Origin of the sequence: Capnocytophaga sp. H4358 (assembly GCF_002302515.1) — a bacterium.
GTDB lineage: Bacteria > Bacteroidota > Bacteroidia > Flavobacteriales > Flavobacteriaceae > Capnocytophaga > Capnocytophaga canis.
In genome coordinates this window covers 346,029-397,500 of sequence record NZ_CP022380.1, presented here as the reverse complement: position 1 = coordinate 397,500, position 51,472 = coordinate 346,029, and the positions used below count along the sequence as shown (strand labels likewise).

Annotated in this window: 38 protein-coding genes and 2 pseudogenes (1 of these 40 running past the window's edge); 24 read left to right on the top strand and 16 right to left on the bottom strand. The window is 35.1% G+C overall.

The features are described from left to right. The first annotated feature begins 81 nt into the window (after nt 1–81). On the top strand, nt 82–783 hold the full coding sequence (locus CGC49_RS01675) for an IS1 family transposase (protein ID WP_095911709.1): 702 nt from the start codon (nt 82–84) through the stop codon (nt 781–783). A gap of 579 nt (nt 784–1,362) precedes the next feature. Here CGC49_RS01675 and CGC49_RS01665 read toward each other — a convergent pair. Together CGC49_RS01665 and CGC49_RS01660 are read right to left on the bottom strand one after the other, a co-directional pair. Beyond that, a complete protein-coding gene (locus CGC49_RS01665; protein WP_095911708.1) occupies nt 1,363–2,925 on the bottom strand; it encodes a RagB/SusD family nutrient uptake outer membrane protein in 1,563 nt (520 codons plus the stop codon). A gap of 12 nt (nt 2,926–2,937) precedes the next feature. After that, nucleotides 2,938–6,303, bottom strand: a complete 3,366-nt coding sequence (locus CGC49_RS01660; protein ID WP_095893250.1) for a SusC/RagA family TonB-linked outer membrane protein — start codon at nt 6,301–6,303, stop codon at nt 2,938–2,940. Between the two features lie 599 nt (nt 6,304–6,902). Between CGC49_RS01660 and CGC49_RS01655 the strand changes: the two genes are divergently transcribed. From CGC49_RS01655 to CGC49_RS01630, 6 genes and pseudogenes are all read left to right on the top strand, one after another. Beyond that, nucleotides 6,903–9,368 (top strand): outer membrane beta-barrel protein, encoded by a 2,466-nt coding sequence (locus CGC49_RS01655; protein ID WP_095893249.1) that lies wholly within the window; start codon nt 6,903–6,905, stop codon nt 9,366–9,368. A gap of 576 nt (nt 9,369–9,944) precedes the next feature. Next, nucleotides 9,945–10,616 carry a hypothetical protein gene (locus CGC49_RS01650; RefSeq protein WP_095911707.1) on the top strand — a complete coding sequence of 224 codons (672 nt, stop codon included), beginning with the start codon at nt 9,945–9,947 and terminating at the stop codon, nt 10,614–10,616. Nucleotides 10,617–10,825: 209 nt separating this feature from the next. Continuing rightward, on the top strand, nt 10,826–11,167 hold the full coding sequence (rpsF, locus tag CGC49_RS01645) for a 30S ribosomal protein S6 (RefSeq protein WP_095912658.1): 342 nt from the start codon (nt 10,826–10,828) through the stop codon (nt 11,165–11,167). 3 nt (nt 11,168–11,170) lie between these two features. Beyond that, entirely contained in the window at nt 11,171–11,464 is a 294-nt protein-coding gene (rpsR, locus tag CGC49_RS01640) for a 30S ribosomal protein S18 (protein WP_042005311.1), read from the top strand. 89 nt (nt 11,465–11,553) lie between these two features. Further along, nucleotides 11,554–12,045: a 50S ribosomal protein L9 gene (gene rplI / locus CGC49_RS01635; protein ID WP_095893247.1), complete on the top strand. Its 492-nt coding sequence runs from the start codon at nt 11,554–11,556 to the stop codon at nt 12,043–12,045. A 294-nt stretch (nt 12,046–12,339) separates the two neighbouring features. Then, nucleotides 12,340–13,540 (top strand): annotated as a pseudogene (locus CGC49_RS01630) (IS256 family transposase). Nucleotides 13,541–13,634: 94 nt separating this feature from the next. Here the strand turns inward: CGC49_RS01630 and CGC49_RS01625 are convergent. From CGC49_RS01625 to lpdA, 3 genes are all read right to left on the bottom strand, one after another. Beyond that, a complete protein-coding gene (locus CGC49_RS01625; RefSeq protein WP_095893245.1) occupies nt 13,635–15,977 on the bottom strand; it encodes an ATP-dependent helicase in 2,343 nt (780 codons plus the stop codon). Nucleotides 15,978–16,004: 27 nt separating this feature from the next. Beyond that, on the bottom strand, nt 16,005–17,642 hold the full coding sequence (locus CGC49_RS01620) for an ABC-F family ATP-binding cassette domain-containing protein (protein WP_095911706.1): 1,638 nt from the start codon (nt 17,640–17,642) through the stop codon (nt 16,005–16,007). 283 nt (nt 17,643–17,925) lie between these two features. Further along, a complete protein-coding gene (lpdA, locus tag CGC49_RS01615) occupies nt 17,926–19,317 on the bottom strand; it encodes a dihydrolipoyl dehydrogenase (protein WP_095893243.1) in 1,392 nt (463 codons plus the stop codon). A 249-nt stretch (nt 19,318–19,566) separates the two neighbouring features. Here lpdA and CGC49_RS01610 point away from each other — a divergent pair, with 249 nt between their 5' ends. From CGC49_RS01610 to purE, 6 genes are all read left to right on the top strand, one after another. After that, nucleotides 19,567–21,795 carry a patatin-like phospholipase family protein gene (locus tag CGC49_RS01610; RefSeq protein WP_095911705.1) on the top strand — a complete coding sequence of 743 codons (2,229 nt, stop codon included), beginning with the start codon at nt 19,567–19,569 and terminating at the stop codon, nt 21,793–21,795. 105 nt (nt 21,796–21,900) lie between these two features. Next, entirely contained in the window at nt 21,901–22,743 is an 843-nt protein-coding gene (locus CGC49_RS01605; RefSeq protein WP_042344961.1) for an S-adenosyl-l-methionine hydroxide adenosyltransferase family protein, read from the top strand. Between the two features lie 35 nt (nt 22,744–22,778). Next, entirely contained in the window at nt 22,779–24,167 is a 1,389-nt protein-coding gene (gene glmM / locus CGC49_RS01600; protein WP_042348246.1) for a phosphoglucosamine mutase, read from the top strand. 517 nt (nt 24,168–24,684) lie between these two features. Next, entirely contained in the window at nt 24,685–25,503 is an 819-nt protein-coding gene (locus CGC49_RS01595) for a ZIP family metal transporter (protein ID WP_042006277.1), read from the top strand. 2 nt (nt 25,504–25,505) lie between these two features. Beyond that, a complete protein-coding gene (locus CGC49_RS01590) occupies nt 25,506–26,780 on the top strand; it encodes a glycosyl transferase family 1 (protein WP_095911704.1) in 1,275 nt (424 codons plus the stop codon). 102 nt (nt 26,781–26,882) lie between these two features. Further along, complete coding sequence (purE, locus tag CGC49_RS01585; RefSeq protein WP_095893239.1) at nt 26,883–27,359, top strand: 5-(carboxyamino)imidazole ribonucleotide mutase; 477 nt, start codon at nt 26,883–26,885, stop codon at nt 27,357–27,359. 142 nt (nt 27,360–27,501) lie between these two features. Here the strand turns inward: purE and truB are convergent. Beyond that, nucleotides 27,502–28,197, bottom strand: a pseudogene (truB, locus tag CGC49_RS01580) (tRNA pseudouridine(55) synthase TruB); the annotation flags it as partial. 4 nt (nt 28,198–28,201) lie between these two features. After that, nucleotides 28,202–28,861 carry an epoxyqueuosine reductase QueH gene (locus CGC49_RS01575; RefSeq protein WP_042006271.1) on the bottom strand — a complete coding sequence of 220 codons (660 nt, stop codon included), beginning with the start codon at nt 28,859–28,861 and terminating at the stop codon, nt 28,202–28,204. Between the two features lie 105 nt (nt 28,862–28,966). Between CGC49_RS01575 and CGC49_RS01570 the strand changes: the two genes are divergently transcribed. The 6 genes from CGC49_RS01570 (at nt 28,967) to lysA (ending at nt 35,198) form a co-directional block, all read left to right on the top strand. Further along, nucleotides 28,967–29,173, top strand: coding sequence for a transposase (locus tag CGC49_RS01570; protein ID WP_157908981.1), 207 nt, complete (start codon nt 28,967–28,969; stop codon nt 29,171–29,173). A gap of 335 nt (nt 29,174–29,508) precedes the next feature. Next, on the top strand, nt 29,509–30,276 hold the full coding sequence (locus tag CGC49_RS01565) for a murein L,D-transpeptidase catalytic domain family protein (RefSeq protein WP_042006268.1): 768 nt from the start codon (nt 29,509–29,511) through the stop codon (nt 30,274–30,276). Nucleotides 30,277–30,326: 50 nt separating this feature from the next. Next, nucleotides 30,327–30,617, top strand: coding sequence for a DUF721 domain-containing protein (locus CGC49_RS01560; protein WP_095911702.1), 291 nt, complete (start codon nt 30,327–30,329; stop codon nt 30,615–30,617). A gap of 127 nt (nt 30,618–30,744) precedes the next feature. Further along, nucleotides 30,745–33,264 (top strand): type I DNA topoisomerase, encoded by a 2,520-nt coding sequence (gene topA / locus CGC49_RS01555; RefSeq protein ID WP_095893234.1) that lies wholly within the window; start codon nt 30,745–30,747, stop codon nt 33,262–33,264. A gap of 57 nt (nt 33,265–33,321) precedes the next feature. After that, complete coding sequence (locus CGC49_RS01550; protein WP_042006264.1) at nt 33,322–33,621, top strand: co-chaperone YbbN; 300 nt, start codon at nt 33,322–33,324, stop codon at nt 33,619–33,621. A 374-nt stretch (nt 33,622–33,995) separates the two neighbouring features. After that, nucleotides 33,996–35,198, top strand: a complete 1,203-nt coding sequence (gene lysA / locus CGC49_RS01545) for a diaminopimelate decarboxylase (RefSeq protein ID WP_042344950.1) — start codon at nt 33,996–33,998, stop codon at nt 35,196–35,198. A gap of 91 nt (nt 35,199–35,289) precedes the next feature. On the opposite strand, the gene truA is transcribed toward lysA, so the two are convergent. The 9 genes from truA to CGC49_RS01500 form a co-directional block, all read right to left on the bottom strand. After that, the gene (gene truA, locus CGC49_RS01540; RefSeq protein ID WP_042344949.1) at nt 35,290–36,030 is read right to left on the bottom strand and encodes a tRNA pseudouridine(38-40) synthase TruA; all 741 of its coding nucleotides are present in this window, start codon (nt 36,028–36,030) and stop codon (nt 35,290–35,292) included. A gap of 8 nt (nt 36,031–36,038) precedes the next feature. Next, entirely contained in the window at nt 36,039–37,067 is a 1,029-nt protein-coding gene (locus CGC49_RS01535) for a dipeptide epimerase (RefSeq protein WP_095911701.1), read from the bottom strand. A 3-nt stretch (nt 37,068–37,070) separates the two neighbouring features. After that, nucleotides 37,071–38,225: a galactokinase gene (locus CGC49_RS01530; RefSeq protein WP_042344947.1), complete on the bottom strand. Its 1,155-nt coding sequence runs from the start codon at nt 38,223–38,225 to the stop codon at nt 37,071–37,073. Between the two features lie 286 nt (nt 38,226–38,511). Continuing rightward, a complete protein-coding gene (gene tyrS / locus CGC49_RS01525) occupies nt 38,512–39,804 on the bottom strand; it encodes a tyrosine--tRNA ligase (protein ID WP_095911700.1) in 1,293 nt (430 codons plus the stop codon). A gap of 191 nt (nt 39,805–39,995) precedes the next feature. Further along, nucleotides 39,996–42,446: a primosomal protein N' gene (gene priA, locus CGC49_RS01520; RefSeq protein WP_095911699.1), complete on the bottom strand. Its 2,451-nt coding sequence runs from the start codon at nt 42,444–42,446 to the stop codon at nt 39,996–39,998. After that, a complete protein-coding gene (locus tag CGC49_RS01515; RefSeq protein ID WP_042006254.1) occupies nt 42,447–43,364 on the bottom strand; it encodes a YihY/virulence factor BrkB family protein in 918 nt (305 codons plus the stop codon). It lies immediately after the preceding gene. 308 nt (nt 43,365–43,672) lie between these two features. Beyond that, entirely contained in the window at nt 43,673–43,885 is a 213-nt protein-coding gene (locus CGC49_RS01510; protein ID WP_111947367.1) for a hypothetical protein, read from the bottom strand. A 60-nt stretch (nt 43,886–43,945) separates the two neighbouring features. Beyond that, a complete protein-coding gene (locus CGC49_RS01505; protein WP_042006284.1) occupies nt 43,946–44,314 on the bottom strand; it encodes a rhodanese-like domain-containing protein in 369 nt (122 codons plus the stop codon). A gap of 115 nt (nt 44,315–44,429) precedes the next feature. Next, nucleotides 44,430–45,080: a protein-L-isoaspartate(D-aspartate) O-methyltransferase gene (locus tag CGC49_RS01500; protein WP_042006253.1), complete on the bottom strand. Its 651-nt coding sequence runs from the start codon at nt 45,078–45,080 to the stop codon at nt 44,430–44,432. 123 nt (nt 45,081–45,203) lie between these two features. Here CGC49_RS01500 and CGC49_RS01495 point away from each other — a divergent pair, with 123 nt between their 5' ends. The 5 genes from CGC49_RS01495 to CGC49_RS01475 form a co-directional block, all read left to right on the top strand. Next, complete coding sequence (locus tag CGC49_RS01495) at nt 45,204–46,013, top strand: M48 family metallopeptidase (protein ID WP_042006252.1); 810 nt, start codon at nt 45,204–45,206, stop codon at nt 46,011–46,013. Nucleotides 46,014–46,405: 392 nt separating this feature from the next. After that, nucleotides 46,406–47,878, top strand: coding sequence for a TolC family protein (locus tag CGC49_RS01490; protein WP_095911698.1), 1,473 nt, complete (start codon nt 46,406–46,408; stop codon nt 47,876–47,878). A 66-nt stretch (nt 47,879–47,944) separates the two neighbouring features. Then, nucleotides 47,945–49,069 (top strand): 6-bladed beta-propeller, encoded by a 1,125-nt coding sequence (locus CGC49_RS01485; RefSeq protein ID WP_095911697.1) that lies wholly within the window; start codon nt 47,945–47,947, stop codon nt 49,067–49,069. An 18-nt stretch (nt 49,070–49,087) separates the two neighbouring features. Further along, on the top strand, nt 49,088–50,224 hold the full coding sequence (locus CGC49_RS01480; RefSeq protein WP_095911696.1) for a 6-bladed beta-propeller: 1,137 nt from the start codon (nt 49,088–49,090) through the stop codon (nt 50,222–50,224). Between the two features lie 126 nt (nt 50,225–50,350). Beyond that, nucleotides 50,351–51,472 carry the 5' portion of a BF3164 family lipoprotein gene (locus CGC49_RS01475; RefSeq protein ID WP_157908980.1) on the top strand. The gene runs 6 nt beyond the window's last position, so 1,122 of the gene's 1,128 nt are visible here — the first part of the coding sequence; its start codon is at nt 50,351–50,353; the stop codon falls past the right edge of the window.

The following is a 51,472-nucleotide window of genomic DNA, read 5'->3' as shown; positions in this document are numbered from 1 at the left end:
AGAGAAAATGTAGGTCGTGTTTTAAAAAGTATGATGGTATAAAAAATTGACAATCAGGGAGTAAATTTGTATTTTTGTTGAATGCTAATAACAATTAAACTCCACTGCCCCAATTGTCAAAGCACAAAGATAGTCAAAAATGGGAATAAAAAGAACAAAAAACAAAACTATCTTTGCAAAACCTGTAAACGCCAATTTATCGGCGACCATAATCTGACCTACAAAGGGTGGGCTTCGCATATTGCTGCGAAAATTCTCTTGCTTTTGGCAAGAAATGTAGGTATTCGTGATATTGCTGAAATTGAAAAAGTTAGCATCAAAAAAGTACTTTCGGTTTTGGTAAATTTCAATCGAGAAATCGAACCCAAACAAAACAAATACAAATCATTACAAGTTGATGAACTTTGGACTTTTGTGGGAAAAAAGAAGAATAAAAAGTGGTTGATTTATGCTTATTCTGCTGAAACAAAGGAAATTGTAGCGTGGGTATGGGGCAAACGAAACATAAAAACAGCCCAAAAACTTCGTGAGAAATTGAAGAAATTGAGTGTTAGTTTTGATGAGATTTGTACAGATAATTGGGAAGCTTTTGCGTCTGTTTTTCAAGAATATACACATAAAGTAGGTAAAAAATACACTACTGATATTGAAGGAAACAACACACTTTTGAGACATCGGATACGCCGAGCGGTGAGGAAAACTTGTTGTTTTTCAAAAAAGTTTAAAAACCATATAAAAGCTTTTGAAATTGTGTTTTTCTACATCAATTTTGGGTGGATTTGAGTATCATACTTTGGGAAACACTACCCATAGAGCAAAGATGTTTGGTTCATATTGAGAGAACGTGCTTAATTTGGCTTACAAAATTTCCTAAGCACCACAGTGGGTAAGAACTACTCAGACATATTTTGTTATTTTTCAAAATTCAAAAGCATAATGATAAAATCTGGGGATAAACACTTTGAATTTGTGGTATGAAAAGCACAAAGCGTATATCAATGAAAAAAACATTAATCCTGAAACGGGAAGATATTGGTACACTCATAAGATGCTGAGAAGATCTTATTTCACTATTAAAAGAGTACTTCCCAATATTTTCACTACTTGGAGAGTCCTAAAATCTCAAACACCACCAATGGAATTGAAAGATACTTCAGCCATATTAAAAACATTTGGATTTATAAAGAGGGCTTACCCTAAAAAGTAGAGTTAACTTTATCAAATGGTATATTTATTTTTCTATTTTAAAAATAGAGTTTTTTTAGCATAAAGGTTCATCTAATAGTTTCAATAAAAAAGAAGAGGCTGTCTGATAGTTTTGGGACAGCCTCTTTTTTAGAGTAATTATTAATTAATATGTTTTTAGTAGCCTGGTGTTTGTTCCACTTCTGGGTCGGTGTCAGTTACTCCTTTGTTTATTGGCCATAATACTTTATGAGCCTCAGTGCTTGGGTTTAGAATAGGAGCAGTAGAGCTATCGTAATTAGCTTCTGTTGAGAAAACCAGTGGTTTTCCTGATGCATCTTGTAAACGAATGATGTCAAACCAACGTTTATTTTCTGCTACAAATTCCTTATCTCTTTCCTTCAAAATAGCTAATTCATTTTCAGCAAAACTACCATTGGTGTACCCATGTGCAGTTGCGTTATAGGCCGTACCATATGCCCTTTTGCGAACTTGATTGATATATTGAGCAGGGTCTCCTCCTTTTTTGTTTTCAACTTCAGCAAGCATTAAAAGAACATCTGAGTAGCGGTAAACAGGAATATCACTTGACCAAATACGTTTTCCACTCGTGTTGATAAAGCCCATGTATTTAGTTAGCACAATGCCTCGTCCTCCGCCTGTGGCGGTTCCGTAGAAATCATAGAAAGTAGCTGTTTTTCGAGAGTCAGTAGCATCGAACTGTTCGAAAAGAGGGAAAATATATTCGTTACGGAATACACCCGCACCTGATGCAATGTTTAACGGATCATTGGTAGGGATTGGAGTTCCGTCAGCTTTGAATTTACTATTAAAATCGTTTGGATTATACATAAACTGACTAAAGTGGTTGGTCGCTTCATTTTCAAGGAAAGGCATTGAGAAAATAATCTCTGCGTTTTCTTTGTTGTTATGAGCAAATACATTGCTGAACGAAGGTAATAAACTGAAACGTCCTGAGTTTTTAACAAAATTTAATGCACTCTCAGCAGTGGCTAAATCTGTTCCTGCGGGAGTTTGATTACCTGTTGTTACTTTTGCTGACCATAAATAAACCTCAGCTTTCAGCATTTTTGTTGTATAGATACTCCATTGTGATTTTATCAAAGCAGTTGAATTTCCAAAATATGATTCTGATTTTGCAATATCCTCTTTGATGAGATCCAAAATTTCTTTTGGAGTGCTTCTTGGAGTGTACAAATCAATTCCATTTTCAGGTGTTTTGTCAAGTACTTTGGTTTCTTTGTTCATAGGAACACCTCCGTAAGTTCTGTACAACCAAAAATAATACCATGCTCTTAAACCATATGATTGAGCTAACATTAGTTGTTTGTCTGTGTCTTTCAGATAGTTAGCATTTTCAACCTGTTTAATAGCCCAGTTGATTCGCAAAATATTACCATAAAAACCAACCCAATTTGCTACACCTGTGTTAGCACTGGTTAAGTTTTGAGATTTAATTGCCGAGTAACTTACTGAGTTGGCCAGAGAGGTACTTGTGGTGATTTGAGTTCCTCCACGAGCTTCTCCTAATAACCAGTAATTTACGTAGTTACTTCGTAGTTCTCTGTGCAGCCCCAGCATATAACCTTTTGCTTGGGCTTCTGTTTTCCAAAAATTCTGACTTCCATAGTAGTCCTCTGGACCTAAATCCAAATCGTTACACGATACGGTTAATAGTAATGAGGAAGTCAATACTGTTAAATATTTAAATACTTTCATCTTGCTAAAATTTTAAAAAGTCAAGTTTAAACCAATGATTACTGTTCGCGGTAAAGGATAATTATTTGCAGTTCTTCCTAAAGCCTCAGGAGAATAGGCTTTTGATTGTGTCAAATATCCCAAGTTTTGTCCAGTTAAAGAAACTTCCAAGCCATTTAATGATAATGATTTGCATAAATCGCTATCGAAAGCATATGCTAATGAAATTTCTCGGAAAGCTAAATAACTTCCTTCGTACACGAACATGCTTGTATCACGGGTGTAATTTCTTTTTCCTAATTGGTCAGCCCATACATAACGGGGATATTTAGCATTTGGGTTTTCAGGTGTCCAAGAATCTTTGACTTCGGTTACTGTGTTGAATGAACCTTGTGCGTTTGCCATAAACCAAGGTAAACTTCCAATTTCACTTATCAATTGCTTAAATCCAAGGGCATAATCCATACGAGCTGAAAGGCGAATGTTTTCATAAGAGAATGTGGTATTGATACCTCCTGTGAATTTAGGGAATATATTTCCTACTTTGACTTTATCGAATTGGTCAATTTTTCCGTCTCCATTCACATCTTTCCAAATCACATCTCCTGGTTGAATAGGGAGGTGTTTAACCTTTGATGCTGATTTTTCGGCTTCACTGAGGGCTTCCCAAGCAGCAGGGCCATACAATTTTTTGTTATCGCTACCATACCCCCCGATAGATTCATCTATTAGGTTATTTGCTAACTGTCTAATTTCTTCTTCATTTTTGTAAATACCTAAGGCTTCATATACGTACAAGTCTCCTGGAGTTTGCCCTTCTTGATAACCGCCTACCCAAATTTTATTTCCTGTAGTTCCGTCATACACCTCAAAAGCTCCTTGTCGATTTCTCTCTAAGCCATTGTTAGGTAGTTTAATTACAGTGTTTTTGTTATGAGTTATATTTAGTCCAATGTCCCATTTCATTTTTTCTTTGTTAATGGCTTTGAAGTTGGCTTCAAACTCAATACCTCTATTTCTGAAAGCTCCGTTATTGGTTCTGATAGCTGTGATACCAGAAGAATGAGGAAGACCGATATTCGCATATTTATCCTCGGTCAAACGATCATAAAATGTAATGTTTGTTGACAAACGGTTCTCTAAGAACATTAAATCAGCCCCTACTTCAAAGGTTCTTGATTTTTCCCAACGCAACCCTGTGTTAGGTAAATCTCCTAAGTGAAAGCCTGTTTCTCCTTTGTATTTTCCTGTTCGGTAGCTACCTTGTAAATCGTAGGGTCCAATGCCTGAAGCGTTACCGTTCAAACCAAAGCTGGCTCTAAGTTTTGCAAACGAAAGTATATTTTTGAAACTGTCAGAAACAAAATCTTCTTTGGTAATTACCCATCCTCCTGAAACTCCAGGGAATGTACCCCAACGATTGTCAATCAAACTTGAATATCCATCACTGCGAAGTGTGAGAGATAAAATATATTTTCCGTCATAGTCATAATTTAAGCGACCGAAATAGGATTTGATACGATTATTACTATGGTTTGAATCAATGCGACGTTTTCCTTCTTCACTTAATGTAAGAGATAAATCCATAAAGTCGTCGGTAGGAGCTCCTTCACCTGTTGCAGAGAACCCCATGTGGTAGTTATCATAGTATTCATATCCCGCCATAGCATCTAAGTTATGAGAGCCTAATGACACTTTGTAGTTCAAAATACCGTTATAGGTCTGGCGAATCGTTCTTCCAAAAGAGGCTGAAGAGCTTCGCGTTTTGTTTATTGAGTTAGGTCTATCTAAATAGTCCTTGTCAAAAGATTCGTAAACTCCCTCGTCAAACATCACATAACCATTCAATGTGAAAGAAAGTCCTTTCAATAAATCCACTTTGAACGATTGTCCTAAGTTAAATTTATCGGTATTGTTTTTGCGAATGAATTTCCCATCGTAGATCCATGGGTTTCCGTCTTGAACATCTCTTCCCAGTACTAATTGTCCATCAACATATTCTTTCTGTGTAGGAGGAGCAGAAAGCATACGACCAAAATAACGGTCATCACCCATTCCGTTGATGTTATTATTCCAAGTAGCATGAGCAATAGAAAAACTACTGATTGATTTTAGCCAAGGTCTTAATTGATATTCAGCATTTAACGTACCATTTAAGCGTTTGTACCAGTTTTTTACAGGCAATCCTTCTTGATTAAAATATCCTAAACTTGCGTAGTATTTTCCCTTTTCGTTACCGCCAGTCATTGAGAATGTATAATCTCTTGTCAGAGCAAATGGGCGGAATGCTGTGCTTGAACGATCAAAATTAGAGAAGATAATTTCTTTTCCCGTTACGGGATCCATCATGGTTTGCCATCCTTCGCCAAGCAATGTTTGTTTTTGAGAATCTGACAATCGCTCTAATAACATCGGAGACCAAACCGCTTGTGAGTAAACATTAGGGTCAATCAATTCACCTGTTCTTGGATGGAAATGCAGGTTTCCTATTCCGTAAGGACCTACATTATTCAAAGAGTTAGCATTCGAATATCCTTTCCAAGTGCCATCCGCTAACTGATAGATACGAGAGGTGTTATAAACGGCGGTTCTTTGCCAATGTAGATAATCGCGTGCGTCCAAAAATTCATGCTGGCGATTCATATAGTCAAAGCTGTGCTTTATCCTCAAGTTCATCGAAGAAGAACCTACTTTACCGCGTTTTGTCGTTACAAGGATAACCCCGTTGTTGGCTCTTGCTCCGTAAATTGCTGTGGCTCCTGCATCTTTTAATAAATCCATTGATTCGATGTCGTTGGGGTTTAAGTCATTCAAACCTCCGCGAACTTGCCCGTCAACAATGACTAAAGGAGAACCAGAACCGTTTAGGTTTGTACCTCCACGTAGAATTAATGTTGGGATGGATCCAGGTTTACCCGAAGTTTGTGCTACTCGCAATCCTGCAACAGCCCCTGATAATGCTTGTGCAGGGTTTGAAAATGACCCCTTTTCCAATACTTCGGCCTTTACTGTGGCAATAGAGTTTGTTAATTTGGCTTTCTCACGAGTTCCTCCGTATCCCGTAACAACAACCTCTTCCAATTGGTTTGCTTCTTCTTTCATTAAAGCGTTGATAATCAATGATTTACCCCCCCCTGTAACTTTTTTCTCAACGGTTGTAAAACCTAATGAGATAAATTGAAGAATTTCTCCCTCGTTGGCTTTGATGGTATATTTTCCATCAAAATCGGTGGCAACACCACGGTTTGTGCCTTTTACAATAACCGACACGGCAGGAATTGGCATTCCATCATCTGATGAAGTTACCACCCCACTAACTTCTTTCTCCTGAGCAAAAACTCCTTGAAGAAAGAAACATAATGACATAATCAAAATGTGTTTTAGAAATTTTCCTTTCATTGCAACATTTAGTTTTTAAAGTTTTACTTAATTTTTTTAATATGTTATACATAATAACACAGAGGCAAAGATAATCTTTTTGGTCGAATAAGCAACAATTACGTTAATTTTTTTTATGATTTTCTTGATTTAAATCTTATAAATGATTCATTTTTTTGTGAAAAATATCCTCAAAATTGTTTTTTTTACAGTCTTAAATGTTAAAATTAGATGTATAGTTACATCAGATCTATTAAAAAAATGATTTATCAATAATTTTGTTTTTTTTCGTTTTTAAATCGATTTCTTGTGTAAAAATAGTTTAAACATCTCTATTTGGATTGAAACGAAAATAAACGAATTTTTTTCAAATTATCTAATTGTTTAGAAAAATAAAAGTATCATCCGAAAGGAATTGTTAGATTATGAAATAATAAAACCTTAAAATATCAATTTATAAAAATTCTAATTAGAGTATAAGTTATTTAAATACAGTTGTTTATTAGATAGCGAAAGAATACAAATAGTTGTCAGAACATAAAAAAGATATGAATCGGTTTAAACCTTGTTATTTTTTTATTGTCTAAGAGCTATATTTCGAATATTAAACCATAGGCAGTATGAAGAAAATTGTACTTTTATTATTTTTAGCAACCACTACGATTTGGGGGCAGGATTATTCTATTACAGGTAAGGTCGTTGAATATGACTCTAAAACTCCTTTAGAATACGCAACTATTGTTTTAGAACCTATTGAAAATCCAACAAAGTTGACGGGAGGCGTAACCGATGAAAAAGGAGAATTTCACATTAAAGCACCTAAAGGGATGTATACCTTGAAAGTCAAGTTTTTTTCGTTCAAAAATTATGAAGTGAAAAACTTCAACCTTAAAGAAAATACAAAGTTAGGTACCATAGCTCTACATTCAGATGTAGAGCAGTTAGAAGGAGTGGAAGTAGTTGCAGAGCGTACCACAGTTGAATTACATTTAGATAAAAAAATATACAATGTAGGTCAGGACATGACCGTTAAAGGAGGTTCAATTTCAGATGTTTTGGACAATGTGCCGTCCGTTTCGGTCGATACGGAAGGAAAGGTAAGTTTCCGTGGTAACGAAAGCGTTCAAATTCTCATTAACGGAAAACCTTCGGCCTTGTCTGGTGTGAATGATGAAGCTTTACGTCAATTACCTGCCGAATCTATAGAACGTATTGAGGTAATTTCGAATCCTTCATCACGTTACGATGCCCAAGGAACTGCAGGAATCATTAATATCATTCTTAAAAAAGGAAGTGCTATTGGACTTTTTGGGTCTGTAAGTGCATCTGTTGGAAATCCGGAGGCTTATGAATTGGGTACGAATTTGAGTTTACGAAAAGAAGATTGGACATTCTTTGGAAATCTATCCTACAGTAATCGAAAATCTCCAGGAAAAACACTTTTTAACCAAGAAAATTTGGATGCAACAGGAAAAACCGCTAACTTCCAAGATGAAAATCGACAAACATTCCGTAATCGTAAAGGGTTGAATTTCAATCTTGGAGCTGAATATCGTTTCAATGAACGTTCTTCCATTACAAATAGCGTAGTAGTGGTTTCCAATGACGGTAAAAACATTACTGACACAGACTTTTTTAACTATAACGCCAGTCGTGTTTTGACAGCGCAACGTTATAGAAATAACACTGAGAAAAGTGATGATTTACGTTTTCAATACGCAATGAATTTTGAGCATAAATTCAATGATGAAGGTCATAAATTGACCGCTGACTATCAATTCTCTAAATCAGATCAAGAAGGAAATGGACTCATTACGGAGCATAACTTAACATCGAATACCTATTTAGATGTGGAACAAACCATCAATAAAGAAAAAGTGAATAAGCATTTAGCTCAAATTGACTATGTTCTTCCGTTTGGAGCTAACAAAAAATCTCAATTTGAAGCCGGGTATCGAGGAACAATTGATGAAACTGACACGGATTATGCAGTGGGAATTTTGGACAACACAGGGAAGTTGATAGTAAACAACAATTTGAGTAATCGGTTTATTTATGACCAATACGTAAATGCGTTTTATTCACAATTCGGAATCAAAGCAGGTCAATGGAACTTTATGGGAGGTTTACGTTTTGAGCATACGAAAATACAATCACTGTTGGTCAATACTCAAGAAAACTATTCCAAAGAATATGCAGGATTATTCCCTTCGCTGTACGTAGGACGTGAGTTTGAAAACGACCAACAAATCAGTGTGAGTTATAGTCGGCGATTGCGTCGTCCGTGGTCGCGTTTTATCAACCCATTTGTGTCGCGTTCAAGTAATACCAATTTATTTGGAGGAAACCCAGACCTCGACCCAACTTATACGAATGCTTTTGAGATTTCTCACTTAAAAAAATGGGAAAAAATGACGCTAAGTTCATCCGTATATTACAACTATTCGACCCAAGTTTTTGATATGATTTCTTTGGAAACAGGCGATTTCGTTACAGTCAATGGATTGTTGGTGCCAGTGATGTTGCGTCGTCCAATAAATCTTTCGGATGAGTCTCGTACAGGAATGGAATTTACAGCAAACTATACCCCAAAAAGAAATTGGCGTTTTTCATTGAATTTCAACTTTTATCACTATAAATCAAAAGGGGAATACAGCTATACTAACTATTTGAATACCACAACCGTTCAACGATTCAATACCGAGGCTAATTCTTGGTCAAGCCGATTTACAGCACGTTTACCTATTGTGTATGGTATTGATTTTCAAACAAACGTAAATTATTCAGCCCCAAGAAAATCAGCTCAGTCAGATATAGAGGGTAGCATTTCAGCTAATTTGGCACTCAGTAAAGAACTTTTTGATAGAAAAGCAAGTGTGTCGTTGAATGTAAGCGATATTTTTAACTCACGTAAAATGATTGCCGACACCCGAACTGAACGAGTTATCTCACATTCTGAGATGCAGTGGAGACAGCGTCAAATCATGTTAAATTTCACCTATCGTTTCGGAAATATGAAACAACAACCTAAAGAACGGCGTCAACGCACTATGGACGATGCAGGTGGAGATATGGAAATGATGTAAAAACATAAAGAAAAATAACTAATCAAAGAGGTGATTCTTAACGAATTGCCTCTTTTTACGTATTAATTCATAAGTTCTAAATTTGAGATAATTGTACTCTTTTTATAATTACATTTAAAATTTCGGTTGTGTTATAAAAAGTATGATGGTAGTTTTGATTGTCAGGCTGAGCGTAGTCGAAGCCTCGTAATTACAGGGCTTCGACTACGCTCAGCCTGACAGAAATATCCACTTTATTAAAGGTATCATACTTTTTACAACACTTTCAAAATTTCATCTGTGTTAAGTGTATCGAAATATAACAAAACTTGGTGTATATAATTAAATATCTTATTTTCAGTTATTTGAATGTAAAAAATGTTTTGTTATTTTCTTTTTTATTACGAATATATATATAATATTTACGATTTAACTTTTTGTTAACAAAATTATATTTTTATATCTATACATTTGCTACGAATTGCAATTCAGTGGGTGTATAAAAAAATGTTGAACGCCTTTCGGAGATAATAATTATCTGATAATGATGAAGTCTATGCCTGTGAAAATAAACCTAATTTTGAATACGATTAACATATGAGAGCGTATAAGTTATTTTTAATATTGCTATTTCCGTTTTTTGCAATCGCACAAAATGGACGCTCTTTGGAAGTCACATCCCTTTTTGGAATGCCTGTGTATACTTCCTTTGATAAGATAGACAATGCTTTGGTCAGTCGATCATATCCTGCTTTGGTTGCCAAATTAGATAAAGGAAATGGTTTAGCTGGAGGCGGTGAATTTATTTTCAGATTCAACCGCTGGGGAATTAAATTGGGAACATTATCAGCAAATTTAAGTAGCTCCTCAAACCAAGATGGGCATTATTATAGCGGTGAAAATGAATATACTACTTTTGGTGTAACCTACGATGTTATAGCTAATGAAATCTTTACATTTACTCCCTATTTTGGTTTAGGTCATCAAGAAAGTGAAATTTATTTAGATTATGAATTTAAAAATTCAGTTACACCTACATCACTTCATATACAAGGTAAAGAAGCTGATTTTACTTTTGGAGGCAAATTTTATTTTAGAGTCTACCATTCGAATGACAAACGTTTTAAGATATACTTAAACGCTGATGTTTTCTATAAGATTTCTTATTCAAACAAGTGGCGATTTGATAATATGCTGATTAAATCTAAAGATTTTGATTTATCGACTTTAGGAGTTTTAGGAGGGGTTACTCTTCGATATGATTTTTAAGTCCAGTGCATTTAGTCTCTAAAATATGAGAGTATCATTTTCAGGACTTTTTAAATTTTTATCAGGATATACTCTTGTTCTTTCTTTTTTTGCGATTACGTTCGATATGTAATTTGGGTTTATAGAAAAAATATAAACGTAAAAATTTGGTAGATAGTAAAAAAAGTACTACTTTTGCACCTCAAATTTTTAACACAAAAAATAATTTTATGAATCATTACGAAACTGTTTTCATTTTGAATCCCGTTTTATCTGAAACACAGATAAAGGAAGCAGTAGAGAAATTCGAGAATTTCCTTACGGCAAAGGGTGTAGAGTTTGTATCAAAAGAAAATTGGGGCTTGAAAAAATTAGCTTATCCAATTCAAAACAAAAAAAGTGGTTTTTATCACTTGTTTGAGTTTAAAGCAGCTGGTGAAGTTATCAGTTCATTTGAATTAGAATTTAAACGTGACGAGCGTGTAATGCGTTTCTTAACGGTAAAATTAGACAAACACGCTATTGCGTGGGCTGAGAAAAGAAGAGCAAAGTTAAACATTAAAAAAGCGTAAGGAATGTCTATTGAGCAACAAGCAAAAGGAAAAAAAGACGGAGAAATTAAATACTTAACTCCTCTAAATATCGACACTTCAAAACAAAAAAAATACTGTCGATTCAAAAAATCAGGAATCAAATACATTGATTATAAAGATGCAGATTTCTTGTTGAAATTTGTTAATGAGCAAGGAAAATTGTTACCACGTCGCTTGACAGGGACATCTTTGAAATATCAACGTAAGGTAGCTACGGCAGTTAAAAGAGCACGTCATTTGGCCTTAATGCCTTATGTAGCTGACTTGTTGAAATAATCAAAAATAATAATAATAATCAAAAGTTGTTGGTTTTCTCAACAGCGAGAGAACCTAACTTCATAATTCGTAAAAAGGACAACAACATCATGGAAATTATCCTAAAACAAGACGTTCAAAACTTAGGTTTTAAAGACGATATCGTAACCGTTAGAAATGGATATGGTCGTAACTATCTAATCCCACAAGGATTGGCAATTTTAGCAACTCCTTCTGCAAAGAAAGTGTTAGCAGAGAACTTGAAACAACGTGCTTACAAAGAGCAACACATTATTGATGAAGCTAAAAAAACAGCTCAGGCATTGGCTGGATTGGCTGTTAAAATAGTTGCAAAAGTGGGTGCGGGAGGCAAATTATTTGGTTCTGTTAATAATGCTGATTTGGCTCAAGAATTAGCAAAGGCTGGTCATGAAGTAGATAAAAAATATGTAACTATTCCAGGAAACAGTTTAAAAAGAGCAGGAAAATACAATGCTTCTGTGCGTTTACACAGAGAAGTGATTGTGGATTTGCCTTTCGAAATCGTTGCTGAGATTGAGAAAGTTGCTGAAAAACCAGTTGAAAAAACTGAGAATGAATAGTTTAGAGACTCGTACAAATCGAGTACTTAATTAAAGATAGAAGAGGCTGTCAGGAAAATCCGACAGCCTCTTCTGTATTCTCTGTGATTTGTGCCATGTGTGATTTTAATAAAAGGTCTGAACCATTTATAAGGTTTAAAACCACATGGAAACATAGCTCCTATCTCGTTTAAGGAGTATCCCATAATCTGTGTAAGTTGAAAAGTTATTCTGAAATTTTTTGAGCCCTTAAAAGCTCAAAAAAAATTTCGGAAATAATTTTTTAACTATTTTTGACCCATAATTTAAACAGATATGATTAACAAGGAAGAATTGCTCAACAGCAAAGAATTTTAAAGTCATTTAAGACTGCTGAGGACTTGACAGGTTTCTTTAAAGAACTCCACAAAAAAGCGGTGGAACATATGCTCAATGCCGAACTCGACGTTCACTTGGACAACGAAAAACATGACAAAACAAAGATGGAAATTATCGTAACGGACACACTTCCAAGAAGATAAAAACTTCCTTTGGCGAAGAACAAATCCAAGTTCCTAGGGATAGAGACGGTAGTTTTAACCCAATGTTAGTCCCTAAACGCAAGAACGTTATCGATGGTTTGGAAAACATCATCGTATCGTTCTATGCCAAAGGAATGAGCGTGAGCGACATCGAAGAACAAATCCAAGAAATGTACGGCTTTGAAGTATCAACTTCCACAATATCAAGGATTACCAATGCGGTTACCAATGAAATGGTCGCTTGGCAGAACCGCCCGTTGGACGAGCTGTATCTGATTGTTTGGATGGACGGCATCGTTTTTAAAGTTCGTGAGAACTCAAAAGTTGTCAACAAAACCATTTACCTTGCTGTGGGCTTGAATCGAGAGGGAAAAAAGGAAGTTTTAGGAATGTGGCTCGGAAAGAATGAAAGTTCCGCCTTTTGGATGAGCGTTCTCACTGATTTAAAGGCTCGTGGAGTGGAAGATATTCTCATTACTGCCACCGATAATTTAAACGGATTTACGCAAACCATTCGCACGGTTTTTCCCCAATCACAAACGCAAATATGTGTGGTTCATCAGATTAGGAATGCTTGTAAGTATGTGGTTTACAAAGACAGAAAAGAATTTACAGCCGATATGAAACACATTTATACTGCCCCTAACAAGGAAGCTGCCAAGGTTACTTTGGAGGATTTTGCCCAAAAATGGGAGTCAAAATACGGCTATGCTATCAAATCTTGGTATGACAATTGGGACGAATTGACCGTATTTTTCGATTTTCCGTTAGAGATAAGAAAAATTATTTACACAACCAATCTTATTGAGAATCTGAATGGTAAGATTCGGAAATACACCAAAAACAAGCTGTCTTTCCCAACAGACGAAGCTGTGCAAAAGTCCGTTTTCTTGGCTTTGAGAGAAGCTACCAAAAAGTGGAGTATGCCTATCCAAAATTGGGGGATTGTCTTGAACCAATTTATGCTTATATTTGCACAAAGACTCAAACTATAAAAACTTAACCCCAACTTTTTAACTTACACACTTAGAGGGATAGTGTCCTCGTTTAATAAAATTCGTTTATCTTTCAAATTACAAAAGAGATTTCCTATTTTTCAATGACTTGCAATTTTGCAAATTTGAGGAGTATTTTCCGAATGCCTCCTGACTCAAAATCAATACTTGCTTTTCGGTCGCTTCCAATACCTTCCAAAGAGATGATTTTTCCTCTGCCAAAACGCTCGTGAAAAACAAGCATTCCTTCGGTTAAGGCGACTCCTTGGTTGGGGTTAGTACCATTACTAACAGAAGCACTGTTGATGGGTTTTAGCTTGCGTAAACGTTGTAGTTCATCTCCTGTTGGAGCATGAGAAGGGGGAGGGGTGGAGTTTGTAGGTTTTTGTAAGCGCAGTCGACTTTTATCTACTTCTCCGAAAATATCTCTGTTAATTAGCGGTTTGTATCGGTAGTTTGGATTGTTTATAGGAGCTGTTAGGTACTGTACGTATTGGTTGTTAATTTCATCAATGAATCGGCTAGGTTCTGCATCCGATAGCTTACCCCAACGGTAGCGATTTTCCGCATAGGTTAAATAAGCCTGTTTTTCCGCACGAGTAAGAGCTACATAAAACAGACGACGCTCTTCTTCTAATTCGGCACGTGAGTTTACGCTCATCGCTGAAGGGAACAAATCCTCTTCCATACCTACAATATATACGTATGGAAATTCCAGTCCTTTGGCTAAGTGAATGGTCATCAGTGCCACGCGGTCATCATCACCAGTGTCTTTATCCATGTCGGTAACCAAAGCAACATCCTCCAAATATTCGGCTAAAGAAGCTGTGCTATCGGCAACATCCTCCTGTCCCTCCACAAAATCTTTAATACCATTGAGCATTTCTTCGATATTTTCCATTTTGGCGATTCCCTCAGGCGTACCGTCTTTTTTGAGTTCTTGTAATAATCCTGTTTTTCGAGCCACCTGTTCGGCAATCTCAAAAGCATTGGATGTTTTACTAAGTGATTGAAAATTAAGTATCATAATCACAAAGTCAGTCAATCTTTGCTTTGTGGAAGCATTCATATTCAATCCGTCGATTTGGTTAATTTTGTACATAATTTCAAAAATCGACTTTTTGTAATGATTTGCGGCAAAGGTAAGTTTCTCAAGTGTTGTTCCTCCAATTCCTCGAGCAGGGAAATTGATAATTCGTACTAAAGCCTCTTCATCATTTGGATTGATAATCAAGCGTAAATATGCTAACATGTCTTTCACTTCCTTACGTTGATAGAAAGACAATCCACCGTAGATTCTGTATGGAATGTCGCGTTTTCGCAAGGCATCTTCAATAGCACGTGATTGCGAGTTGGTTCGATAAAGTACTGCAAAAGCACTATTTGGTAATTGTAGGTTCATCTTATTTTCAAAGATGGATCCCGCTACAAAACGTCCTTCATCGGAGTCGGTGGGGCTACGGTGTATTTTTATTGGTTCGCCTAATTCGTTGGCTGTCCATACCACTTTCTCAAGTTTAGTTTTGTTGTGGTCAATTACCGAATTGGCAGCTTCAACGATGTTTTTCGTTGAACGATAGTTTTGTTCCAGTCGATAGACCCGAGCGTTTTGATAGTCTTGCTGAAAGTTTAAGATGTTATTGATGTTCGCTCCACGAAAAGCATAAATACTTTGAGCATCGTCTCCTACCACACAGATATTCTGAAATCGATCTGCTAATGCCTTGACAATCAAATACTGGGAGTGATTAGTATCCTGATACTCATCCACCAAAATATATTGAAAACGATGTTGATATTTGGCCAGTACATCTGGATATAAATTTAATAACTCATTGGTTTTCAGTAGTAAATCATCAAAATCCATAGCTCCTGCTTTGAAGCAACGCTCCACATAAGCCTGATAGATTTCCCCCATACGCGGACGTTTTGACATGGCATCGGCTTCCATCAGCTCAGGATTGTTAAAGTAGGCTCTAACGGTGATTAAACTATTTTTAAATGACGAAATACGTGATTGAATTTGCTTGTATTTATAGACATCCTTGTCCAATTCCATTTCCTTGATGATCGAGTTTATCAATCGTTGTGAATCTTGGGTGTCATAAATTGTAAAATTTTGAGGATATCCTAATTTATCAGCTTCAATACGTAAAATTTTAGCAAAAACAGAGTGAAACGTCCCCATCCACAGATTTTTAGCCTCATTGCCTACGATTTCGGTAATACGTTTTTTCATTTCATTGGCTGCTTTATTGGTAAAAGTCAATGCCAATATATTGAAGGCGTCTACCCCCAGATGTATCAAATTTGCAATGCGATAGGTCAAAACTCTTGTCTTTCCAGATCCAGCTCCTGCAATAACCATCAGAGGCCCTTCCTTTTGTAATACGGGGGCTCGTTGAGCATCATTGAGTTGTGCTAAATATTTTTCCATAGTGCTGATTTTTATTTAAAGAGCTCCTTATTTTTTAGTTTCAATTTGCTTGAGATTTTCCATTTTTTTCTTTTGTAAGAAACCATAAATGTCTTCAAGATGTTCTATGATGCGACCGCCTCCAAATTCGTAAACCTTACTAACCAGTCCGTCTAAGAAATCACGATCGTGTGAAACTACTATTAGTGTGCCATCAAATTCTTTCAAAGCTTGTTTTAGGATGTCTTTAGTTCGCATATCTAAATGGTTTGTAGGTTCATCCAGAATCAGTAAATTTACAGGTTCGAGTAATAATTTAATCATCGCCAAGCGGGTACGTTCTCCGCCTGAAAGTACTTTTACCTTTTTTTCACTGGCTTCCTTGTCAAACATAAAAGCTCCGAGTATATCGCGAATTTTGGTACGAATATCACCCTTAGCAATGTCGTCAATGGTCTGGAATACAGATAATTCTTCATCAAGTAAAGATGCTTGGTTTTGAGCAAAATAACCTATTTGTACATTGTGCCCAAGTGTGAGTGTTCCTTCATGCTCAATTTCTTGCATTAAACATTTAACAAAAGTCGATTTTCCTTCGCCATTACGCCCTACTAAGGCTACTTTTTCACCTCTTTTAATAGTGAAATTGGCATGGGAGAATACTTTCTTATCTCCATATGACTTGCCTATGTCTTCGGCAATTACAGGATAATTTCCTGAGCGTGGTGATGGTGGAAATTTTAGCCTAAGAGCTGATGTATCTTCTTCATCAACTTCAATGATTTCTAGTTTTTCCAGCATTTTTACGCGTGATTGCACTTGTAGGGTTTTGGAATACGTACCTTTGAAACGTTCGATAAACTCCTTGGTTTCAGCAATCATTTTTTGTTGATCTTCAAATTGTTTCTGCTGTTGAGCTCTGCGTTCTTTGCGGAGTTCTAAATAGTGAGAATATTTAGCTTTGTAGTCATAAATACGTCCCATCGTAACTTCTATAGTCCGATTAGTAATGTTATCCACAAAAGCTCGGTCGTGTGAAATTAACACTACCGCTTTGGCACTGTTTATTAAGAAATCCTCGAACCATTCGATAGAATCAATATCTAGGTGGTTGGTAGGTTCATCTAAAAGTAATACATCGGGATTTTGCAAAAGTAATTTAGCCAATTCAATACGCATGCGCCATCCACCACTAAACTCTTCTGTTTTACGTTGAAAATCTTCACGTGTAAAACCCAGTCCAAGCAGTGTTTTTTCGATGTCAGCTTCGAAATTTGTATCCTCAATGCTATAAAACTTTTCGCTCAAAGCCGATACTTCTTCAATAAGTTTCATATACTCGTCGGACTCATAATCTGTGCGAATCGTAAGCTCGTTATTGAGTTCTTCAATACGTTTTTCCATTTCGTGCAGATGAGCAAATGCTTGAGCAGTTTCTTCAAATACGGTACGACCATCATTGGTCATCAAGTGTTGTGGCAGGTAGGCAATGGTGAAATCTTTGGGATACGATACTCCTCCTCTTGAAGGTTCACGCACACCAGCCAGTATTTTGAGTAGTGTCGATTTTCCTGCCCCATTTTTTCCCATAAGGGCTATTCTGTCCTTTGGATTGATAACAAAAGATACATCCGAAAAAAGTGTAGTGCCGCCAAATTCTACGGCTAATCCGTTTACTGAAAGCATGATTATTGAGTTGAAAACGGCAAAGATACACCATTAAATCTGATTTGCAAAAGAAGTTTTTTGAAATGCTTTCGGAGTAAAATCTTTATTTCAGAGTAGATGTTTTGATAGGTTTAGGATTCAAAATTAGGTTATAGATGTAGTGTATAACAGTTGTATTAAGCTGAAATATAGATGGTTGATACTGTAATTTTATTATATTGCAAAAAACTTCGATTTTCCTATTTGGATATTTTCCAAAAATTAGATAATCGAAGTTTTATATAGTAAAATTATTTGATTATTAGATGTGTATTACCTCGTCATAAGCAGCTGCTACGGCCTCCATAACAGCTTCACTCATCGTCGGGTGCGGGTGAATTGCTTTTAGCACTTCGTGTCCGGTGGTTTCCAATTTACGAGCCACGACTGCTTCTGCAATCATATCAGTAACACCTGCTCCAATCATATGACAACCCAACCATTCCCCATATTTCGCATCGAAAATTACTTTTACAAAACCATCTGAATTTCCTCCGGCTTTTGCTTTTCCTGATGCTGAGAATGGGAATTTTCCTACTTTTATGTCATAACCTTTCTCACGGGCTTGTTTTTCAGTAAGTCCTACTGAAGCAATTTCTGGGGTACAGTATGTACATCCCGGAACGTTGCCATAGTCAATTGGCTCTACGTGAAGACCTTTAATTTTCTCAACGCATAAAATTCCTTCCGCCGAAGCCACGTGAGCCAAGGCTTGTCCTGGAACTACATCTCCAATGGCATAGTATCCTGGAACATTGGTTTGGTAGTATTTGTCAACCAAAATTTTATCGCGGTCCGTAGCGATTCCTACATCCTCCAAACCGATATTTTCGATGTTGGTTTTGATTCCAACGGCTGAAAGTACTACATCAGCCTCAAGTACTTCTTCTCCCTTACTTGTTTTTACATGAGCTTTCACTCCTTCACCTGAGGTATCTACTTTGGTAACTTCAGCAGATGTCAATATTTTAATTCCTAATTTTTTGAAGCTACGTTCTAATTGTTTTGACACCTCTTCATCTTCCACAGGAACGATGTTTGGCATGAATTCCACAATAGTAACTTCAGTCCCCATTGAGTTATAGAAATATGCAAATTCAATTCCTATAGCACCACTTCCTACAACAATCATTTTTTTAGGTTGAGCAGGTAAAGTCAAAGCTTGGCGATATCCAATCACTTTTTTACCATCTTGTGGAAGAGCTGGTAATTCACGCGAACGAGCTCCGGTAGCAATGATAATATGGTCAGCACTGTATTCAGTTATTTTACCATCCTTGTCCTTTACTTCCACTTTTTTACCTGGCTTCACTTTTCCATATCCTTCGATGACGTCAATCTTGTTCTTTTTCATCAAGAATTGAACCCCTTTGCTCATTCCATCAGCTACATTACGACTTCGTTGTACCACTGCTGAGAAATCTTTATCGAACTCCTTAACCGAAAGTCCGTAGTCAGAAGCATGTTTCAGATATTCAAATACCTGAGCTGATTTTAATAAGGCTTTTGTTGGGATACATCCCCAGTTCAAACATACACCTCCCAAATTTTCTTTCTCAATAACAGCGGTTTTGAAACCTAACTGAGAAGCACGGATTGCGGTTACGTAACCACCAGGCCCACTTCCCAATACAATAATATCGTATTTACTCATCTTTAAAAATATTTATTTGTCAAAAATATCTATTATCAATCAAGTTACGAAGTTACGTATTTTTATTGTATTAATGATGTTTTTTTTGTTTTTTTTTATTTATTGATAGGTTAATATGCTTATTAACAATAGATTGTGCTTTTATGAAAATTAATTCTATATTTTAGTTTAGTATTGATTTTTATCGTAAATTTGCCGTTGAGTGCCTTCCTAAATTCGGAAGTGCAATAAAAATTGAATAGAAGTAAAATGAGATATAAAATATACGTATTACTTATATGTTGTATAGTCAACGTACTTTTTTCACAAGAAAAAAAAACGGATAAAGACCTTAAAGTAGGTTTAGTGTTGAGTGGGGGAGGAGCGAAAGGATTGGCTCATATTGGTGTTTTGAAAGCTATTGAAGAAGCTGGAGTTCGCATTGATTACATCGGAGGAACAAGTATGGGAGCAATAGTGGGGGCTATGTATGCTACAGGATATTCAGCAAATGAATTGGATTCTATCTTTCATCGTTTAGATTTCGATAAATTGATTTATGATAAAACATCACGCCGAGCCAAATCGTTGCATGAACGTTTTATTTATGACAGGTATGCTTTGGCACTACCTTTTAATAATTTAAAAATTGGGATTCCACGTTCAGTATCAAAAGGTCAAAATATTTATAATGAGTTTGTTAAACTCTTATATCCAATTGGAGATACGTTTGATTTTTCAAAACTATCAATTCCTTTTTTGTGCATTGCTACCGATATTGAAAAGGGAAAACAAGTAGTTTTGGAAAGTGGTTTTTTGCCTAAAGCTATTATGGCAAGTGGTGCGTTTCCTTCATTGTTTGATTTAGTTGAGATTGATGGAGATTTATTGACAGATGGCGGAGCATTAAACAATTATCCCATAGATGAAGTAAAAGCAAAGGGAATGGATATCATCATTGGAGTTGATGTGCAAAGTCCGTTTCAAACACGAGAGGAAATTAATTCCGCTTTTGGTGTATTATCACAGGTCAATGCTTTTGCAATGTATGGGAGTATGCCCGAAAAAATAGCAAAGACAGATGTTTACATAAAACCAAATATTGTTGGATTTAATGTCATATCCTTTGACAGAGGTAGTGCAATCATCAAACGAGGAGAGAAAGCTGGGTTTGACCAAATAGAAAAACTTAGAGAAATAGCTTCCCAACAAAAGGAGAAACGAACTCCTGAAAAAATAAAAAAAATAGATTCTATATATGTTAAAGCAGTTCATTTTCACGGTAATGAGCATTATTCTCGTAGCTATTTGCGAGGAAAACTTTATCTGAAAGAATTAGAGCGAAAAATCTCGTTTCAAGATTTGAATGAAGGAATAGATAACTTAATGGCTACCAATAAGTTTCATACGGTACATCACCAAATTCGTTATACCGATGAAGGAGATCATATTGATTTCTTATTGCGAGAAAATCCTGAACGCACTTTCGTCAAGTTTGGATTACATTATGATAATTTATTCAAAACAGGTTTCATAATGAATTATACCAAACACTATTTATTTCAAATCGACGATTTTTTCTCCGTAGATGTGGTTTTAGGGGATAATTTCAGGTATCAATTTGATTATTTTGTAGATAAAGGATATTACACTAGTTACGGATTTCGTTCTAAATTCAATCAATTTTATAGAAAAATACACCCCGACAGAATCTCAAAATACAGTATTGAAGGGTCTAAGCTTAACCGTTTACATTTGGATGCTTATGATTGGGTAAATCAGTTTTATTTTCAAACGTTATTAGGAAATGGGTTTGTAGCGGGTATTGGTATTGAAAACAGAGATATAAGTTTTAAAACAGAACAAGTGTTCTTCACAGAAGATTTCACACCCCTCTACAAAGAAAAATCAAACTTTGGAAGTGCTTATAGCTACATAAAGTACGATTCTTTCGACAATAGTTTTTTTCCACGTAGGGGGGTCTATTTTGACGCTATGTTTCATCTTTATTTATTAGGAAAAACTCCAGAGAAATTCAATCAATTTTCAATGACTAAAGCAAGTTTATCATTTGCAATACCTTTATTTCCTAGGCTTTCAGCAAAATTGGCTTTCGATGGAGGATTCACTTTGGGGAACGCCGAAGGAATTCACACGTTAGATTATTTCTTTGGAGGCTACAATAAAAATGCATCAAATAATTATATTCCTTTCTATGGATATGACTTTTTGAGCTTTGGAGGAAAAAATTTTCTAAAAACAGATATTACCTTAGACATTAACCATTACAGAAAACATCACATTCTGTTACACGGAAATGTCGCTAAAGTAGATAATGAGCTATTCCAAAGTTTAAATTGGCAAACTTCTCCTGATTTTTCAGGCTATGGGATTGGTTATAGCTTGCAGAGTGTGTTGGGGCCCATCGAATTGAAGTTTACCTATTCGCCTGAACTTAAAAAACCAATTTGGCTACTTAACATAGGATATTGGTTTTAGTTGATAAATTTAATAAAAAAAATCGTGTGATTTCCGTTTTTTTAGTAGATTTGTGGGTTGTTTACCAATATTGCTTTTACTAAAGAAAAATTAATCATAAACACATTGAGAATCATTACATTAACAACAGACTTTGGAGAACGAGACTACGCAGTTGCAGCCGTTAAAGGAAAGATTTATACCGAAATTCCGAATGTGGCTGTGGTTGATATTTCCCATCTTATAGCTCCGTTCGATGTGATGCAAACTCATTACATACTCAAAAATGCCTACCATCATTTTCCAAAAGGAAGTGTTCATATTATTGGAGTAGATGCTGAAGCTACACCAGAGCGTAAGCATTTGATAATGAAGTTAAGAGGTCATTATTTCATTGGTGCTGACAATGGAATTTTTCATTTGCTTTCAGAAAATGAGTCGGATGTGGAAGTGTATGAATTATTTAATACAACTACCAAAAATCAATTTCCTGTATTGCATTTCTTTCCGAAAGTAGCTAAAGATTTGTTGGAAGGAATTCCGTTACAAGTTCTGGGAAATCGAATTGAAAAATGTTTTGAAATGACTTATTTTAAGCCAGAAGTGTCCGATAACAAAACATTTATTACAGGAACCGTGATTTATATTGACCACTACGGTAATGCAGTGAGTAATATTCCAAAGTCTTTATTCCACGAGGTGGGACAAGGACGTCCTTTTGAGGTCATTTTCAACATGTATTCTTTTACTAAGATACATGAAAATTACAGCGATATTATTGATTTTTCGATACCTAAGCAACGCAGAGCCATACCCGATGGAGAGCGATTAATTTTGTTTAACAGTCTTGATTATCTGCAAGTTAGTGTATACAAAAGTAATTTACATACTGTTGGAGGGGCTTCCTCATTGCTTGGGATAGATTATCTTGACCAAGTTAGTATTCGTTTTTTGGATAAGAAAAAGTAAACAAATAATCAGATATAGAATAAAAGATATTTATTATGACTTTAATTAAATCAATTTCAGGGATTCGAGGTACCATTGGAGGTAAGCCCGAAGACAATTTAACTCCAATTGATGCAGTGAAATTTGCTGCTGCCTACGGAACATGGCTAAAAACGACTCTTAATAAAGAAAATATCCGTGTAGTATTAGGGCGCGATGCACGTATTTCAGGAGAAATGATTCAGAATTTAGTAGCGTACACCTTAGTAGGTTTAGGTATTGAGGTAATCGACACAGGATTGAGTACTACTCCTACTGTAGAGGTTGCTGTACCGATGGAAAACGCTGATGGAGGGATTATACTTACGGCAAGTCACAACCCTAAGCAATGGAATGCCCTGAAACTCCTCAATAGCAAAGGTGAATTTTTAAATGGCAAAGACGGTGAAGAAATCTTGAAAATTGCCGAAAAAAGTGATTTTACATTCTCTCAAGTTGATGATTTGGGTAAAATAACCAAAAATGACACTTACATAGATAAACATATAGAATCAGTTTTAAACCTAAAACTTGTAGATGTTTCCGCCATTAAAAGTAAGAAATTTAAAGTAGTAGTCGATGCGGTAAATTCAACAGGAGGTATAGCTATTCCTCGGCTTTTGGAGAAATTGGGAGTGGAAGTAGTAAAGCTTTACTGCGAACCAAACGGTCATTTTCCTCACAATCCTGAGCCTTTGAAAGAGCATTTGGGAGATATTTCTGCCAAAGTGATAGCTGAAAAAGCTCATTTCGGTATTGTTGTTGATCCTGATGTAGACAGATTGGCACTCATCTGTGAGGATGGAGAAATGTTCGGCGAGGAATACACCTTGGTGGCATGTGCGGATTATGTACTAAGCAAAACACCAGGAAACACGGCTTCGAATCTTTCATCATCAAGAGCCTTGCGTGACATTACAGAAAAATACGGAGCTAACTATTTTGCTTCGGCAGTCGGTGAGGTAAATGTAGTAGAAATGATGAAGAAAAACAACGTTATCATAGGTGGAGAAGGTAATGGAGGAATTATCTACCCTGAGCTACATTACGGGCGAGATGCTTTGGTTGGGGTAGCTTTATTTCTCTCTTTATTAGCTACTAGAAATATAACATCCGTAAAAGAATTACGAGAAAGCTATCCAGCGTATTTCATGAGTAAAAACAAAATCGAACTTACGCCTGAGGTAAATGTTGATATGATTTTGACAAAAATGGCTCAAAAATATGCTCACGAAAACGTGAATACGATTGATGGAGTGAAGATTGATTTTGCTGAAAGTTGGGCTCACTTACGAAAATCAAATACAGAGCCAATTATTCGTATTTATACCGAAGCTAAAAGTTTTGAAGAAGCTGATGCTCTAGCAAATCGTATAATTGCTGATATTCAGAATATTATAAAATAAAAATATTTTACACTAATGCTTTGTTAAGTTATAAGAAATCTAATATATCCAAGCAATAGAAACAGAATTGTTATAAATCTCAAGGTTCTGCAGAATTTCTTTTCATCGTTGATGGAGGATTGGGTTTACTTTTCTATCTTAAGTTCGATTAGTAAGTGCAATTTTTGACATGCCTTTTCTCTCTTTTTAGAAAGAGTGTATCCAAAGTCTGCGAAAGAAAAATCCATGAGAAAAAAAGTTGTCTGAAAAGTATAATTTTGGCAATTCAAAAAATAAGACTTTCATAATCAATGTTTTTATGAATCTAATTTTGTTAAAATAGACCTTTTCAGACAGCTTCTTCAAGGAAATGTTTTTTCTCTGTTAAATAATCATATGAGACAATATATAAATTTCTAACATAAAAAAATTGAGCTTTGATTTGAGGAGAATCTGTGTTTTGTAAAAACATAAATATTTTTTAGTTTAATCTAAAAAATGTTATACCTTTGCACTCGGTAAAACAATTTTTTTTAAAATGTACAGTACCTTAGTAACTTATTTAGAAAATATAGATCCTATTTTAGCCGCTTTTTATGCTACACTTTTTACGTGGTTGGTGACGGCATTAGGTGCATCGGTAGTATTTTTTTTCAACAAGGCAAATAAAATCGTTCTTGATGGAATGTTAGGTTTCACGGGGGGAGTGATGGTTGCTGCCAGTATATGGAGTTTACTAATTCCTGCTATTGAAATGTCTGAAGGAGAAGGTTTTATAAAAATAATTCCGGCTACGGTTGGTTTTTTGTTAGGTGCATTCTTTTTGTTTTTATTAGATAGACTTTTACCGCATTTTCACGCCAATTTCAAACAAACAGAAGGTGTTAAATCGCCTTGGCAGAAAACAACTTTGCTGATTTTAGCAATCACTTTACACAACATTCCTGAAGGATTGGCAGTAGGGGTGCTTTTTGGTGGTGTAGCAGCAAATATTCCTGAGGCATCCATTGCGGGGGCTATTACTTTGGCAATAGGAATTGGTCTACAAAATTTTCCTGAGGGGATTGCAGTTTCAATGCCTTTACGTCGTATGGGGTTAAGTCGTAGGAAAAGTTTTTTTTATGGGCAGTTATCAGCTGTGGTTGAGCCAATTGCGGGAGTTTTAGGGGCTGTGGCTGTAATGTTTTTTACTCCTATTTTGCCCTATGCCTTGGCTTTTGCTGCTGGTGCCATGATTTATGTAGTTGTTGAAGAAGTTATTCCTGAATCACAGCAGAATAAAAATACAGATGTACCAACCGTCGGTTTTTTAGGAGGGTTTATTGTCATGATGGTGTTGGACGTAGTGTTAGGTTAAAAATGAAAAAAGTACTAATCATCACATACTATTGGAAACCTGCGGGAGGCCCCGGCGTACAGCGTTGGCTTACGTTTGTGAAATATCTCCGAAATTTTGGAGTTGAACCGATTGTTTATACACCTGAAAATCCAAGCTATCCAATTGTGGATGAGAAAATTGGTGAAGATGTTCCTTCTGATATTCAAATTATTAAGCATCCTATTTGGGAACCTTATGGTTTGGCTTCATTCTTTTCAAAAAATAAAACTAAAAAAATGAGTGCTGGTATCATTCCCCGAAAAAAAATATCTTTTGTAGAGAAAATGATGCTTTGGCTCCGAGGTAATCTTTTTATTCCTGATGCGCGTAAATTTTGGGTAAAGCCTTCTGTTGCTTTTTTATCAGATTTTATTGAAAAAAATGATATTCAGACTATTATAACAACATCTCCTCCTCATAGTATTCACCTTATAGGATATAAATTGAAAAAAAAATATCCAGATTTGAAATGGATTAGTGATTTCAGGGATCCATGGACAACTATAGGTTACTATAAAGATTTGCGATTAACAAAATGGGCAGATTCAAAGCAAAAATATTGGGAAAAAACGATCTTGAATACTGCTGATACGATTCTCGTTACGAGTTTCAAAACTCAGAAAGAATTTTCAGAACTTACAAAGCGACCTATTCATGTAATTACTAATGGATATGATGACATGAACATTCAAAAAATATCTCTTTCAGAGAAATTTTTAGTATCGCATATAGGGTCGTTACTTTCCGACCGAAATCCAAAAATGTTATGGCAAGTATTTTCAGAACTAGTAACTGAAAATGAGGAATTTGCTAATGACTTTCAACTGTGCTTTGCAGGAAAATTTAGTGAAGACGTTGAACAAGAAATTCGTGCTTTTGGTTTGGGAAGATATGTAATAAACAGAGGTTATATTACTCATAATGAAGCTATTGAATTACAACGTTCTTCCCAAATTTTATTGCTTATCGAAATCGATAGCAAAGAAACAGAAAGTATCATTCCTGGGAAATTGTTTGAGTATATGGTATCGGGTCGACCCATTTTAGCCATAGGCCCAAAAGGTTGGGATGCTGTTCAAATCATTCGGGAAACTAATACAGGAAAGTCTTTTTCATATGACGAACATCAGCAATTAAAAGCAACTATTTGGGAATGGTATCAATTATTCAAAATTAGGAGTTTGAAAACTACTCCGATAGGTTTAGCTCCATATCATCGAAAAAAATTGACCCAGAAATTAGCAGACTTGATTTAGTCAAATTCAGGGTTTAGATACGTGGTTTTGTTAAACGTACGATGTATGTATAAAAACTTACAAAATAAAAATAAATGAAACTAAATATACAAGAATCAAAATATGAAAGTAGCAATTGTTATGGGAAGTAAAAGCGACTTACCTGTGATGCAGGAAGCAGTCGATATTTTAAAAGAATTTGGTATTGAAACTGTAGTTGATATTGTTTCGGCGCACAGAACTCCTGAGAAATTAATGGATTTTAGTATGAACGCCCATAAACGAGGTATAAATGTAATCATTGCAGGGGCAGGAGGAGCAGCACATCTTCCGGGAATGGTAGCTTCCATGTCACCTTTACCCGTGATTGGGGTGCCTGTAAAAAGCAGTAATTCCATTGATGGTTGGGATTCAGTTCTCTCTATTTTGCAAATGCCAGGAGGAGTTCCTGTAGCTACTGTTGCATTGAATGGGGGGAAAAATGCAGGTATTTTGGCTGCTCAGATTATTGCTGCTCAACACCCACAAACTTTAGAAAAAATTTTACAATATAAAGAAGGATTAAAACAAGCTGTTTTAAAATCCGCTGAGACATTGTAGAAATTTAATACTATACCCAATAAAACAATAGAATATTGATTGTCAATGCTTTGACTAATTAAACATCTCAGCTGAAGTTTTATTGGGTGCTGTATTTCATGATGGTTAGCAAAGATTTTATAATTTATCCCTATTTTGTTGATTTTAATATATGATTTATTACAAACTCATCGGGAGAAATGGCTTCATCGACGGAAAATTCTCCAATTTTTGTACGTCGTAAGGCAGTTAAGTATCCGCCACACTGTAAGGCTTTCCCAAAATCATTAGCCAAGGAACGGATGTACGTTCCTTTACCGCATATTACTTCAAAATGAATATTTGGAAATTCACTTGTATCTAAGTTGAATTGCTCAATAGAAACCGTTCGTGAAGGGATTTCAATAGTTTCATCTCCTTCACGTGCAAATTCATAAAGTCGTTTTCCTTTTTTTTTAAGGGCTGAAAACATAGGCGGATACTGAACAATTTCTCCTACAAATTGTTGACGAGTTTTTTCAATTAGCTCGGGAGTAATGTGTTCTATGGAAAAAGTTTGATCGATTTCCGTTTCCATATCAAAAGAAGGTGTGGTCGCTCCAAGCCGAATAGTACCCGTATATGTTTTTGTAGCTTCTTGAAACTCAGTAATTTTTTTGGTGAATTTTCCTGTACACACAATCAATAAACCCGAAGCAAGTGGGTCGAGCGTCCCTGCGTGTCCAATTTTAATCTTTTTGAGTTTGTAATTTTTGATTATAGACCACTTTATCTTATTAATAGCTTGGAACGATGACCAATGTAAAGGTTTGTCTATCAGTAATATTTTTCCGTTGGAGAATTCTTCTGGGGTAATAATCATTTTAGCTATTTTGTTCTTCGTTTCCGTAATATTTGACTCCAATTTTGATACGTTCCCTTCCGTTTTCAATACGCCATTTATTGGTATCACGTAGTGAATAGGCACATCCACAGTACTCCTGCATATAGAATTTTTCACGTTTGCTGATTTCTAACATACGAGCCGAACCACCTTTTTTCCGCCAATTGTATGTCCAATACGTAATACCGTCGTATTTGGCAGCTGCACGTTCACCACAATCATTGATTTGATCAAAGTTTTTCCATCGTGAAATCCCTAATGAACTGCTAATCACATCAAATCCGTTTTCGTAAGCATAGAGTGCGGTGCGTTCAAAACGCATATCAAAACACATCGTACAACGGATACCTCGTTCTGGTTCCATTTCCATACCCTTGGCTCGTTCATACCAATTGTCCACGTCATAATCAGCGTCAATGATTGGAATATTGCATTGTTCAGCAAATCGAATATTTTCTTCCTTACGAAGTTCATATTCTTTCAATGGATGTATGTTTGGATTGTAGAAAAAAATTGTGAAATCAATGCCCGAAGCCTGAATCGCTTCCATCACCTCGCCTGAACAAGGTGCACAACAAGAGTGTAGCAACAATTTTTTTCCATCATTTGGCAGTACTAATTTTTCTCGAATTAATGTCATAAGTGTGTTTTCTAATTAGTTTTTTGCAAATAACGCAATTTTTTTTCAAATATAAAAACCGAAACATTGAATTAGTTCAAAGACACCGAATTTATCAAGTTTCAATTGAGTAAATGGGAGAAAGCGTTTAACAAACTGATTTCTAAGACGCTTTGGGTAGTAGAGCGTACTTTTGGGAGTCAAAAGCGATGGTTTGGTGTGGGCGTCACACGGCTCAAAGGCTTAGCAAAAGTACACACGCAACATATTTTGGAAGCCATTGCCTACAATCTGAAGCGAAGTCCGAAGATGGAGATACTTCCTGTCTTTTAATGAAAAAAAGGCTCAAAAAAGGGAGATTTTGACTAAAATTGATCCAAAAAAGGGAGAAAAGACGATGAAAATCACCTATTTTCTGTTTTTAAATATGTGATTTTCTAAAAAATCGGTTCAAAGATTATTTAAAACCAGTTAGAAAAAGGAAATGGAGGGTATTGCAAAGGACTCTATATTTAGCTATGAACACCTTTAAAAACACGATGATAAATGTTAATTAACATTATTTAAAGAACTAAAAGTTGCTTTTTCGAATAGATAAAAATAACTTTGCAGTATCTTATAGCAATACATATTATTATCTAATAACTAATTTTTATCTAACATTCGATATGAAAAGAATTCGTCATGTTTTTTATGCTTTCGTTTTGTTTTTCTCGTTACAATCTGTCAATGCAGAAAACAATCACACGGTATCCGTTACAGATTCTATTCGCTCCAAAGAATATGTTTCCTTAGCTCTAAAAAAAATGGAAAACAATATCAAGGAGTTGTACGATGAATTGGAGGGGGAGTATTATGACCTGAATTATGAGGCTTTTCGTTATGCCTACATTGGCTATCAATCACTTAAAAATCAACAACGCTTGAACGAAAAGGAAATTCTTTCTATTATTGATTTTTCAAAAGATAGTAACACTAAGCGTTTTTATACCATTGATTTGGAAGAAAAACAAATCATTTTTCATACATATGTCTCGCACGGAAAAAAAAGCGGAGATAAACTATCTACCTCATTTTCAAATACTAAGGAATCTAATAAAAGTAGTATAGGTTTTTTTATAACCGGCAGTACCTACATGGGAAGTAAAGGGTTCAGTCTTCGTTTGCACGGTGATGAAAAGGGATATAATAGCAATGTGGCGACACGCGGAGTGGTTATCCATACAGCCGATTATGTTAGTGAAGATTATATCAGACGTAACGGTCGTTTGGGACGTAGTTTAGGATGCCCTGTTCTGCCTGAGCATATCTATAAAGATGTTATTGAAACTATAAAAGATAAAACCGTTGTTTTTGCATATTATAACGATAAAAAATATTTAAAATCTTCAAAATATCTCAACTTATTGAAATTGATTGACTATACGGTTTTTTAACCTATTTGTGATTCAACAAATTAAGTTTCTTCGAGAATATTAAACTTATTATGGAAGGAAATACAAAGGTACTATCTTCTGTTATCAAACAGATTATACAACAAAATAAATTGGAATATGGACTCCATAAAGTAGAAGTGCAGGAGATATGGGCTCGGATAATGGGGATTAGTATTGCCAAATACACCAAATCCGTAGAGCTGAAGGGAGATGTGTTGTACATTGAATTATCTTCTCCTGCTCTTAGTGAGGAACTTACGTACGGAAAAGAAACTATTGTCAGAAGTATTAATGAAGAGATAGGCAAAGAAGTTGTTAAAAAAATAGTCTTCAGAAGTTGATTTTTCCTGCCTACTCTATTTACGGTATGTTCTAATGTAACTGTACGTCTTTAAATAAAAAATATTTTCCTTCTTACACCATATATTATAATTTAATTTTATATTTTTGCGACCAAAAGTTAGTAGTATGGCTAAAAATATAGTGATTGTTGAGTCGCCTGCAAAGGCAAAAACTATTGAAAAGTTCTTAGGCAAGGATTTTAAAGTGGTATCAAGCTACGGGCATATTGTTGATTTGCCATCTAAAGAAATTGGGGTGGATATTGAAAACGGATTTAAACCTAAATATCTTGTTTCCAACGATAAAAAGGAGGTAGTAAAAGAATTAAAAGCACTCACACAAAAAGCTGAAACGGTTTGGTTAGCAAGTGATGAAGATCGCGAAGGAGAAGCTATTTCATGGCATTTAGCAGAAACTTTGAAATTAAATCCTGAAAAGACAAAACGTATCGTTTTTAACTCAATCACAAAAACAGCTATTGAAAAAGCAATACAAAATCCACGAAGTATTGATTATAATTTGGTTAATGCACAACAAGCTCGTCGTGTGTTAGATCGGCTTGTAGGCTATGAACTTTCTCCGGTGCTTTGGAAAAAGGTAAAAAGTGGGCTTTCTGCAGGGCGTGTACAATCCGTTTCGGTGCGGCTTATCGTGGAAAGAGAGCGTGAGATCCAAGAGTTTAAAACACATTCATCCTATAAAATCACTGCTGAATTCGCTAATTCTGAAGGGAAAACTTTCAAAGCTACTTTATCCAAATCGTTCGACACTCTCGAAGAAGCAAAGGCTTTTTTAGAAAAAAATATAGAAGCCACATTCAAAATAGCTTCATTAGAAACTAAACCAGCTAAAAAATCACCAGCTCCGCCATTTACGACTTCAACATTACAACAAGAAGCCTCACGAAAACTTTACTTTTCGGTGAGTAAAACGATGACCGTAGCTCAACGGTTGTATGAATCTGGATTTATCACTTACATGCGTACGGATAGTACTAATCTTTCCCAAGAAGCTCTATCGACAGCTCAGAATGCCATACATCAACTTTATGGTACTAAGTATAGTCAAGTGCGAAACTTTGCGACCAAAGCCAAGGGAGCTCAAGAAGCACACGAAGCGATTCGTCCAACGGACATGATGCGTACAAATATTCCCGCTGAAAGCGACCAAGCTCGACTCTATGAATTGATTTGGAAACGTACTATCGCATCTCAAATGGCTGATGCCCAATTAGAAAGAACAAATGTAAAGATCGAAGCTGATAAACATAAGGATTTGTTTGCTGCTCATGGAGAAATGATCAAATTTGACGGTTTTCTGAAAGTTTACTTAGAAAGTACCGATGAAGAGGAGGAAGAACAAGAAGGTATATTGCCTATACTAAAAACGGGAGAAAGCGTCAAAAATAATGATATCATTGCTACACAACGTTTTACACGTCCACAAGCACGGTATACAGAAGCTTCATTAGTCAAAAAATTGGAAGAGTTAGGTATCGGCCGTCCTTCCACTTACGCTCCAACCATCTCAACTATTCAAAATCGCGGTTATGTAGAACGTAGCAATTTTGAAGGAGAAGAGCGTAACTATCAGCAACTTAGATTAAGCAATGGAATCGTAAAACAAAAAACACTTTCCGAAAAAGTGGGTGCGGACAAAGGAAAATTAGTTCCTACAGACATTGGCATGGTCGTAAATGATTTCTTAGTATCCAACTTCGAAACGATTATGGATTACAATTTCACAGCTACAGTTGAGGGAAGTTTTGACCATATTGCAGAGGGAACCGAAAATTGGACAGAAATGCTACAAAATTTCTATTCCCATTTTCATCCCGTAGTGGAAGATGTAGAAAAAAACGCAGGTAGAGAGACGGGTGAACGTGTATTAGGAATTGATCCAAAATCGGGTCGTCCGCTCAGTGTGCGTCTGGGACGTTTCGGGGCAATGGCACAAATTGGAACAAGTGAAGATGAAGAAAAACCATTGTTTGCGAGTCTTCATTCGGGAATGTCAATTGAAACAATTACTTTTGAAGAAGCCTTACAATTATTTGAATTGCCTCGTAAATTAGGGATTGTTGATGGAAAAGAGGTAGATGTGAATATCGGACGTTTTGGCCCGTATGTGCGTCATGGAGATACGTTCATTTCATTAGACCGAGGCGAAGACGTATTCAGCGTCACCCTTGATAGAGCCAAGGAAGTCATTGAGAAAAAAAACAAAGCAGATGCTCCTTTTGCGATGTATGAAGGTAAGGGAGTGAGCAAAGGCGTAGGTCGATTTGGTCCTTACATTAAATGGAATGATATGTTTATTAATGTAAGTAAGAAATATGATTTCAACAATCTTTCACAGAATGATGCCGAAGAGCTGATAGAAGCCAAATTACAGAAAGAATCCGAGAAAGTTGTAAAAGAATGGGATGACGTTCGTTTGGAAAAAGCTCGTTGGGGACGCTACAATCTCATCAAAGGTAAAACCAAAATTGAACTACCGAAAGAAACGGATGTGGCAAATTTTACATTAGAACAGGCAAACGCTTTGTTAGATGCTAAAACAAAAAAGACTCCAGCAAAAGCAAAGACTGAGAAGAAAACCACAACTAAAAAAGTCACAACAACGAAGGCAACTAAAAATAAATAACTTTAATTCAAAAATTTAGCCTTTTATAATACAAACACATAATTAATAAACATATTAATGGATAAATTCGGAAATATAGTAGATGTTAACGTACCTGTTTTGTTCTGTTTTTATGCTGATTGGCATGAAACTTCTGTGCAGATGAATGGCGTACTGAAAGAAATAGTTACCCAACTTGGAAATAAAGTCAAAGTTGTTAAAATTGATGTTGATAAAAACAAAGAATTGACAAAGGCTTTAAAAATCAACGGATTACCAACGATTGTCATATTCAATCAACGTGAATTAGTTTGGCGTGGTGAAGGTTTCCACAGCAGTAATCTGCTTATTACTGAATTGGTAAAATACTTACAATAAAATTTTTTATTTTGATTTATCTTGCCCTTTGTGATAAAGTACATTTTTCCATTATTAAATTTTAGGAATGAAAATGTAGTTTAAGATAGATTTTAAAAACCTTATATATAAGCTTGTGAGAGTCATGATGAAAATAGTTTTATTATGACTCTTATTTTATACAAAATAGAATGGAAAAGGTCTGTTTAGTGTATATAACCACATTATTAAAAATGAAATAAGAAATGATTAATGGCAAAATTTGATTTATACTTTATTAATCACATCTTTGAAAGTTTTATTTGTAACTTTTTGTGTGTATTTTGACTTTTTGTTTCATAAAAATTTTGTAGTTAAAAAGAAATAGTATTTTTGCATTTCAAAATAGAACTATTATGAATACAACAGACCTACTTTCCATAGCTAATGAATTTGGTAATCCAGTGTACGTGTATGACGCTACGAAAATAACTTCTCAATATCAAAGACTTACGTCAGCTTTCAATACTATTCCAAACCTCAGAGTGAACTATGCAGTTAAAGCTCTTTCTAATATTTCTGTTTTGAGACTGCTTCGTAATTTAGGAAGTGGATTGGATACAGTCTCCATTCAGGAAGTACAATTAGGTTTATTAGCAGGTTTTTCACCTGAACAAATAATTTTCACTCCCAATGGAGTTTCATTGGAGGAAATTGAAGAAGCCACTGCTTTGGGTGTGCAAATCAATATTGATAATTTATCTATTTTAGAGCAATTTGGAAGTAAATATCCACAAATTCCTATCTGCATTCGTATCAATCCGCATGTAATGGCAGGTGGAAATTCTAATATTTCAGTCGGACATATTGATAGTAAATTTGGCATCAGTATTCATCAAATACCTCATATTCTGCGTATTGTTGAAAATACCAAAATGCAAATTAATGGAATTCACATGCATACTGGAAGTGATATTTTGGATATTGATGTATTTCTGTATGCTGCTGAAATTCTCTTTGAAACAGCAAAACATTTTGAAGGATTGGAATTTCTTGATTTTGGCAGTGGATTTAAAGTCCCTTATAAAGAGGGGGATATTCAAACTAATATTGAAGAATTAGGCGAACGACTTTCAAGCAGATTTTTAGCATTTTGCAAAGAATATGGCAAAGATTTAGCTTTAGCTTTTGAGCCAGGAAAGTTTTTAGTCAGTGAGGCAGGATTTTTTCTTGCAAAAGTAAATGTTGTGAAGCAGACTACTTCAACGGTATTTGCTGGAGTGGATACAGGATTCAATCATCTGATTCGACCGATGCTCTATGGAGCAACTCATCAAATTGAAAATATTTCCAACCCTAATGGAAAAAAACGTTTTTATTCGGTGGTAGGTTATATCTGTGAAACAGATACTTTTGCCTCTAACCGACAAATAGCTGAAATTTCCGAAGGAGATATTCTTTGTTTCAGAAATGCAGGAGCATACTGTTTTTCGATGTCAAGCAACTATAATTCGCGTTTGAAACCCGCTGAAGTTCTATGGCACGACGGAAAGGCAAAACTCATCAGACAGGCTGAAACCTTTGATGATATTTTGAGAAACCAAATTCAGATATTTTAGAATTGGTAATAATTAAACAATTTAATATTCAGTAATATCTATAACACAGATTCATGACTTTGTCAAATCTTTAAGATTTGACAAAGTTTTTTCATATAAAACAGCTTTGAGGATATTCCACTTGTACTAAAAATAATCCACAAGCAGGAACAGATTTTCCTGCTTTACTTCGATTCTTACTTTTTATAATATTTTCGAAATCGACAATGGAAATTTTTCCCAAGCCAACATCCAGCAATGTGCCCACAATAGCTCGAACCATATTTCGCAAGAAGCGATCTGCGGAAATCGTAAAAATTAAATGATGCTCTTGCTGTTGCCAAAAAGCATCGTAGATTTTACAATCATAAGTTCTCACATCTGTATTGGATTTTGAAAAACACTGAAAATCAGTATAATCAAATAATTTTTTTGTAGCTATTTCCATTTTAGGAAGATCCAAAGGAAGATTCAAATACATGCTTGACTCGTAGGCAAACACATCTTTTTTCATAGAAATATGATATTGATAGGTACGTTTTAGAGCGTCAAAACGAGCATGTGCTTGATCTGTAACACGGTGAAGTTTATGAATGGCTATATCTTTTGGAAGAAAAGCATTAAGCCTGTAAATCAATTGATTATCAAGCTCTTTTTCGATGTCAAAATGGGCAAACATTTGGTGAGCGTGTACACCACTATCTGTGCGTCCTGCCCCCACTACTTCAATAGGAGTTCTCAGTAATGTGCTTAGACTATTTTCTAATATTTCTTGCACACTAACTGAATGAGGCTGACGTTGCCAACCAAAGTAATTTTTTCCATTGTATGAAAATTCAATGAAATACCTCATTTTTGTATTTAAAAATTTGATAATAAACTTTTTACACCAATTCCTGAATCATCCAATGGGATAATTTTTCCATTAATAAGTTTGGCTCCATCGAAACAATCGTTGGCTATAAGCAAGGCTCCATCAAGGTCGGCAAAATCCATATTTGCACAGAGTTGTGCCGCAGCTGAAATAGCACAAGAAGTCTCGGTCATACACCCCATCATTGTTTTCATTCCAAGAGACTTTGCCAAATCACGCATTTTCCATGCTTCTCGCATTCCTGTACATTTCATCAATTTGATGTTTATACCTGAAAAAACGCCTTTCAATCGTGAAATATCTTCTAAACGCTGAACCGACTCATCGGCGAAAATGGGCAAGGGACTGCTCTCTGTTAAGAGAGCTATATTATCTAAGTCATCTTTTTGCATGGGCTGTTCTACCATAACGACACCTTGTTCTTGTAACCAGAAAATCGTATCCATAGCTTGGTAAACATCTGTCCATCCTTGGTTGGCATCCACCGCAAGAGGGAGATCCGTTACAGAACGTACAGCCCGTAACATTTGTTTATCATCCCTCCCTCCAAGTTTTATTTTCAATATATTGAAACGTCCCACAGCTTCCCTGGTTTTCTCACGAACCACTGTATCAGTATCAATGCCTATGGTGAATGTAGTATCAGGTATATTGTTTTTGTCTAAATGATAATACTCGTGCCAAGATTGATTGTTGATTTTTCCAACTAAATCGTGCAACGCAATATCAATAGATGCTTTGGCAGCTGTATTCTTCATAGCGAGGCTATCGACATAGTCCAGAATCTCATCTATATCTATAGGAGAAGAAAAGCTTGTGAAGTCGATTTTTTTCAAGAAATCAATCACAGAAATTTTTGTCTCACCTAAATAAGGAGGCAAAGAGGCTTCGCCATACCCACACAGCCCATCGTATTCTATTTTAGTAAGAACGACAGGTGTGGTACTACGCGAATGTCCAGAAACAGAAAACCTATGCCGAAGGCGTAAGTCATAGGGAAACCAAGACAATTTCATTATCTATATTTCTCTCGTACCGTCTCCAATACTTACATCATAAATCGAAGGAGCATAACCTATTTTTTCGGTGTATACTTTTTCAATATGCTTTTTGTAAGCATCAACACGGTCATTTTTTACCAACGCAATAGCACAGCCTCCAAAACCTGCTCCCGTCATACGAACTCCTGTAACCCCTTCAAAATTAACACTTTCTAAATAGATAGTATCCAATTCCTTCCCTGTAACTTCATAGTCTTCCATCAGTGATTTATGTGAAGCTGACATTAACTCACCAAATTTTTCTATATCACCCAATTTTAATGCTTTTTCAGATGCTTTAACACGTAAATTTTCATAAATTACGTGCTTCACTCGTTGTTGCATTTCAGGAGTAAGCAAATGCTTATTAGCTTCAAAATATTCCGCAGGGATAGAACACAAATCTTTGAAATTTTCGGTTTTATTGAATATTTCTAAAGCTGCTTCACAGGTAGCTCTACGCTCGTTATATTTGGAATCGGCTAATTTACGTTCCTTATTGGTATTGATAATCAGTAATGTATCGTCTTTTAAAACAAAAGGTGTGTAGGTATATTCTAACGTCTGACAATCCAAAATAATAGCATGGTCTTCTTTTCCCATACCAATAGCAAACTGATCCATAATACCGCAGTTTACCCCCACAAATTTATTTTCTACTTGTTGAGATATTTTAACTAATTCGACTTGATTTTTCCCTAAGTCAAATAAAGTGTTCAAAGCAAAAGTTGTTACCAATTCAATAGATGCAGATGACGACAATCCTCCTCCGTTGGGAATATTGCCATAAAACAAAAGTTCCAACCCTGATAGAGTAGCCCCCTCACGAGTGAAATAGTCAATACAACCCAATGGATAGTTTATCCAAAGAGAATCTTGTTTTGTATATCCTTTAGTGTTTACAGGAACCTGATGAACAGAATCAGGGAAGTTCAAACTCCTGAAAGTAAACATATTATCCTCTGTCTTACGTACTGCTAAATAAGTTCCATTTCCTAAAGCACAGGGCATTACCAGTCCTCCGTTGTAATCTATGTGTTCTCCTATCAGATTTACTCTTGCAGGAGCAAAAAATATTTTGTCAGCAGGTTTTCCGTATGCTTGTTCAAAGGATTCTTGAATATATGCTTTCATATTTTGTATGTGTTATTTAGTTGTTTTTGTCATTTTACGAACATCAAAGTTACAAAAATATATTGGAAAAATAAAATACATATTCTTAGATTTTTCAATCCATAATATTCATAAAATTATTTGGTAGTTTTGATACTAATCATCAGGCATTAAACCTCTTTTTTCGTTTCAAAAGTCATACATTTTGTGCTCATTAATTTCTTATGCTAGAATAAAAAATTAGTATGACTATATTAACGGTGATTTTAAAACTACAAAATAGTCGTTCCAAATGAATAATTTTCTTTTACTTTACCACGACTACAAAATAATTTTTTTTGCCTTTTTGTAACAAGATAAATTTTCCGTCTATCAAATCGTTTTCAGAGGCTACAAACCCTTCTGTTACTTTTTCTTTATTAACCGAAATAGCGTTGGCTGTAAGGTCGCGACGGGCTTCTCCACGTGATTTCAAAAAGCCTGATTGGTCAGCAAGTAACTCCACAATATTTGCACCTATAACTTCCTCTTTGGTAAGTTCTTTTTGTGGTACACCATCAAAAATTTCTAAAAACATTTTACTATTGAGTCCTTTCAAACTCTCGGAAGTGGAATTTCCAAACAGAATTTCCGAAGCCTTTACAGCGTTGTCATAATCCTCTCGAGAATGTACCATTACGGTGATTTCTTCGGCCAATTTTTTCTGTAAAATACGCAAATGCGGCGCTTCTTGATGTTGTTTTGTAAGTTCGGCAACCTCTTCTTGCGTAAGCATCGTAAAGATTTTGATGTACTTTTCGGCATCGGTATCGGAAGTGTTGAGCCAATATTGGTAAAACTTATACGGCGAAGTTTTTTCAGGGTCGAGCCAAATATTTCCTCCTTCGGATTTCCCGAATTTTGTTCCATCGGCTTTGGTAATCAGCGGACAAGTCATTGCGTAGGCTTTTCCACCGGCAATTCTTCTAATCAGTTCCGTTCCAGTGGTGATATTTCCCCATTGGTCAGAGCCTCCCATTTGTAAAGTCAAACCATTTTCTCTGTACAAGTGCAAAAAGTCGTAGCCCTGCAACAATTGATATGAAAACTCGGTAAAAGACATTCCTTCTGTGTTTTCTTTTGGGTCAAAGCGTTTTTTTACCGAATCTTTTGCCATCATATAATTCACGGTAATGTGCTTCCCAATATCACGAATGAAATTTAAGAATGAAAAATCTTTCATCCAATCGTAATTGTTGACTAAAATAGCTCTGTTTTCGGCTTTGCTTTCAAAATCAAGGAATTTTGAGAGTTGTTTTTTGATTCCTGCAATATTATGCTCTAAAACCTCGTTGGTCAAAAGGTTTCTCTCGGCAGATTTCCCCGATGGGTCGCCCACCATTCCCGTAGCACCCCCCACAAGAGCATAAGGTCTATGACCGCAATTCTGAAAATGCTTGAGCATCATTACCCCCACCAAATGCCCGATGTGGAGCGAATCCGCCGTTGGGTCAATTCCCACATACGCCGAGCGTACGCCCTCTAAAAGATGTTCTTCCGTTTCAGGCATCATATCCTGAATCATTCCACGCCATTGTAATTCCTGTATGAAGTTTTTCATTGTTTTTATTATTCTTATATAATTATCAATTATTTTAACACACTGTTATTTAGTTATTTAAATGCATAAATCAAAAATACTTAGTGAAATTAGAAATCCGCAATTTTGTATGATATACACTAGTAAATTTTTCATTTTGCAAAGATACGTTTTTTGTCCTTGCTATAGATATTGTAATAAGATATTTTTCCTTAACTAACGTTGTAAATCACTCGAATTGAACGAAAATTCGGGATAGCCTGAAAACTAATTTGAGTACGTAGAATGTATTTTTTTACGTTTTCAGCGGAATGGGTAAAAGGAATTTTCAGTAGAATGTCCTTGATATATTCATTTCGTATACGAGAAACTAAAGGGCTTTCAGGGCCTAAAATATGTATATCAGTATGTTTTTCAAATCCTTGACGTAATGATTTTCCAAACCAATCGGCTCCTTCTGTAACTTTATTAAAATCGGCATGTTTGAATGAAATTTTTATCAATCGAACCATTGGTGGATACAAAAATTCCCTGCGTTCAGCTATTTGATTGTTGAACATATCTCTAAAATTGTGTTCCAATACCTGTTTCAGTACCGGATGGTTCGGATTGTAAGTCTGAATCAATACTTTACCTTTTCTAGTACTCCGTCCTGCTCGTCCAGAAACCTGAATTAGTAATTGGAAACTACGCTCATAAGCCTTATACTCAGGAAAATGAATGAACGAATCGGCGTTCATCACTCCTACCAAACCTACATTTTCAAAATCTAATCCTTTACTAATCATTTGTGTGCCCACCAAAATTTGAGTTTGTTGTTGCTCAAATTTCGACAGTATTTTTTGATAGCCATATTTTCCGCTTGTGGTATCTTGATCCATTCGGTCAATGGTCACTTCAGGAAAAAGTTGAGCCAATTCCTTTGTGATTTGCTCTGTTCCAAATCCTTTGGTTATCAATTCATTACTTCCACAAGCAATACAATTATCAAGTATTGGAATAGCATACCCGCAATAGTGACAACGCAATTGTTTCCTACCTTGATGATACGTTAAACTAACGTCACAAGCGGGACATTGAGCTACTGTTCCGCAACTTTTACATTGTATTTCAGGAGCATAACCTCGTTGATTTTGGAATAGAATTATTTGCTGTCCTTCCGACAAGGTAGTTTGTATCTCTTGGATAAGTTTATCAGAAAAATGCCCTGTCATCTGTTTCCGAAAATGTTTATCTCTAATATCAATCAACTCAATATCAGGGTATTGAAACTCACCAAATCGTTTTAGTAAATACGCAAATCCATATTTTTTACGCTTAGCATTGTACAGGCTTTCAATTGAGGGGGTTGCCGAACCTAGTAACACCTTAGCATTCTGTATTTTAGCTAACATAATGGCTGTGTCACGAGCTTGAAAACGAGGTGCAGGATCAAATTGTTGGTAAGAAGCATCGTGTTCCTCGTCGATTATGACTAATCCTAAATTGGAAAAAGGTAGAAATACGGACGAACGAACTCCTACAATTAGCTGATTTTTAATATTTTCATTGAGTACATTATTCCAAACTTCGACCCGTTCATTAGTTGTATATTTGGAATGATATACTCCTAATTTATCTCCGAAATGCTTTTTCAAACGATTGATCAAATGTTCCGTAAGTCCAATCTCAGGTAATAAATACAATACTTGTTTGCCTTCATCTAAACATTTTTGAATCAGATGTATGTAGATTTCAGTTTTTCCAGAAGCGGTAACTCCTTGAAATAAAACAACTTGGTTAGTATTAAACTGTTCATTAATTTGCTTTAAAGCTGTTAGCTGAGCCTCGCTGAGCGATTTACTTCCAATCAATTCACCTTTGAAATTGATTCGGTCTTTTTGGATGTAATATTCCTCAAAAATTCCTTTTCCAACCACTGATTTCAAAACAGTAGCCGAAACGTTAGAATCGGAGAGCAATTTTTCTACCTTTAGAGGAAGTTTATTACGCATCATCCAATTAAAATAGGCTACTAATAATTGCTTTTGCTTTACTGACTTACCGATATCCTCAAAAACAGCTTTCATTCCTTCATCCGATTGGTATTTTTCTGCCAAACGAATGTATTTTTCTAATTTAGGTACGTATTTTTCAAATATTTTTTCAGAAATACGAATGGCTCCTTTTTCTAATAAACTTTTAACCACTTTCAAAGCTTTTCGTTTTCCTACAATTTGATTTATTTCCTTAGCAGTGAGTGCTGTTTTATAGGATAATGCCTCATAAACCATCCATTCATCATCCGAAAAAAGAGTCATTTCCAAATCAGTTTCGTCCCTCTCCACGATAGTTTCACTCTCTAACAAAAAAGCTGATGGCATGGCTGCTTTAAATACATCTCCCAACCAACACATATAGTAGTCCGAAATCCATTTCCAAAGTCGTAATTGAGAATGATTTACAATAGGGGTTTCATCCAAAATATACTCAATATCTTTGGTTTCGTATGAAGGTTCTGTAGTGTGTACACTCTCTACCAAAGCCGCATATACTTTTGATTTCCCGAAAGGTACAGCAACACGCATCCCTGGTTTTAGGAAATGAGCTTCTTCCTTAGTTACGTTGTATGTGAATAGTTTTCGCAACGGAATGGGAAGTATAACGTCAATGAAATAAGCCATTTATCGTATTTTTTTAAGTCGTAAAAGCGAAGCGTTGAGTTCAAATCCCAACAAAAGAATATTAGAATTTAACCAAATGTACAACAAAAAAATCAACAATGCTCCAATGGAACCATATAATTGATTGTATTGTGAAAAATTTTCGATGTAAATACCAAACAAATAGGTGGTTAATGCAAATAATAACACTGTCAGAATTGAACCTATGGAAAAAAACTTACTTTTTTTACCCTCCTTAGTACCAAAGAAAAACAGAATAGAAGTTGCTAAATAGATAATGACAGTTACAAAACCAATTTTTGACCATTGAATGATAGTTTCTGTACTGTAAAGTAGTCCTGTTCTCTCCAAGTATGGAACTATGTAAATGCCATAGTAAATAAACATTGCTATCACAATCAGAATCAGCAAAGCAATAATGATTGCTACCATTAAAGCAACCATATACTGACGGATGTAAGTACGTGTTATTCGTACATGGTAGGATGATTCAAAGCCTCCAAAAATAGCTACTATTCCATTTGTCATCAGTAATATAGATAATAAAAAAACTGATGAAAGTAATCCTCCTCGGCGGTTATCGGCTATGTCAAAAAAAATACTCGAAAACAGTTCATTAGTGCCAGGAGGCAATAGCCCGTCAATAAAACTCCAAACGTCAATTTGAAAAGTGTCAATCGGTACGTACGGAATCAAATTCAGTATAAACAACAAAAACGGAAAAATAGCTAAGAAAAAACTAAATGAAATAGCGCTAGCACGATAGGTCAATGCCCCCTTGACAATCCCAACAATGTAAAGCTCTAAGAAATCGTATAGAGAAAAACTATTTTGCGAAATGGTTACTCTTTTCAGTAATGCAACAAGGTTTTTCACTACAGGAATTTTAGCTAATTTTTGTTCTATTTTTTCCGACATATGTTTTTTGTTGAAGTAGGGTGATTTATCTAATTGAAGATGAGTTTTTTTAAGCGTTAATTTCGAAAGTAATTAGCTTTTCTTTTAGTCAGTAAATTTTAGGCTAAGAACTACACTTGATGACAAAAGTATAAAAAATATTTCACAATCGAAAGATTTTTGGCAGCTCGAGTAATAAGCTAATGGCAACTTGTAAATAGGTTTTAAAATTAAATTATATGAACAAAAAAAGATTTTTACGAAGTTTTTACTTCGCAAAAATCTTCAATTATCTTGTACTGCTTGAGCTTTTAACTCTCAAAAAGTGGCTATGCTGATTTTTTAGCTTTTCTTGCTTCTCTTTTCTCTTTGATAGCTTCCATAATAGCTCCTCCTACCCAGTAAGGAACTACGAAAGTCAATAGGAAAATCATCAACCAAAAACCGATAGTTGCGATGCCTAAAAACACTAAAAATCCTAAATATTGGTCAAATTCAAACATAATCTTAAAATTTCGCCAAATGTACAAATTTTTGTACATATTCAAAAATAAATTTTTTACATTTTTCTGTTTTTGAATCTAATTTAAAATACTTTTAAATTATTTTTCTACAGGTTTTCCTGCACCGCTCCACTGCATAAAACCCCCATCTAAGTGCATCAAGTTTTTAAACCCAGCCTTTTCGAGTATTGCATAGGCTTTTGAACTGCGTCCACCACTTTTGCAATATATGTAGACAGTATCCTCTTTATCGTATTGTTTTTCAAAATTTTCTAAGAAATCATCTTCAAAGAAATCTATATTAACGGCTCCTTTCAGATGTCCATCAGCAAACTCTTCTGCAGTGCGTATATCCACTAATTTGTCAGTAGCTTTTGGCTCATAGTCTTTGATTTTGATGTTTTTTTCTGAAGGAATGTTACTACAAGAAAAAAGTCCCATAGCTAAAATTAAAATTGATTTTTTCATAGGTATTCGTTTTTTATTCAATTTACATTCATTATAATTAAATTTCACCATGAATAATATGGTCACATAGTAATTAGGTATTATTCTTACTCTTGTACAAACAGAAGAATGTTACTTATGTTTTATCTTTAAGCATTGGAACAAATTGAAAATCACCGTATTCCGTTTTGTGAAATTCCGTATCTGATATACGTTCAAAAAGGGTCATTACTTGGGTTTCTATTCCAATAGGTACTACTAATCGCCCCCCTATAGCTAACTGAGATAACAACGTCATAGGCACTTCGGGAGCTCCTGCTGTCACTAAAATACGATCGAATGGAGCTTCGTTTGGTAAACCTTTATAACCATCGCCAAAATACATTTTTGGCAGACGAGACATTAATTTAGGTAATAACAACTGCGTTTGTTTGAACAATTTGTGTTGACGTTCAATCGTATAAACTCTTGCTCCTAAAAAAACTAATACACAGGACTGATAGCCACTGCCAGTACCTATCTCCAGCACCTTTTGTCCTGCCGAAACTTCTAATAATTCAGTTTGAAAAGCCACTGTGTAGGGTTGTGAAATTGTCTGTCCTTCTCCTATAGGAAAAGGCTTGTCTTGATAGGCGTGCATTTCAAAACCGCTGTCCATGAACAAATGACGTGGAATTATGCGAATAGCCTCTAAAACATCTTGGTCTTTTATTCCTTTGGTTCTGAGCAAATCAACTAACTGATTTCGCATTCCTTTATGTTTCAAGGTGTCATTTAGTTGTAACATAACAATCGTTTATCCTCAGTGAGCAAAGGTATTATTTTTTTTTCATTTTTGTAAAATTATTTAGTTCAAAAGTCATACTTTTTTTATTAACTTTGCCCTGAAAACATATCAATATAATATTTTATGAAGAGAATTAGTATCATTGTGATTCTGTTGGTCGTTTTTTCATGCAAAACGAATCCATTTACAGGTAAAAGTACGTTTAACTTTATGCCGAATAGTAATTTATTTCCATTGTCTTTTTCTCAATATTCTTCTTTTTTGAGTGAAAATAAGGTCATTACTGGAACTAAAGAAACCGAAATGGTAAAGAAAGTGGGGCAACGTATTGCGAAAGCAGCTCAAATGTGGTTGGAACATAACGGATATAAAGATTATCTAAAGGACTATCAATGGGAATATAATCTGGTACAAAGCGATCAGGTAAATGCTTGGTGTATGCCAGGAGGAAAAATTGTAGTTTACACAGGAATTTTACCTATCACACAAACCGAAACAGGCTTAGCGGTGGTTATGGGACACGAAATAGCACATGCTTTGGCTGACCATGGAGCTCGACGCATGAGTGTAGGTACAACACAACAACTTGTCGGAATGTTAGGAAACGTAGCTTTACAGAACAGTAAGTATTTAGATGAGTTTAATATGGCGTATAACGTTGGTTCTCAGGTAGGAGTAACCCTTCCTTTTAGTAGAGCCCATGAAACGGAAGCGGATGAAATAGGAATTCAAATCATGGCAATAGCAGGATATGATCCAGAAGAAGCACCAAGACTATGGGAACGCATGGATGCTAATAGTTCAGGTGGCACCATTGAGTTACTCAGTACACACCCTTCAAATGCCTCAAGGATAGCTAATCTCAAAAGTATGGTTCCTAAAGCAAGAGCCGAAGCTGCAAAATTTGGTATTAGAACGTTTCAATATAACTAAGTTACTTTCGTATTCTGAGAGTAGATTTTCAATCAATAGGCAAATTCCCTTATTTAATTAAGTTAAGTTAGAGGATTTGTGTGTTTATGACCTCAAATAAAAATAAAAATTTTACTAATGCCAAAAAAATATACGGACTTGGTATTAATGGTACTGTATACGAATATGGGTTGAGTAATATTTTGTAAAATTTGATGGGTAATTACGGAAATCAGTAATGCAAAAAACGGTTGATGTAGCTTTATTGTTTCCAAGTTGAGCGTATTAAAGGGCTGTTCAAGATGATAAAAGTTTTGTATTTTAACATTTTGGACGGTTTCTTTTTGTTTATAAGATAGAATGTTTATATTTTTGCGTTATTCTTTATCTGGAATGAAACTCATGTCATTATTATGAAAGCAGTATTATCTTTACTATTTATCCTATTTTTCTTCTTTTCTTTTTCCCAAGAGAAAACAATGACTTTAACTTTGGAGCAGTTAGTGACGATGGCAAACAGTCAATCCATAGCTTCGTTTAAGGCAAAAAATATGTACCTATCGAATTATTGGAGTTTTAAATCGTTCAAAGCAAACCGATTGCCTTCCCTTTCACTGAGTATGACGCCTTTGCGTTACAATCGAGATTTTGTAAGACGGTACGATTCCCAACAAAATATCGATGTGTACCGCCCACAACAAACCTTGTTTTCACACGGAAACCTTTCTCTAATTCAGAATTTTGATTGGTTAGGGGGAACCTTTTTTGTAGACTCAGAGTTAGGGTATCATCGTAATTTTAGCGACAATAAGTTTACACAATATTCAAGCGTACCCATTCGTATAGGATACAGACAGCAACTTTTGGGATATAACCCTTTTAAGTGGGAAAAAAGAATCGAACCCATCAAATACGAAGCTGCCCAAAAAGAGCTTCTTTACAACTTGGAACAAACAGCAGAAGAGGCTACTAATTACTTTTTTAACTTAGCGATGGCACAAGCGGAATACAAATTAGCAAAAGAAAAAATACAAAGTGCAGATACGTTATACAGCATCGGAAAAGAACGTTTTGAAATTGCTGCCATTCGCCAATCTGACCTGATGACGCTACGTTTGGATAAAATCAATGCTGAAAATGCTTTACAAACTGCTGAAATTAGTGTAAAAAGAGCAATGTTTGCGTTGGTTTCTTACTTAAACTTGGAAAAAGATACTAAAATTCTATTGAATATACCCCAAAAGGTAAAAAACATCACCATAAACCCTGAAGAAGCACTCAGTTATGCCAAGAAAAACAATCCTAACTTCCTAAAACAAAAAATACAGCTATTGGAACTACAAAAGACGGTGGATAAAACCAAGCGAGAAGCGAGATTTAATATGGGTGTTTCGGCAAGTGTAGGTTTTAATCAAGTAGCTCCGAGTTTTGACAAGGTCTATAACTCCCCCTTACAGCAGGATGTGTTTGCCATCACGCTTTCTGTTCCGATTTTGGATTGGGGTGTGAATAAAGGCAAGTACAATGTGGCAAAAAGTAATCTTTCGGTGGCGGAACTCTCTACCAAACAAGAAGAAATTAAAATTGAAGAGGAAATACTGATGACTTTGGGAGACTTTCAGGTACAACAGCAAATCATTGTTAGTGCAGAGGAAGCCTTGGAGTTGGCATCACAAGCATATCAACAGACTCAAGAACGATTTATCATTGGTAAAGCGGACATTAACAGTCTTACCCTTGCCAATGACCGACACCAACAAGCACAACGCAATTATATTTCGGCACTTCGAAACTATTGGTTGAATTATTACAAAATACGAAAATATACCCTGTTTGATTTTGAAGTAGGGGAATCCATACAAATTGATTTTGATAGTTTGAATTAAAATAATTTGTTAATAGTAAAATTAATTGTTATTTTTGACAAAATTCTGTAGTATATAATTATAAAAATGAAACAGTTTACGTACCTTATTTCCTTTCTTTTGTTGATTTCTTGTAAAAATGAATCAATACGTCCTCAAAGTGACAATCAAATTAAAATAGACCCAAACAAAAAAGAGCTGTTTTTTGACATTAAACAAGCTCAATTTTCTGAAACGATACCTCTTGAGAGTACAGAGCATTCTTTATTGGGTAATATTGATAAAATGTTAATAAAGAATAACCATATGTATATTCTTGATAAGGAGATTGCAGAGGCTATATTCGTTTTTGATGAAAAAGGAAAATTTATCTACAAAATAGATCGTTCGGGGCAAGGACCAGGAGAATATTCGTCCTTAGATGACTTTACTATCGATGAAAAAACAGGATCGTTGTTAATTTTAGATGCAGATCAGAGAAAAATTCTATATTTTGAAGGTTCTACATTCACTCACGAGAAAAAAATACCATATGATATTAGTTTTATCTCTTCCAACGGGGAAAATTTCATTGGTGTAACTAATTATTGTGACGGTGAAGGGCAAGAATGTCACCATGTGTTGTTGTTTGATAATGATTTTAATCTCATCAAAAAAGAGGAATCTTTCGTGTATGACCCTCAAAAAATAGAATGGGATTTAAGATTACCTCTATTTACATCTGCTCAAAAAAACTTTTATACAAAATCTTTTTCAAATTATATTAAACTTGTAAATGAAGGTAGCGTAAGAAATTTTGTACACATAGATTTTGGAAGTAACAATCTGCCTGAGAATGTGTTGAATTACGATAGACAAAAACTCTTAGATTATTTAAAAAAAGAAAAGAATGTTGCTTATCTAATAGATAATTTTATGATGGATGAAAATCTTGTTTACTTCAATTTCTTCTATAATCAGAAGTTGTTATCCGCTTTTGTATCTACTGAAGATTTTAGTAAGAACAGATTATTCCATAACATAATAACTATGGAAAAAGTATCTCTAACTCCTCTCTATATGCATGGTGGTTTTATCTATTTCGTAATGGACTCAATGCAAATGGAAAATCAAGTCGATACAGATTCGGAAGACAGCCATACAATGGAATCTAATCCCATTCTGTTAAAAGTTAGTAGTGAAAAAATAGTAGGTTTATTTTTTAGCAATTGATAAATAATGATTTAAAAAATGAAATTTATTAGAAATGCCTTATCTTTAATAGCTACTTTGCTTGTAATCAGTTGTAACTCGGAAAATAAATCGATTGATTTTCTGCAAGTTGACGTTAAATTAGAAGATAATACTATTCATCTTTCAGATATTTTTTCTTCGGTAGAGATTGTGCCTTTACAAACAACCGATTTATCCCTGATTACAGATGGAGCTCAGCTAAAATTTTCCGATCAGTTCATTTTTATTGAAAGTAATAAAAGTATCAAATTATTTGATTATGAGGGAAATTTTGTTAAAAATATCGACCGCAAAGGCAATGGAGCAGGGGAGTACTTGGGTATTTCAGATTTTTATGTTGATGATAATTCGAAAAAAATTGAAGTCCTTGACAAGCGTCAGAAGAAAATATTGCAGTACAACCATAATGGAGATTATTTAAGTGAAATTCCATTGAATTTTTGGGCAGTTAAATTTACTCGAGACACTAATAAAGATTTATTTGTTTACAGCGGAAACGAGAGAGATAACAATAATGCGTACAAATTCAATATATTTGATAATGAAGGGAAAAGTTATCGCTTTTATGGGATAGACGAAAAAAAGAGTAAGTTTTTACACATTTTAAACTTAGAGCACTTTTATAAAAGTGGAGATGAAATGTTGTTTTTTGAGCCTTTTAATGACACCATTTACAACTTTAAAGAAAATAAATTAAAGCCGAAATATGTCATTTCATACAACGGAAAGAACGTACCTCCATCATTTTATGAAAACAATAATTTTGGAAATATATTTGAATTTTTCCAAGAATTTAAAAAGTATGGTTACATAAACTCCACATACAACGCATTTGAAACCCAAACAAAATTATATTTTCAATGTTTCAAACAAAGTGAAAAATACCTGATTTCATACGATAAAAAAACAAGTAAGTCATTTTCTTATAACAAAATTGTAGATGATTTATTTTCAAAAGGAAAGGAATTGCCTTTTCAAGAATCGGATATCACTTTTTTTGCAGAAAACAGTACGGTAATGTTTATGGTACACCCCTCGTGGATTATTGAAAATAAGATAAATGAGCTATTTCCTAACCTAAATAACCTCAAAGAAGATGATAATCCGTTGTTGTTTATCGGAAAATTAAAATAGAAGTCATTTTTGAAGAAAAGTATTTCATCATTCGGTACTATTTTTGTGTATTTCTTTAGAGAAAATAGAGTTTGTCAAGAGCTATACAGATTAATTTTAAGATATTTTATAAATTTTAAAAATATTATGAACACAAAAAATATTTTATTTGGAATGGGACTACTGTTTTTGGGAGCTTGTGGAGACAATAAAACGGCACAAAAACAAGAAGAAAAGGAAAAAATACAACTTTTTCAAAAAGAAGAATTTGTTACAGAATTAGCTCGACTTGAAGCGGGTGAACTATTTTTCAAAAATAAAAATCCGTTTGGAGATGATATTTTATTGAAAGGAAAACAGATTGTGGGTGATACAGCTATCTTTTCAGTTAGGGAAAGTCAGCTGCTAATCAAAAATAATTATTTGATAATGAAGAGTCTAACAAATCCTGTTTTTTATATTTTCAATCTTCCTGATCTAAGACTTCAAAAGTCATTGGGTAAAAGAGGGCAAGCTCCTGATGACTTTTTGCTTCCCACAATAATTTCTTCCGTTAGTAATGATTGGCTCTGCTACTTGTTTGAAAATTCGCAGAATAAACTCTATGGTTTAGATGAAAAAGGTGATATCCAAATTATTAATAAGCCATTTGAAGAATTTAAAAAGCAAGAACTTGGTGCGACCTTACAACTTGCCAATGTAAGTGATGATGACTTTATGTACGTGACGGATAGTAAAACAGGTAAAAGTATTTTTCGCATTACACAGAAGGGAGATTCCACCAACAAAAAAGAAGTTTTTAACCTTGGATTAAATCCCACCCGAAAATCTCCTTTTGCTTACATTGGTGATTTTGCTGTAAATCCTCAAAAAAACCGAATGGTATATGCTTATAAATATTTCAAAATCATCAAATTTATGGATTTGGAAGCTCAAACTGTTCGTACAATTAATTTTGAACGAGATGGATTTAATGAAGAAAGCCCCTATAAAATAAACGGATTAGACCAAAATATAACCCACTATTGGGGAGTTTGTGCACAAGATAATTATGTTTATTTTCTCTATAGTGGACGTACTCCTGAGGATGTATGGAAAGAATCTCAGAAAGAAAACTATTATATTTTTGTTGAACAATACGATTGGAATGGCAATCCTATTTGCCGGTACAAATTAGACCAATGGGGATATTTCACCATTGATGAGAAAAACAAAAAACTATACTTGGCTTCAACAAATCACGATGACCCTTTTTTTGAGTTTCAATTG

Bases quoted from the DNA above. Each gene is read 5' to 3' on its own strand.
- rpsF (WP_095912658.1), top strand. From the start codon at position 10,826: ATGAATCATTACGAAACTGTTTTCATTTTGAATCCCGTTTTATCTGAA.
- CGC49_RS01500 (WP_042006253.1), bottom strand. From the start codon at position 45,080: ATGTTACAACTAAATGACACCTTGAAACATAAAGGAATGCGAAATCAG.
- CGC49_RS01485 (WP_095911697.1), top strand. From the start codon at position 47,945: ATGAAACAGTTTACGTACCTTATTTCCTTTCTTTTGTTGATTTCTTGT.
- CGC49_RS01515 (WP_042006254.1), bottom strand. From the start codon at position 43,364: ATGTCGGAAAAAATAGAACAAAAATTAGCTAAAATTCCTGTAGTGAAA.
- CGC49_RS01565 (WP_042006268.1), top strand. From the start codon at position 29,509: ATGAAAAGAATTCGTCATGTTTTTTATGCTTTCGTTTTGTTTTTCTCG.
- lpdA (WP_095893243.1), bottom strand. From the start codon at position 19,317: ATGAGTAAATACGATATTATTGTATTGGGAAGTGGGCCTGGTGGTTAC.
- CGC49_RS01560 (WP_095911702.1), top strand. From the start codon at position 30,327: ATGGAAGGAAATACAAAGGTACTATCTTCTGTTATCAAACAGATTATA.
- CGC49_RS01490 (WP_095911698.1), top strand. From the start codon at position 46,406: ATGAAAGCAGTATTATCTTTACTATTTATCCTATTTTTCTTCTTTTCT.
- CGC49_RS01505 (WP_042006284.1), bottom strand. From the start codon at position 44,314: ATGAAAAAATCAATTTTAATTTTAGCTATGGGACTTTTTTCTTGTAGT.
- CGC49_RS01510 (WP_111947367.1), bottom strand. From the start codon at position 43,885: ATGTACAAAAATTTGTACATTTGGCGAAATTTTAAGATTATGTTTGAA.
- lysA (WP_042344950.1), top strand. From the start codon at position 33,996: ATGAATACAACAGACCTACTTTCCATAGCTAATGAATTTGGTAATCCA.
- rpsR (WP_042005311.1), top strand. From the start codon at position 11,171: ATGTCTATTGAGCAACAAGCAAAAGGAAAAAAAGACGGAGAAATTAAA.
- priA (WP_095911699.1), bottom strand. From the start codon at position 42,446: ATGGCTTATTTCATTGACGTTATACTTCCCATTCCGTTGCGAAAACTA.
- CGC49_RS01665 (WP_095911708.1), bottom strand. From the start codon at position 2,925: ATGAAAGTATTTAAATATTTAACAGTATTGACTTCCTCATTACTATTA.
- CGC49_RS01535 (WP_095911701.1), bottom strand. From the start codon at position 37,067: ATGAAATTGTCTTGGTTTCCCTATGACTTACGCCTTCGGCATAGGTTT.
- CGC49_RS01590 (WP_095911704.1), top strand. From the start codon at position 25,506: ATGAAAAAAGTACTAATCATCACATACTATTGGAAACCTGCGGGAGGC.
- CGC49_RS01610 (WP_095911705.1), top strand. From the start codon at position 19,567: ATGAGATATAAAATATACGTATTACTTATATGTTGTATAGTCAACGTA.
- tyrS (WP_095911700.1), bottom strand. From the start codon at position 39,804: ATGAAAAACTTCATACAGGAATTACAATGGCGTGGAATGATTCAGGAT.
- CGC49_RS01495 (WP_042006252.1), top strand. From the start codon at position 45,204: ATGAAGAGAATTAGTATCATTGTGATTCTGTTGGTCGTTTTTTCATGC.
- CGC49_RS01550 (WP_042006264.1), top strand. From the start codon at position 33,322: ATGGATAAATTCGGAAATATAGTAGATGTTAACGTACCTGTTTTGTTC.
- glmM (WP_042348246.1), top strand. From the start codon at position 22,779: ATGACTTTAATTAAATCAATTTCAGGGATTCGAGGTACCATTGGAGGT.
- rplI (WP_095893247.1), top strand. From the start codon at position 11,554: ATGGAAATTATCCTAAAACAAGACGTTCAAAACTTAGGTTTTAAAGAC.
- CGC49_RS01625 (WP_095893245.1), bottom strand. From the start codon at position 15,977: ATGGAAAAATATTTAGCACAACTCAATGATGCTCAACGAGCCCCCGTA.
- CGC49_RS01655 (WP_095893249.1), top strand. From the start codon at position 6,903: ATGAAGAAAATTGTACTTTTATTATTTTTAGCAACCACTACGATTTGG.
- CGC49_RS01660 (WP_095893250.1), bottom strand. From the start codon at position 6,303: ATGAAAGGAAAATTTCTAAAACACATTTTGATTATGTCATTATGTTTC.
- CGC49_RS01620 (WP_095911706.1), bottom strand. From the start codon at position 17,642: ATGCTTTCAGTAAACGGATTAGCCGTAGAATTTGGCGGCACTACACTT.
- CGC49_RS01650 (WP_095911707.1), top strand. From the start codon at position 9,945: ATGAGAGCGTATAAGTTATTTTTAATATTGCTATTTCCGTTTTTTGCA.
- CGC49_RS01575 (WP_042006271.1), bottom strand. From the start codon at position 28,861: ATGACATTAATTCGAGAAAAATTAGTACTGCCAAATGATGGAAAAAAA.
- purE (WP_095893239.1), top strand. From the start codon at position 26,883: ATGAAAGTAGCAATTGTTATGGGAAGTAAAAGCGACTTACCTGTGATG.
- truA (WP_042344949.1), bottom strand. From the start codon at position 36,030: ATGAGGTATTTCATTGAATTTTCATACAATGGAAAAAATTACTTTGGT.
- CGC49_RS01595 (WP_042006277.1), top strand. From the start codon at position 24,685: ATGTACAGTACCTTAGTAACTTATTTAGAAAATATAGATCCTATTTTA.
- CGC49_RS01675 (WP_095911709.1), top strand. From the start codon at position 82: ATGCTAATAACAATTAAACTCCACTGCCCCAATTGTCAAAGCACAAAG.
- CGC49_RS01480 (WP_095911696.1), top strand. From the start codon at position 49,088: ATGAAATTTATTAGAAATGCCTTATCTTTAATAGCTACTTTGCTTGTA.
- CGC49_RS01530 (WP_042344947.1), bottom strand. From the start codon at position 38,225: ATGAAAGCATATATTCAAGAATCCTTTGAACAAGCATACGGAAAACCT.
- topA (WP_095893234.1), top strand. From the start codon at position 30,745: ATGGCTAAAAATATAGTGATTGTTGAGTCGCCTGCAAAGGCAAAAACT.